This window comes from Actinomycetospora chibensis (assembly GCF_028737215.1).
Lineage (GTDB): Bacteria > Actinomycetota > Actinomycetes > Mycobacteriales > Pseudonocardiaceae > Actinomycetospora > Actinomycetospora chibensis.
The window spans coordinates 1-57,671 of sequence record NZ_JAQZAM010000023.1 but is presented as its reverse complement, the minus strand read 5'-3'; the positions used below and the strand labels follow the sequence as shown (position 1 = coordinate 57,671).

At 74.6% G+C, this 57,671-nt stretch carries 49 protein-coding genes and 1 pseudogene (1 of these 50 running past the window's edge); 35 read left to right on the top strand and 15 right to left on the bottom strand.

Annotated elements, in window-relative coordinates; translation table 11 throughout:
* Both PH189_RS26320 and PH189_RS26315 read left to right on the top strand, forming a co-directional pair.
* Positions 1-118: the 3' end of a GNAT family N-acetyltransferase gene (locus PH189_RS26320; protein WP_274191822.1), read on the top strand. It extends 383 nt beyond the left edge of the window; only the last 118 of its 501 coding nucleotides appear in the window; its start codon lies off the left edge, out of view; the stop codon is at positions 116-118.
* 2 nt (positions 119-120) lie between these two features.
* Complete coding sequence (locus PH189_RS26315; RefSeq protein WP_274191821.1) at positions 121-1,110, top strand: endonuclease/exonuclease/phosphatase family protein; 990 nt, start codon at positions 121-123, stop codon at positions 1,108-1,110.
* On the opposite strand, the gene PH189_RS26310 is transcribed toward PH189_RS26315, so the two are convergent.
* The gene (locus PH189_RS26310) at positions 1,094-2,197 is read right to left on the bottom strand and encodes a DNA glycosylase AlkZ-like family protein (RefSeq protein WP_274191820.1); all 1,104 of its coding nucleotides are present in this window, start codon (positions 2,195-2,197) and stop codon (positions 1,094-1,096) included. The genes PH189_RS26315 and PH189_RS26310 overlap by 17 nt on opposite strands.
* Positions 2,194-2,460 (bottom strand): acylphosphatase, encoded by a 267-nt coding sequence (locus PH189_RS26305; protein WP_274191819.1) that lies wholly within the window; start codon positions 2,458-2,460, stop codon positions 2,194-2,196. Before PH189_RS26305 ends, PH189_RS26310 begins: the two co-directional genes overlap by 4 nt.
* Positions 2,461-2,504: 44 nt before the next feature.
* Here PH189_RS26305 and PH189_RS26300 point away from each other — a divergent pair, with 44 nt between their 5' ends.
* Positions 2,505-3,140: an alpha-ketoglutarate-dependent dioxygenase AlkB gene (locus tag PH189_RS26300; RefSeq protein ID WP_274191818.1), complete on the top strand. Its 636-nt coding sequence runs from the start codon at positions 2,505-2,507 to the stop codon at positions 3,138-3,140.
* Here PH189_RS26300 and PH189_RS26295 read toward each other — a convergent pair.
* Complete coding sequence (locus tag PH189_RS26295; RefSeq protein WP_274191817.1) at positions 3,137-3,604, bottom strand: nuclear transport factor 2 family protein; 468 nt, start codon at positions 3,602-3,604, stop codon at positions 3,137-3,139. The genes PH189_RS26300 and PH189_RS26295 overlap by 4 nt on opposite strands.
* A 173-nt stretch (positions 3,605-3,777) precedes the next feature.
* On the opposite strand from PH189_RS26295, the gene ruvC reads away from it, so the two are divergent.
* The 9 genes from ruvC to PH189_RS26250 all read left to right on the top strand — a co-directional run bounded on the left by ruvC (position 3,778) and on the right by PH189_RS26250 (position 14,063).
* Complete coding sequence (gene ruvC / locus PH189_RS26290; RefSeq protein WP_274191816.1) at positions 3,778-4,344, top strand: crossover junction endodeoxyribonuclease RuvC; 567 nt, start codon at positions 3,778-3,780, stop codon at positions 4,342-4,344.
* The gene (locus PH189_RS26285; RefSeq protein WP_274191815.1) at positions 4,341-5,165 is read left to right on the top strand and encodes an alpha/beta fold hydrolase; all 825 of its coding nucleotides are present in this window, start codon (positions 4,341-4,343) and stop codon (positions 5,163-5,165) included. Before ruvC ends, PH189_RS26285 begins: the two co-directional genes overlap by 4 nt.
* 123 nt (positions 5,166-5,288) lie before the next feature.
* Positions 5,289-5,894, top strand: a complete 606-nt coding sequence (gene ruvA, locus PH189_RS26280) for a Holliday junction branch migration protein RuvA (RefSeq protein ID WP_274191814.1) — start codon at positions 5,289-5,291, stop codon at positions 5,892-5,894.
* A complete protein-coding gene (gene ruvB / locus PH189_RS26275; protein WP_274191813.1) occupies positions 5,891-6,976 on the top strand; it encodes a Holliday junction branch migration DNA helicase RuvB in 1,086 nt (361 codons plus the stop codon). The genes ruvA and ruvB overlap by 4 nt, the downstream gene beginning before the upstream one ends.
* A gap of 67 nt (positions 6,977-7,043) precedes the next feature.
* Entirely contained in the window at positions 7,044-7,490 is a 447-nt protein-coding gene (gene yajC / locus PH189_RS26270) for a preprotein translocase subunit YajC (protein ID WP_274191812.1), read from the top strand.
* Between the two features lie 102 nt (positions 7,491-7,592).
* Positions 7,593-9,383, top strand: coding sequence for a protein translocase subunit SecD (gene secD / locus PH189_RS26265; RefSeq protein ID WP_274191811.1), 1,791 nt, complete (start codon positions 7,593-7,595; stop codon positions 9,381-9,383).
* Positions 9,380-10,849 carry a protein translocase subunit SecF gene (secF, locus tag PH189_RS26260; RefSeq protein ID WP_274191810.1) on the top strand — a complete coding sequence of 490 codons (1,470 nt, stop codon included), beginning with the start codon at positions 9,380-9,382 and terminating at the stop codon, positions 10,847-10,849. The genes secD and secF overlap by 4 nt, the downstream gene beginning before the upstream one ends.
* A complete protein-coding gene (locus tag PH189_RS26255) occupies positions 10,846-11,418 on the top strand; it encodes an adenine phosphoribosyltransferase (RefSeq protein ID WP_274191809.1) in 573 nt (190 codons plus the stop codon). Before secF ends, PH189_RS26255 begins: the two co-directional genes overlap by 4 nt.
* 158 nt (positions 11,419-11,576) lie before the next feature.
* Entirely contained in the window at positions 11,577-14,063 is a 2,487-nt protein-coding gene (locus PH189_RS26250) for a RelA/SpoT family protein (RefSeq protein WP_378015056.1), read from the top strand.
* 31 nt (positions 14,064-14,094) lie between these two features.
* Here PH189_RS26250 and PH189_RS26245 read toward each other — a convergent pair whose 3' ends face one another.
* Positions 14,095-15,372: an AI-2E family transporter gene (locus PH189_RS26245; RefSeq protein ID WP_274191807.1), complete on the bottom strand. Its 1,278-nt coding sequence runs from the start codon at positions 15,370-15,372 to the stop codon at positions 14,095-14,097.
* An 87-nt stretch (positions 15,373-15,459) separates the two neighbouring features.
* Here PH189_RS26245 and pyk point away from each other — a divergent pair, with 87 nt between their 5' ends.
* Both pyk and PH189_RS26235 read left to right on the top strand, forming a co-directional pair.
* Entirely contained in the window at positions 15,460-16,878 is a 1,419-nt protein-coding gene (gene pyk / locus PH189_RS26240) for a pyruvate kinase (protein ID WP_274191806.1), read from the top strand.
* Positions 16,879-16,903: 25 nt separating this feature from the next.
* On the top strand, positions 16,904-18,118 hold the full coding sequence (locus PH189_RS26235) for a MalY/PatB family protein (protein ID WP_274191805.1): 1,215 nt from the start codon (positions 16,904-16,906) through the stop codon (positions 18,116-18,118).
* A 12-nt stretch (positions 18,119-18,130) separates the two neighbouring features.
* Here PH189_RS26235 and PH189_RS26230 read toward each other — a convergent pair whose 3' ends face one another.
* Together PH189_RS26230 and PH189_RS26225 are read right to left on the bottom strand one after the other, a co-directional pair.
* The gene (locus tag PH189_RS26230; protein ID WP_274191804.1) at positions 18,131-18,430 is read right to left on the bottom strand and encodes a hypothetical protein; all 300 of its coding nucleotides are present in this window, start codon (positions 18,428-18,430) and stop codon (positions 18,131-18,133) included.
* A gap of 55 nt (positions 18,431-18,485) precedes the next feature.
* Positions 18,486-21,443, bottom strand: coding sequence for an FAD-binding and (Fe-S)-binding domain-containing protein (locus PH189_RS26225; RefSeq protein WP_274191803.1), 2,958 nt, complete (start codon positions 21,441-21,443; stop codon positions 18,486-18,488).
* 109 nt (positions 21,444-21,552) lie between these two features.
* Between PH189_RS26225 and PH189_RS26220 the strand changes: the two genes are divergently transcribed.
* The 4 genes from PH189_RS26220 (at position 21,553) to acs (ending at position 25,123) form a co-directional block, all read left to right on the top strand.
* Positions 21,553-21,981 (top strand): CoA-binding protein, encoded by a 429-nt coding sequence (locus PH189_RS26220; protein ID WP_274191802.1) that lies wholly within the window; start codon positions 21,553-21,555, stop codon positions 21,979-21,981.
* On the top strand, positions 21,978-22,487 hold the full coding sequence (locus PH189_RS26215) for an STM3941 family protein (RefSeq protein WP_274191801.1): 510 nt from the start codon (positions 21,978-21,980) through the stop codon (positions 22,485-22,487). Before PH189_RS26220 ends, PH189_RS26215 begins: the two co-directional genes overlap by 4 nt.
* Positions 22,488-22,527: 40 nt before the next feature.
* Complete coding sequence (locus PH189_RS26210) at positions 22,528-23,142, top strand: protein-L-isoaspartate(D-aspartate) O-methyltransferase (protein WP_274191800.1); 615 nt, start codon at positions 22,528-22,530, stop codon at positions 23,140-23,142.
* 61 nt (positions 23,143-23,203) lie between these two features.
* On the top strand, positions 23,204-25,123 hold the full coding sequence (gene acs / locus PH189_RS26205; protein WP_274191799.1) for an acetate--CoA ligase: 1,920 nt from the start codon (positions 23,204-23,206) through the stop codon (positions 25,121-25,123).
* A 32-nt stretch (positions 25,124-25,155) separates the two neighbouring features.
* Here the strand turns inward: acs and treZ are convergent, their stop codons facing one another.
* Positions 25,156-26,895, bottom strand: a complete 1,740-nt coding sequence (gene treZ / locus PH189_RS26200) for a malto-oligosyltrehalose trehalohydrolase (RefSeq protein WP_274191798.1) — start codon at positions 26,893-26,895, stop codon at positions 25,156-25,158.
* A 106-nt stretch (positions 26,896-27,001) separates the two neighbouring features.
* Between treZ and PH189_RS26195 the strand changes: the two genes are divergently transcribed.
* From PH189_RS26195 to PH189_RS26170, 6 genes are all read left to right on the top strand, one after another.
* Positions 27,002-32,107 carry a SpoIIE family protein phosphatase gene (locus tag PH189_RS26195; RefSeq protein WP_274191797.1) on the top strand — a complete coding sequence of 1,702 codons (5,106 nt, stop codon included), beginning with the start codon at positions 27,002-27,004 and terminating at the stop codon, positions 32,105-32,107.
* Between the two features lie 87 nt (positions 32,108-32,194).
* A complete protein-coding gene (locus PH189_RS26190; RefSeq protein WP_274191796.1) occupies positions 32,195-33,235 on the top strand; it encodes an aldo/keto reductase in 1,041 nt (346 codons plus the stop codon).
* Between the two features lie 172 nt (positions 33,236-33,407).
* Entirely contained in the window at positions 33,408-36,182 is a 2,775-nt protein-coding gene (locus PH189_RS26185) for an ATP-binding protein (protein ID WP_274191795.1), read from the top strand.
* Positions 36,183-36,274: 92 nt separating this feature from the next.
* Positions 36,275-36,565 carry a hypothetical protein gene (locus tag PH189_RS26180; RefSeq protein ID WP_274191794.1) on the top strand — a complete coding sequence of 97 codons (291 nt, stop codon included), beginning with the start codon at positions 36,275-36,277 and terminating at the stop codon, positions 36,563-36,565.
* Between the two features lie 66 nt (positions 36,566-36,631).
* Positions 36,632-36,814, top strand: a complete 183-nt coding sequence (locus tag PH189_RS26175; protein WP_274191793.1) for a hypothetical protein — start codon at positions 36,632-36,634, stop codon at positions 36,812-36,814.
* Positions 36,815-36,824: 10 nt separating this feature from the next.
* Positions 36,825-37,589: a ferric reductase-like transmembrane domain-containing protein gene (locus PH189_RS26170; protein WP_274191792.1), complete on the top strand. Its 765-nt coding sequence runs from the start codon at positions 36,825-36,827 to the stop codon at positions 37,587-37,589.
* A gap of 12 nt (positions 37,590-37,601) precedes the next feature.
* Here PH189_RS26170 and treY read toward each other — a convergent pair whose 3' ends face one another.
* Both treY and glgX read right to left on the bottom strand, forming a co-directional pair.
* Positions 37,602-39,926 carry a malto-oligosyltrehalose synthase gene (gene treY / locus PH189_RS26165; protein ID WP_274191791.1) on the bottom strand — a complete coding sequence of 775 codons (2,325 nt, stop codon included), beginning with the start codon at positions 39,924-39,926 and terminating at the stop codon, positions 37,602-37,604.
* The gene (gene glgX, locus PH189_RS26160; protein ID WP_274191790.1) at positions 39,923-42,136 is read right to left on the bottom strand and encodes a glycogen debranching protein GlgX; all 2,214 of its coding nucleotides are present in this window, start codon (positions 42,134-42,136) and stop codon (positions 39,923-39,925) included. The genes treY and glgX overlap by 4 nt, the downstream gene beginning before the upstream one ends.
* Positions 42,137-42,266: 130 nt before the next feature.
* Here glgX and PH189_RS26155 point away from each other — a divergent pair, with 130 nt between their 5' ends.
* The 5 genes from PH189_RS26155 (at position 42,267) to PH189_RS26135 (ending at position 47,312) form a co-directional block, all read left to right on the top strand.
* Positions 42,267-42,695, top strand: a complete 429-nt coding sequence (locus PH189_RS26155) for an HIT family protein (RefSeq protein ID WP_274191789.1) — start codon at positions 42,267-42,269, stop codon at positions 42,693-42,695.
* The gene (locus PH189_RS26150; protein ID WP_274191788.1) at positions 42,692-43,318 is read left to right on the top strand and encodes a histidine phosphatase family protein; all 627 of its coding nucleotides are present in this window, start codon (positions 42,692-42,694) and stop codon (positions 43,316-43,318) included. Before PH189_RS26155 ends, PH189_RS26150 begins: the two co-directional genes overlap by 4 nt.
* Positions 43,315-43,977 carry a TMEM175 family protein gene (locus PH189_RS26145; protein ID WP_274191787.1) on the top strand — a complete coding sequence of 221 codons (663 nt, stop codon included), beginning with the start codon at positions 43,315-43,317 and terminating at the stop codon, positions 43,975-43,977. Before PH189_RS26150 ends, PH189_RS26145 begins: the two co-directional genes overlap by 4 nt.
* A gap of 43 nt (positions 43,978-44,020) precedes the next feature.
* Positions 44,021-45,682: an MFS transporter gene (locus PH189_RS26140; RefSeq protein WP_274191786.1), complete on the top strand. Its 1,662-nt coding sequence runs from the start codon at positions 44,021-44,023 to the stop codon at positions 45,680-45,682.
* A 73-nt stretch (positions 45,683-45,755) separates the two neighbouring features.
* Positions 45,756-47,312, top strand: a complete 1,557-nt coding sequence (locus tag PH189_RS26135) for an amidase (RefSeq protein ID WP_274191785.1) — start codon at positions 45,756-45,758, stop codon at positions 47,310-47,312.
* Positions 47,313-47,472: 160 nt separating this feature from the next.
* On the opposite strand, the gene PH189_RS26130 is transcribed toward PH189_RS26135, so the two are convergent.
* Both PH189_RS26130 and PH189_RS26125 read right to left on the bottom strand, forming a co-directional pair.
* Positions 47,473-47,709, bottom strand: a complete 237-nt coding sequence (locus PH189_RS26130; RefSeq protein WP_274191784.1) for a DUF2630 family protein — start codon at positions 47,707-47,709, stop codon at positions 47,473-47,475.
* Positions 47,710-47,723: 14 nt separating this feature from the next.
* Positions 47,724-49,901, bottom strand: a complete 2,178-nt coding sequence (locus PH189_RS26125) for a bifunctional lysylphosphatidylglycerol flippase/synthetase MprF (RefSeq protein WP_274191783.1) — start codon at positions 49,899-49,901, stop codon at positions 47,724-47,726.
* A gap of 159 nt (positions 49,902-50,060) precedes the next feature.
* On the opposite strand from PH189_RS26125, the gene PH189_RS26120 reads away from it, so the two are divergent.
* From PH189_RS26120 to PH189_RS26105, 4 genes are all read left to right on the top strand, one after another.
* Positions 50,061-50,963 (top strand): cation diffusion facilitator family transporter, encoded by a 903-nt coding sequence (locus PH189_RS26120; protein ID WP_274191782.1) that lies wholly within the window; start codon positions 50,061-50,063, stop codon positions 50,961-50,963.
* Complete coding sequence (locus tag PH189_RS26115; protein WP_274191781.1) at positions 50,951-51,526, top strand: hypothetical protein; 576 nt, start codon at positions 50,951-50,953, stop codon at positions 51,524-51,526. The genes PH189_RS26120 and PH189_RS26115 overlap by 13 nt, the downstream gene beginning before the upstream one ends.
* 114 nt (positions 51,527-51,640) lie before the next feature.
* Positions 51,641-52,432: a helix-turn-helix transcriptional regulator gene (locus PH189_RS26110; RefSeq protein WP_274191780.1), complete on the top strand. Its 792-nt coding sequence runs from the start codon at positions 51,641-51,643 to the stop codon at positions 52,430-52,432.
* A gap of 91 nt (positions 52,433-52,523) precedes the next feature.
* Positions 52,524-52,835, top strand: a complete 312-nt coding sequence (locus PH189_RS26105; protein ID WP_274191779.1) for a hypothetical protein — start codon at positions 52,524-52,526, stop codon at positions 52,833-52,835.
* A gap of 19 nt (positions 52,836-52,854) precedes the next feature.
* Here PH189_RS26105 and PH189_RS26100 read toward each other — a convergent pair whose 3' ends face one another.
* Genes PH189_RS26100 through PH189_RS26090 form a run of 3 tightly spaced genes read right to left on the bottom strand, consistent with a single transcriptional unit; the run spans position 52,855 to position 55,474 of the window.
* Entirely contained in the window at positions 52,855-54,450 is a 1,596-nt protein-coding gene (locus tag PH189_RS26100; RefSeq protein WP_274191778.1) for a Na+/H+ antiporter, read from the bottom strand.
* The gene (locus PH189_RS26095; RefSeq protein ID WP_274191777.1) at positions 54,447-54,836 is read right to left on the bottom strand and encodes a DUF1330 domain-containing protein; all 390 of its coding nucleotides are present in this window, start codon (positions 54,834-54,836) and stop codon (positions 54,447-54,449) included. The genes PH189_RS26100 and PH189_RS26095 overlap by 4 nt, the downstream gene beginning before the upstream one ends.
* Positions 54,836-55,474, bottom strand: a complete 639-nt coding sequence (locus PH189_RS26090; protein WP_274191776.1) for a class I SAM-dependent methyltransferase — start codon at positions 55,472-55,474, stop codon at positions 54,836-54,838. The genes PH189_RS26095 and PH189_RS26090 overlap by 1 nt, the downstream gene beginning before the upstream one ends.
* A 99-nt stretch (positions 55,475-55,573) precedes the next feature.
* Between PH189_RS26090 and PH189_RS26085 the strand changes: the two genes are divergently transcribed.
* Both PH189_RS26085 and PH189_RS26080 read left to right on the top strand, forming a co-directional pair.
* A complete protein-coding gene (locus PH189_RS26085; RefSeq protein WP_274191775.1) occupies positions 55,574-56,527 on the top strand; it encodes a cation diffusion facilitator family transporter in 954 nt (317 codons plus the stop codon).
* A gap of 17 nt (positions 56,528-56,544) precedes the next feature.
* Positions 56,545-57,030 carry a methylated-DNA--[protein]-cysteine S-methyltransferase gene (locus tag PH189_RS26080; protein WP_274191774.1) on the top strand — a complete coding sequence of 162 codons (486 nt, stop codon included), beginning with the start codon at positions 56,545-56,547 and terminating at the stop codon, positions 57,028-57,030.
* Positions 57,031-57,122: 92 nt separating this feature from the next.
* On the opposite strand, the pseudogene PH189_RS26075 reads toward PH189_RS26080, so the two are convergent.
* Positions 57,123-57,671, bottom strand: a pseudogene (locus tag PH189_RS26075) (hypothetical protein); the annotation flags it as partial.

The window sequence follows — 57,671 nt, the reverse complement described above, 5'->3', positions numbered from 1 at the left end:
GCGCAGCGAGGAGAACCTGCGGCTCTACCGCCGCGCCGGCTACGAGGAGACCGGCCGGCTCGTCGACAGCGCCGGCGTCGAGCTGCTGCGCCTCGAGCGGCTGTCGCCGTGGACCTAGGCGTGTCCCGGCTCCTCGACGGCGTCCTCCTGCTCGGCGCGGTGCTCGTGGCGCTGTGGGTGCCGTTCTGGTGGTGGGGGGCGCCCGGGTCGCCGATCGCCTTCGCGCTGCTGTCCGGGACGCCGGTGGTCGCGGCGATCGCGCTCGTGGTCGCGGTGCTCGCGCTCGTCCGGCGTCGCTGGGCGGCCGGGGTGGTGGCGCTCGCCGCGGCCGTGGTGCTCGGGGCGATCGTCGTGCCGCGGGCCGTCGACGACGGCGACCCGGTGGTCACCGCGGGCCCCGGGAGCACGACGGTGGTCGTGGCGACGGTCAACCTGCAGTTCGGGAGGGCCGACCCGGCGGCAGTGGTGGCACTGGCGCGCGACCGTCGTGTCGACGTCCTGGGCCTGCAGGAGATCACCCCGGAGGCCGAGCAGCGTCTCGCGGCCGCGGGGCTGCGGGCGGAGCTGCCGTTCACGGAGTCGGCGGCGCGACGGGGCGCGGGCGGCACCGCGCTCGTCTCCCGGTACCCGCTCGCGCCCTCCGGGCTGGTGCTGCGCCCGGGCGTGTTCTCGCAGGTCACGGCCCGAGTCCTCGCGCCGAGCGGGCCGGTCGACGTCGTCGTCGCGCACCCGTCGGCTCCCGTGTTCCGCGACGACCCCGGGGGCTGGGCGCGCGAGATCGCCGAGCTCCCGGGCCCGGCGCCGCTCGGAGGGCCGCCCCGGCTGGTGATCGGCGACCTCAATGCGACGCTCGACCACCGCCCGCTGCGCGCCCTGCTCGCGCCGGGGACGTGGCGCGACGCGGCGTCCGCGGTCGGCGGCGGGCTGCGGGGCACCTGGCCCACCGACTCCACGCTGCCGCCGTTCGCGGCCATCGACCACGTGCTCGTCTCCGGGCCGATCTCGCCCGTCGAGGTGACCACGCAGGAGCTGCCGTCGACCGATCACGCCGGGCTGATCGCCACCCTGCTGGTTCGCGACGGCCGGACCCCGCTCACCCCCGGAGCGTGAGCGGGCGCCCGAGGATCCGGCTCCAGACCGCGCGCTCCTCGTCGAGCGCCCCGTCGGGCAGCGGCCCACCGAAGGGCGTGACCTCGAGCCGGTCGTCGTCGGTACGCCAGGTGCCCACCACCCGGCCCGCGTCGAGCACGACCGGCGCGATCCACCCGGCGGCGCGGCTGACCTCGCCGCGGTGCGCGGTCGCGACGAGGTCGGGATCGCCGGTGCCGGCGCCGAGGACGTAGGGGTCGAAGGGGCCGAGGAGGCGCAGCCCGGGCGCCTCGGCCCCGAGCTCGTCGACGTCCTCGGCGCGCGCGTAGCGGGTCTCGCCCTCGACGGTGACCTCGGCGAGCGCGCCGTCCGCGACGAGGTCGGCGAACCACGTCCGCAGCCGCTTCTTCGGTGTGGCGCCACGCAGGAGCCAGGCGTCGAAGGCCGTCGCGGTGGCCGGCCCGTGGGCGGCGAGGAACGCGGGGACGACCTCGCGGGCGGCCTCGTCCGGGTCCGGGAGGCCGGGCCAGTCCGGGACCAGCGTGCGCGGGTGCGCGAACGTCACGCGCGACCCGGCGGGCGGGCCGTGGCAGAGCAGCCCCTGCCAGGCCAGCGGCTTGAGCACCGCGCCCCAGCCGGAGCCGAGCGCCCCGGCGAGGCCCTCCTCCCGGCTGTGGGTGACGAGCGCGGCGACGAGTTCCTCGCGGGTCAGGACGGCGTCGGCGAGCACCTCGGCGACGGCCGCCTCGAGGGCCGCCATCTGCGCGGCCGTGGCGAACTCGCGCTGCCAGGAGGCCCTGTCCCAGGTGCGGGCCGCGGCGAGGAGCGCGAGCACCGCGGGCGCCTGGTCGGCGGCCAGCAGGTGCAGCGTGCCGCGCAGCGACCAGGTCCGGACCAGCGCGCCCGCGGCCAGGGCGGCGTCGGCGGCGCCGTCGTCCGCGGTGCCGTCGGCCGTGCGCACGGCGACGGCCTGCGCGGCCGCGGACGGAACCTGCGCCTGCACGCCGACGAGGCGCCGCGCGATCGCGGTGGGGTCGGTGCCGTCGCGCAGGGCGACGTGCTGGCGGCGCAGGCGGAAGGCGCGGACCTGGCCCGCGGTGACGTTCACGCCTGGTCGAAGGAGCGCAGCCCCCGGGGCTCGGTGTCGGTGACGTCGACGCCGGTCACCTGCGCCTGCGACGGGCCCTCGTGCGCCCAGGCGATCATGCGGTCGACGGCGCCGTCCTCACCCTCGACGACCATCTCCACCGAGCCGTCGTCGCGGTTGCGCACCCACCCGGCGACACCGAGATCGCCCGCGGTGTCCTGCGCGCTCTGACGGAAGAAGACGCCCTGTACCTGTCCGTGGACGACGACGTGCTTGCTCGCCATCGAGACCTCCCCCTGCGCTCGAACATGTGTTCTACTCGTCGGCGATGACCGCCGCGTGGACGCCCTCGCTGTTCGGCGGGGGCGAGCCCGCCCCCGATCCGACCGTCGTCCCGCGCCGCATCGTCCTGGACGAGACGTCGTGGGTCGATCTCGCCCCCGCCTGGCTCGCCGGTGCCGACGCCTGGTTCGACGCGATCGTCGCCGAGGCGCCGTGGAACCAGCGACGCCGCCGGATGTACGACCCAGCCACGGGAGGATCTGGGAACGTGATGGAACCGCGGCTGACCTGCGGGTGGCGCGTCGCGGAGGCGCCCGACCCCGCGCCGGCCGTCGCCGGAGCGCTCACGGCGCGGTACGGCGTGCGCTTCGACCGCGTCTCGGCCGACTACTACCGCCACGGCGACGACTCGGTGGCCTGGCACGGCGACCGCGTCCGCTACACCCACGAGGCGCCGATCGTCGCGATCGTCTCGCTCGGGGCCCCACGGCGGTTCGGCCTGCGCCCGGTGGGCGGTGGGCCCTCGACGAGGCTGACCGTCGCGGGCGGCGACCTGCTCGTCATGGGCGGGCGCTGCCAGCACGACTGGCAGCACACGGTGCCGAAGTGGCCCGGCGCCGGCCCGCGGGTCAGCGTCACCTTCCGGCACGACGACCCGGGGCCGCGGCCCTCGATCGCCTAGATCGGAATCTCGCTCGTGTCCCCGTCGGCGCGCGTCCCGTGGATCCGGCGCTGGTCCTCGGTGATCCGCAGGTCGTTGATGCTCGCCTCACGCCGGGCCATGAGGCCGTTGGGGGCGAACTCCCAGTTCTCGTTGCCGTAGCTGCGCCACCACTGCCCGTCGTCGTCGCGGCACTCGTACTGGAAGCGCACCGCGATCCGGTGCCCGCCGTAGGTCCACAGCGCCTTGCGCAGCACGTAGTCGTGCTCGCGCTGCCACTTGCGGGTGAGGAACCCGATGACCTCGTCGCGGCCCGTGACCCACTCGTCGCGGTTCCGCCACACGGTGTCCACCGTGTACGCGAGCGCGACCTTCTCCGGGTCGCGGGTGTTCCACCCGTTCTCGGCGGCCAGCACCTTCGCGCGCGCCGACTCCTCGTCGAACGGCGGGAAGGGCGGGCGGGGCTCCTCGGTCGGGCTGCTCACGGTGGTCCTCCTCGCGGGTGCGACTCCCGGTCAGCATGCCGCACGGCCCCGGCGTTGATCACCAGGGCGACAGACAGGCCCACGGTGGGCTGATCGATGCGGCACGGCGGGACACGCCGGGCGACGGGGACGAGAGCCGGTCGACGGGCCGGCGCCCCGTAGCGTCGCGACCCATGCGGGTACTGGGCGTCGACCCCGGGCTGACGCGCTGTGGTCTCGGCGTCGTCGAGGGCTCCGGCGGACGGTCCGTGCGCGCCGTGGCCGTGGACGTGGTGCGCACGCCGCCCGAGGCGGAGGTGGCGCAGCGGCTGGGGGCGGTCGCCGACGCCGTCGAGGCCTGGATCGCCGAGCACCGTCCCGACGTCGTCGCCGTCGAGCGCGTGTTCGCCCAGCACAACGTGCGCACGGTGATGGGGACGGCACAGGTCAGCGGGGTGGTCGCGCTGGTCGCCGGGCGCGCGGGCCTGCCGGTCGCGTTCCACACACCGAGCGAGGTGAAGGCGGCGGTCACCGGCTCGGGGCGCGCGGGCAAGGAACAGGTGACGGCGATGGTGACCCGGGTGCTCTCGCTCGGCGTCGCCCCGCGCCCCGCCGACGCCGCCGACGCGCTCGCCCTGGCCGTCTGCCACTGCTGGCGCGCCCCGATGATCGCCCGCATGGCCGAGGCCGAGGCCCGCGCCGCCGAGGTCGCGAAGCACCACCGCGCCCGCCTCGCCGCCGCGCGCAAGGCCGCCCGTTGACCCTGGCGCACGTCCTCTCCGCCGACGGCACGCGCATCGCGGTGGAGACCGTCGGCGAGGGCCCGCCGCTCGTGCTGACGACCGGCGCCCTGCAGGATCGGGCGAGCGTCCGCCTGCTCGCCGAGACCCTCGCCGACCGGGCCACCGTCCACACCTGGGACCGCCGGGGACGCGGCGACTCGGGCGGCGCGCCCACCCTCGACGTCGACCCCCTCGGGGCCGCCGGCGAGGCGCTGGTCGCGGCCGAGGTCGCCGACCTCGCCGCCGTCGTCGCGCATGCCGCCCACCCCGTCCACCCCGCCCTCTACGGGCACTCCGCGGGGGCGGTGCTGGTCCTCGAGGCCGTGATGTGCGGCGTGCCGGCCGGGCGGGTCGTCGCCCACGAGCCGCCGTGGCGCCTCGCGACCGAGGACCCGTCCTCACGGCACGAGCTGGCCGCCGCCACGATGGCCGCCCTGCGCGACGGCCGGCCCGACGACGCCGCGGCCGCGTTCCTCGACGGCTTCCCGGCGGCCGCACCCGCACCGGTCGAGCGCCTGCGGGCCACACCCTTCTGGGCCCGGACCGTCGCGCTCGCGCCCTCGCTGCCCCACGACGTCGCCCTCGTCGTCCGCGACGCCCTGCCGAGCGACCGGCTCGCGGCCCTGCGCACCCCCCTGCTCGCTCTCGACGGCGGCGCGAGCCCGGCCTGGGTGACCGAGGCCGTCGCCGCCCTGGCCGCCGCGGTGCCCGGCGCGGAGCACCGCACGATGCCCGGCCAGGAGCACTTCGTCCTCCCGTCGGTGCTCGCCCCGGTGCTGGCGGACCACCTGGCGCAGTGAGCTCTCCCGACCCCGACGGTGGGCCTCGCGAGACGCGGTGCGGCGCGGCGTTGCGCGGCGGTGTCGGAGGTGCCCGGTAGCCTTCGAACGCGTGTTCGCCAGGAGGGTCGGGAGGGTCGTGCGGTGATCTCGTCGGTGCGGGGGGAGGTCCTGGGCGTCGGGCTCGACCACGCCGTGGTCGAGGTCGGGGGTGTGGGGCTGGCCGTGCAGGCGACGCCGAACACGCTGGCCCGCCTGCGCCGCGGGCAGCAGGCCCGCCTCGACACGGCGCTGGTGGTCCGCGAGGACTCGCTGACGCTCTTCGGGTTCGCCGACGCCTCCGAGCGCGAGATGTTCCTGCTGCTCCAGACGGTGTCCGGGGTGGGGCCGCGCGTCGCGCTGGCGACGCTGGCGGTGCTCGCCCCGGCGGCCCTGAGCCACGCGTTGGCCGACGGCAACCTCACGACGCTGATGAGCGTGCCGGGCATCGGGCGCAAGGGCGCCGAGCGCCTGGTCGTCGAGCTGCGCGACAAGGTCGCCCCACCGAGCGCCGCGGACGACGACGGGACGCCCGTCTCGGCCGTGGCCGCGGGGACGCTGCGCGACCAGGTGGTCGAGGCGCTGGTCGGCCTCGGCTTCGCCGCCAAGCCCGCCGAGAAGGCCGTCGACGAGGTGCTCGGCGGCCCGTCCGGTCCGTCCGACTCGTCCGGTGTCCTGCGCGCCGCCCTGAGCAGGCTGGGGCCGCGATGAGCGAGCACGACCTGGAAGCCAGCCTCGAGCGGGCGCTCGCGAGCACGCCCGCCGACGGCGAGAGCGACCTCGAGAACAGGCTCCGGCCCGCCCGGCTCGCCGAGTTCATCGGCCAGCCCCGGGTCCGCGAGCAGCTCGACCTCGTGCTCCGGGGCGCCCTGGGCCGTGGGAGCCCGCCCGACCACGTGCTGCTCTCCGGCCCGCCCGGCCTGGGCAAGACCAGCCTCGCGATGATCATCGGCGCGGAGCTCGGCAGCCCGGTGCGCATCACGTCCGGCCCGGCCCTGGAGCGTGCGGGCGACCTCGCCGCAATGCTCTCCAACCTCGTCGAGGGCGACGTCCTGTTCATCGACGAGATCCACCGCATGGCCCGGCCCGCGGAGGAGATGCTCTACCTCGCGATGGAGGACTTCCGGGTCGACGTCGTGGTGGGCAAGGGCCCCGGCGCGACGTCCATCCCGCTCGACGTCGCCCCGTTCACGCTGGTGGGCGCCACCACCCGGGCCGGCGCGCTCACCGGCCCGTTGCGCGACCGCTTCGGTTTCACCGGCCACATGGAGTTCTACGAGCCCGAGGACCTCGAGCTGGTCGTCCGGCGCAGCGCGCAGATCCTCGAGGTCGACCTGCGCCCCGACGGCGGTCGCGAGATCGCCCACCGCTCCCGGGGCACGCCCCGCATCGCCAACCGCCTGCTGCGCCGGGTGCGCGACTACGCCGAGGTCCGTGCCGACGGGGCGGTGACGCGCGACGTCGCCCGGGCGGCGCTGGCCGTCTACGACGTCGACGAGCTCGGCCTCGACCGTCTCGACCGCGCGGTCCTCAGCGCACTGGTGCGCAGCTTCCACGGCGGGCCGGTCGGGGTGTCGACGCTCGCCGTGGCCGTGGGGGAGGAGCCGGGCACGGTCGAGGAGGTCTGCGAGCCCTATCTCGTGCGGGCGGGCATGCTCGCCCGCACGCCGCGCGGGCGTGTGGCGACGCCCGCGGCGTGGCGTCATCTCGGCCAGGAACCGCCGGCGACCGGCGCGGACAGCACCGACGATCCCGCGGACGACCCACGGGGCCAGGGCACGTTGTTCGGCTGAGCTGGCAGACTCGGAACCGGACATGCGCGGGTCGCACGAGGGTCACCCGCCCGGTGGACGGAGAACCATGGATCTCATCTTCCCCCTGCTCATCCTGTTCATGATCGGTCTGGTGTTCATGTCCAGCCGGCAGCGCAAGAAGCAGGAGAACCAGCAGAAGGACCTTCAGGGCAGCCTGAAGGTCGGCGACGTGGTCGTGATGACCAGCGGCGTGAGCGGCACGATCGTCGACGTCGACGACGAGCGCACCATCGACCTCGAGATCGCCCCGGACGTCGTCACCACCTGGCTGCGCGCCGCGGTGCGCGAGAAGCTGGTGGCCCCGGAGGACCACGAGGTCGTCGAGGACCTCGACGAGTCGGACGACGTCGTGCCCCAGTCGTCGATCCCCACCGAGAGCACCCCGGTCGTCGACGCCGGAACGAACGGCACCCACGGCACGGCGACGAACTCCGACATCAAGGACACGAAGGCCGACTCGACGGACAACGTCTCGTCGCCGCGCTCCTCCTGATCCGACCGGGGCGGGGTGCCGCTGGGGGCGTCGGGTCCGGCGCCTACCCTCGCGGCGAGCCCCTCCCCGGCTGACTGACACGAGCAACTGGAGCAACGCAGCGTGGCCCCTCCGACCGTCCGATTCTCGCCCGGGCGCTACCTGGCCGCCTTCGTCGTGGTGGTGGCTGCGCTCTACGGACTGGTCTTCTTCACCGGGGACGGCTCGCCGAAGCCCAAGCTCGGTATCGACCTCCAGGGCGGCACCCGGGTCACGCTGACCGCGCGCACCGAGACCGGCGCCGCGCCGACGCCCGACCAGCTGAACCTGGCGCGCCAGATCATCGACCAGCGTGTCAACGGGCTCGGCGTCAGCGGTGCCGAGGTGGTGCAGGACGGCAACAACCTCGTCATCACCGTGCCCGGCCAGGAGGGCGACCAGGCGCGCTCGCTCGGCCAGACGGCGCGGCTGTACTTCCGTCCGGTCCTCGGCGGGCCGATCCCGGCGGGCCCCCAACCGGGTCAGCCGGGACAGCCGGGAGCCACGGCGCCCGGAGCGCCCGGGGCCCCCGGCGGGCCGACCGGCGCCGGCACGCCCGGGCAGGCCCCCGCCGGGCAGAGCGTGCCGCTCGACGCCCTCGGGCAGCAGCAGCCCCCGGTCCCCACGCCACCTCCGGGCGGCGACCCCAATGCCACGTCGCAGGACCCGCGCCTGGCCCAGGCGATCGCCGAGGCGAAGGCGACGCGCCAGAGCGAGGACCCTGCGGTGCAGGAACAGGCGGCGCTCGCGCTGGACTGCGCCGTCGAGGACCCCCTGCGCGGCTACGACGACCCGGCGCGGCCCCTGGTCGCGTGCAACCGCGAGGGCACGGAGAAGTACCTGCTCGGCCCCGCGATCCTCTCGGGCACCGACGTCGCGAGCGCGCAGCCGAACCCCAACCCCCAGGGCGTGGGCTGGATCATCAACCTCGCGTTCAAGGGCGGCCAGCCCGCGGACACGTGGGCCGACTACACCAGCGCGAACGTCAACAACTCGAACGCCGTCGTCCTCGACTCGCAGGTGGTCTCCGCGCTGCGGATCGTCCAGCCCCTGCTCGACGGCAACGCGCAGATCTCCGGCAACTTCAACCAGGCGTCGGCCACGGACTTCGCCAACGTCCTGCGCTACGGCTCGCTGCCGCTGTCGTTCGACACGTCGGAGGCGCAGACCGTGTCGGCGACGCTCGGGCTGGCGTCCCTGCAGGCCGGGCTCATCGCGGGCGTCGTGGGCCTGGCGCTGGTGTTCCTCTACTCGCTCTTCTACTACCGCGCGCTCGGCGTGCTGACGATCCTGTCGCTCATCCTGTCCGGGCTCGTCGTCTACGCCGTCCTGGTGCTGCTCGGGCGGGGGATCGGCTTCACCCTCGACCTCGCCGGTGTCGCCGGCTTCATCGTCGCCATCGGCATCACGGCGGACTCGTTCGTCATCTTCTTCGAACGGATCAAGGACGAGGTCCGCGACGGGCGCAGCTTCCGGTCCGCGGTACCCCGCGGATGGGTCCGCGCCCGACGCACGATCCTCTCCGGCGACGCCGTGAGCTTCCTGGCGGCGGTGGTGCTCTACGTCCTCGCCGTCGGCCAGGTCAAGGGCTTCGCGTTCACGCTGGGCATGTCCACCGTCCTCGACCTCGTCGTGGTGTTCCTCGTGACGCACCCGCTGCTCGCCCTCGCGTCGAACTCGCGTCTGTTCGCCAGCCCCGCGTGGTCCGGCCTGGGGGAGGCGGTGCGCCATGCGCCGCGGCCCGGCTCCGGTCCACCACGCGCGGGCGGGCGGCGCCCGGCCGGGAGCGGGACGGCGTCCCGCGGCGGGGCCGGCCGTCCGGGCTCCCGCACGGGGACGGGCCGTGATCGCGCCGGACGTGGGGGTGCCCGATGACCCGGTCCACCAGCGGCCCGAACAACCGCCGCACCGACGCCGTCACCAGCGGCGACACCCACGGACCCGCCGGCCGCGGCAACGGCCGGGCGAGCGGGCGCCGCCGCGCCGAGGACGCCCCGCCCGAGGACGAGGTCCGGGACGACCTGACCGACGACCCAGCCAACGACGGGACGGATGTCGACGGGGCGGACGACGACGACCCGACCGGCGAGGCCGCCGCCGACGCCCCCGACGAGCGGGACGACAGCTCCCGTCCGCGGCGCCGCAGCCGTCTCGACTCGCTCTACCGCGGCAACGGCGGCATCGACATCGTCGGGCGCTCGAAGACCTGGTACGCGATCTTCGGGGTCGCGCTGATCATCTGCATCCTGTCGATGGTGATCCGGGGCTTCAACTTCGGCATCGACTTCGAGGGCGGCACGAGCGTCCAGATGCCGGCCGTCGGGGCGAACGGCCCGATCGCGACGCAGCAGGTCGAGCAGGCCTACACCCAGGCGGTCGGCCTCGAGGCGACCTCGGTGCAGAGCGCGGGCCAGGGCGCCACCTCGACGATCATCATCCGCTCGGAGCGCCTGGACGTCGCGCAGGTCATCGCGCTGCGTCAGACGCTCTTCGAGCGGTTCCAGCCGCTGGGGACGTCCGGGACACCCGACCAGAACGCGATCTCCGACAGCGCGGTGAGCGCCAGCTGGGGAGGCGAGATCACGCGGCAGGCGGGCATCGCGCTCGTCGTCTTCCTCGTGCTCGTGACGATCTACCTGTCGTTCTACTTCGAGCGACGGATGGCGCTCGCGGCGCTGATCGCCCTCGCGAACGACATCATCATCACCGCGGGCGTGTACTCGCTCGTCGGCTTCGAGGTCTCGCCGGCCACGGTCATCGGCCTGCTGACGATCCTCGGCTTCTCGCTGTACGACACGGTCGTCGTGTTCGACAAGGTCCGGGAGAACACCCGCGGTCTGCTCGGCCTCACGAGACGCACCTACGCCGAGGCCGCGAACCTCGCGGTCAACCAGACGCTGATGCGATCGCTGAACACCTCGCTGATCGCCGCCCTCCCGCTGGTCGGGCTGTTCATCGTGGGCGTGGTGCTGCTCGGGGTCGGCGTGCTCGGTGACCTCGCGCTCGTCCAGCTCGTCGGCACGATCGTCGGCGCCGCCTCGTCGGTGCTGCTCGCGACGCCGATCGTGGTCGACCTCGCGATGCGCAACAAGCAGTGGGCCGCGCAGGCCGAGAAGGTCGCCGCGCGCCGGGCCAAGAACGCCCGGCGCGCCGAGGGCGGGGACGGCGCCCAGGCGGCCGCGGACGGCCCGTCGACCGACGTCCTCGACACCCGCGAGGTCGCCGCGGCCGGGGCCCGGAGCTCGGGCGCCCGCGACGGCGACGGCCGGGCCGCGGCCCCGCGTCCCGGAGCCCGTCCCACGGGCCGCAGCGGGCGCCCGTCGGGCAAGCGCCGCAGGTGAGCACCGCGAGCGACGCACCCGACGACGACCTTGCCGAACTCGACGTGACAGATCTCGACCTGGTGGCGAGCCTGCTGCGCGACGTCCCCGACTTCCCGACGCCCGGAATCCGGTTCTGGGACCTCACCGGGCTGCTCGCCGACGGGCCGGGGCTCGCCGCGACCACCCGGCTGCTGGCGGCCCCGGCGGCGCGGACCGGGGTCGACGTCGTCGTCGGCATCGAGGCGCGGGGCTTCCTGCTCGGCGCGGCCGTGGCCCACTCGCTGGGCGTGGGCGTCGTCGCCGTGCGCAAGGAGGGCAAGCTGCCCGCGGTCGCGGCGCGCCGCACCTACGACCTCGAGTACGGCTCCGCGACCCTCGAGCTGCCCGCCGACGTGCTGCACCCTGGGACCCGGGTGCTGCTCGTCGACGACGTCCTGGCCACCGGCGGCACCGCGGCGGCGGCGTGCCAGCTGGTCGAGGGCGCCGGCGCCGTCGTCGCGGCGTTCTCGGTGGTGCTCGAGCTGCCGGCTCTCGAGGGAGGCGCGCGCCTCGGCGGCCACGACGTCCACGCCCTGCTGGCGCGCTGACCGGCGGTCCACCGACCACTGACCGACCGCCCGTCGCGCGCTCCGGTCGTCGCCGGCTCGACCGGGCCACCGTCACCCACGCGTACCGATCGCGGACGACCGATCGTCCGATCGGGCCGCCACCGACCGGACACCCCGCCAATGCCGGGATATCCTGGATGGATTCCGGACACGGTGGGCGCAGCCCCCGCCCCGTGGTCCGGAGGGGAAGGGGACGACGCGTGAGCCAGCACGTCGACGCCACGGGCACACCGCTGGCCACCGAACCCGCCCCGTCGGACGCCGCCGCCGACGACGGGGGCACCCGCGAGGACGCGGTCCTCGAGTCCGCCGGCCTCTCGCCCACCCCGCCGGTCAGCACCACCCGCCCGCCCTCGGCGACGCGCCGGGTGCGTGCCCGCATCGCCCGCCGGATCACCGCCCAGCGTTCGGGCGTGGTCAAGCCCGTGCTCGAGCCGCTGGCCGCGGTGCACCGCGAGCTGCACCCGTCGGCTGACATGGCCACGCTGCAGCGCGCCTACGACATCGCCGAGCAGTCGCACGACGGCCAGATGCGCAAGAGCGGCGACCCGTACATCACGCACCCGCTGGCGGTCGCGACCATCCTCGGTGAGCTCGGGATGGACACGACGACGCTGGTCGCGGCCCTGCTGCACGACACCGTCGAGGACACCGACTACTCGCTCGAGAAGCTCGCCTCCGACTTCGGCGCCGAGGTCGCGCACCTGGTCGACGGCGTCACCAAGCTCGACAAGGTCCAGCTCGGGGCCGCGGCCGAGGCGGAGACGATCCGCAAGATGGTCGTGGCGATGGCGCGTGACCCGCGCGTGCTCGTCATCAAGCTGGCCGACCGGCTGCACAACATGCGCACCATGCGCTTCCTCAAGCCGGAGAAGCAGGCCAAGAAGGCCCGCGAGACCCTCGAGGTGCTCGCGCCGCTGGCCCACCGGCTGGGGATGTCGACGGTCAAGTGGGAGCTCGAGGATCTCGCGTTCGCGATCCTGCACCCCAAGCGCTACGACGAGATCGTCCGCCTCGTCGCCGACCGCGCCCCCAGCCGCGACACCTACCTGCGCTCGGTGATCGACGAGGTCTCCGGCCAGCTCACCGAGGCCCGGGTGAAGGCCGAGGTGCTCGGGCGGCCGAAGCACTACTACTCGATCTACCAGAAGATGATCGTCAAGGGGAAGGACTTCGACGACATCCACGACCTGGTGGGCGTGCGGGTGCTCGTCGAGGACGTCCGCGACTGCTACGCCGCGATGGGCATGGTCCACGCCCTGTGGCAGCCGATGCCCGGGCGCTTCAAGGACTACATCGCCCAGCCGCGCTTCGGCGTCTACCAGTCGCTGCACACCACGGTGATCGGGCCGGACGGCCAGCCGCTCGAGGTGCAGATCCGCACCCACGAGATGCACCGCACCGCCGAGTACGGCATCGCCGCGCACTGGCGGTACAAGGAGACCAAGGGCGCGCACAAGAACGGCTCGGCCGGCGACGGCACCCTCGAGCTCGACGAGATGGCGTGGATGCGCCAGCTGCTGGACTGGCAGCGGGAGGCGGCGGACCCGGGGGAGTTCCTCGAGTCGCTGCGCTACGACCTCGCCACCCGCGAGATCTTCGTCTTCACGCCCAAGGGCGACGTGATCACGTTGCCCAGCGGATCGACGCCGGTCGACCTCGCCTACGCGGTGCACACCGAGGTCGGCAACCGGTGCATCGGCAGCCGGGTCAACGGACGCCTGGTCGCCCTCGAGCGCGAGCTCGAGAACGGCGAGGTCGTCGAGATCTTCACGTCGAAGGCCGAGGGCGCCGGTCCGTCGCGCGACTGGCTGGGCTTCGTCGCCTCGCCGCGGGCCAAGCAGAAGATCAAGCAGTGGTTCGCCAAGGAGCGCCGCGAGGAGGCGATCGAGGGCGGCAAGGAGGCCATCACCCGCGAGGCCCGGCGCACCGGCCTGCCGCTGCAGCGCCTCGTCTCCGGCGACTCGATGGGCGCCCTCGCCCACGAGCTGCGCTACGCCGACGTCTCCGCGCTCTACGCCGCGGTCGGCGAGCACCACGTATCGGCGCGCCACGTCGTGCAGCGGCTCGTGGCGCTCCTCGGCGGCGTCGAGCAGAACGAGGAGGAGCTGGCCGACCGCGCCACGCCCTCCACGGTCCAGCGCCGGCGCGGCACCGGCGACGTCGGCGTCGTCATCGACGACATGGACGACTCCGACGGCGACGTCTGGATCAAGCTGGCGCGGTGCTGCACGCCCGTACCCGGCGACGGCATCCTGGGGTTCGTCACCCGCGGCGGCGGCGTCAGCGTGCACCGCACCGACTGCACCAACGCCGACGAGCTGCGCAGCGAGCCCGAGCGTCTGGTCAACGTGCACTGGGCGTCGTCGTCGAGCGCGCTGTTCCTCGTCGCGATCCAGGCCGAGGCCCTCGACCGGCACCGGCTGCTCTCCGACATCACCAAGGTCCTGGCCGACGAGAAGGTCAACATCCTCTCCGCGTCGGTCACCACCTCGCGCGACCGCGTGGCGGTCAGCCGCTTCTCGTTCGAGATGGGCGACCCCAAGCACCTCGGCCACGTGCTCAAGGCGGTCCGCAACGTCGAGGGCGTCTACGACGTCTACCGGGTGACCTCCGCGAGCTGAGCTCCGGACCGCCGGACGACGAGGTCGCCCGTCAGGCCGACGACGACCGTGCGCGGAAGGCGTCGACGGCCCGGGCGACGAGGTTGCGCGGGGGCTGCTCGTCGGTGTGCCAGTCGGGGCGGGCGGAGCGGGGATCGAGGGCGTCGACCGCCTCCGGGTCGAGCCCCGGGCCGTCGGAGGCGCGCGTGAGGGAGCGGACCCCGGCGTCGATCACCGTGACGAGCGGGACCGCGAGCAGGGCCCCGGCGATGCCGGCGAGCACGAGCCCGCAGGCGATCGGCAGCACGACGGCGAGCGGATGGAGCTTGATCGACCGCCCGAGAAGCAGGGGCTGGAGGATGTAGCCCTCGAGGTTTTGCACCAGGACGAGCAGCAGCACGACGAGCAGGGCGTCGGTGATGCCGCCGCTGACCAGGCCGACGAGCACTGCGACGACGCCGGAGACGACGGCGCCGAGGGTCGGGACGAAGGCGCCGAAGAAGATGAGCGCGGCCAGCGGGACGGGCAGCGGGATCCCGATCAGCCACAGCCCGACGCCCGCGGTGATCGCGTCGGCGGCGGCGACGAGGATCGTCGCGCGGGTGTAGCCGACGAGCGAGGCGAAGGCGCGCCGTCCGGCGATGTCGGCGCGGTCGCGGGCCTGGCGCGGGACCGCGCCGAGCACGAAGCGCCACACCGTGCCGCCGTTGTAGACGAAGAAGATCAGCGTGAAGAGGGCCAGCAGGAGCTCGGTGAGGACCTCGCCCACGGTGCTCACCGCGCCGAGGGCGCTCTGCGCGAGCGTCGCCTGGCTGGACTGGAGATAGGCGAAGAGCTGGTTGCCGACCTCGGTGAACTGCTCGTTGTTCAGCCCGAGCGGGCCGGTGCGCAGCCACTGCTGGATGCTCGCCACGCTGGCGAGCAGCTGCGACGACAGCTCCGGGAGCCCGGAGACGAAGGCCAGGCCGACGCCGTAGAACACGCCGCCGACGACGGCGACGCCGCCGACGATGACGATCGCGGTGGCCACCGCGTGCGGCAGCCACCGGATGCGCGACAGGGCGTGCGCGGACGGGGCGAGCAGGGACGCCGCGATCAGCGCGAGGACGACGGGCACCACGACCGCCCCGAGCAGGCCCAGGACGTAGATGACGACCAGGATCGCCGCACCCAGGAGCAGCAGGCGCCAGGCGAGCGCGGTGGCGATCTCGAGGGCCGGCGGGACCTCCCAGCGCTTGCGTCCCTGGAGCAGGATGCCGCCCCCGGCTGCGGTCGTTCCGCCCTCGCCCGCGCCGTCCGGGGGGTCCGCTCCGATCGTCGGCAGGGTCACCGGCTCACCGTAGTCGCGCGGGCCGCAGGACGTTCTCCGGCGCCCGGCCTCTGCTGGATCGGTGCAGAGCGGGATACGATGAGGGCCGTGAGCCGACGAGCAAAGATCGTGTGCACGTTGGGGCCGTCGACGTCGACGCCCGAGGCCATCCGTGACCTCGTCCGCGCCGGCATGGACGTGGCCCGTCTCAACTTCAGCCACGGCGAGCACGCCGAGCACGAACGGATCTACCGCCTCGTGCGCGAGGCGGCCGACAGCGAGGGTCGCGCCGTCGGCATCCTGGCCGACCTGCAGGGTCCGAAGATCCGTCTGGGGCGGTTCGTCGACGGTCCGCAGATGTGGGCCACCGGCGAGACGGTCACGATCACCACCGAGGACGTCGCGGGCACCCACGACCGCGTCGGCACCACGTACTCCGGCCTCGCCGACGACGCCCGTCCCGGCGAGTCCCTGCTCATCGACGACGGCAACGTCGCCCTCGAGGTCACCGCCGTCGAGGGCCCCGATGTCGTCTGCCGCGTGATCGAGGGCGGCCGGGTCTCCGACAACAAGGGCATCTCGCTGCCCCACACCGCGGTGTCGGTGCCGGCGATGAGCGACAAGGACGAGGCCGACCTGCGCTTCGCCCTCGGCCTGCGCGTCGACATGATCGCGCTGTCCTTCGTGCGCTCGCCCGCCGACGCCGAGCTCGTCCACAAGATCATGGACGAGTACGGCTCGCGCCTCCCGGTGATCGCGAAGATCGAGAAGCCCGAGGCGGTCGACGCGCTCGAGGCGATCGTCCTGGCCTTCGACTCGATCATGGTCGCCCGCGGTGACCTGGGTGTGGAGCTGGCGCTCGAGGACGTCCCGCTGGTGCAGAAGCGCGCGGTGCAGATCGCGCGCGAGAACGCCAAGCCGGTGATCGTCGCGACGCAGATGCTCGAGTCGATGATCCACAACTTCCGGCCGACCCGGGCCGAGGCGTCCGACGTGGCCAACGCCGTGCTCGACGGCGCGGACGCCGTGATGCTCTCCGGCGAGACCAGCGTCGGCGACTACCCCATCGAGACGGTCCAGACGATGTCCCGGATCGTCGCCGCGGTCGAGGTCGGCCCGGCGTCGGTGCCGCCGATCCAGCACGTCCCGCGCACCCAGCGCGGCGTGGTGACCACCGCCGCGCGCGACATCGGCGAGCGCCTCAACGCCCGCGCGCTGGTGGCGTTCACGCGCACCGGCGACACCGTCCGCCGCCTCGCCCGCCTGCACACCCGGCTGCCGGTGCTGGCGTTCTCGCCGATCCCCGAGGTCCGCAGCCAGCTGGCGCTGAGCTGGGGCGTCGAGACCTTCCTCGTGCCCTGGGCGGACACCACCGACGCGATGATCCGCCAGGTCGACGCGTCGCTGCTGGAGATCGGGCGCTTCGCCGCCGGCGAGCTCGTCGTGATCGTCTCCGGCTCGCCGCCCGGCACCGTCGGCAAGACCAACCTGCTGCGCGTCCACAAGATCGGGGAGGACGCGCGCTGAGCCGTCGATGGCATCATCGACGGGCGTGACCGCCCATCCCACGACGCCACCGACCGTGCCGTCCCACCGCTTCGACGCCCTCACCGCCGCGCACATGCGGGCGGGCGGCTCGTGGAAGTGGTCGACGCCCGGCTCGTGGCGACGCGGCGAGCGCGAGGGCCTGATCGGGGCGTTCGTCGCCGAGATGGACTACCCGGTCGCCGACGTCGTGGCCGACGCCGTCCGCACCTCGGCCGACGGGTCGCGCTTCGGCTACCTGCCCGACGACTGGGTGGCCGACATGGCCGCGGCGACGTCGGCGTTCTGGGGCGAGCGGCTCGGGTGGGCGCCCGACCCGGCCCGCGTGCGCCCCGTGCCCGACGTGCTCACCGCGTTCACCGCGACCGTCCGGCACTTCACCCGGCCCGGCAGCGCGATCGTGCTGCCGACCCCGGCCTACATGCCCTTCCTCACCGTGCCGGCGATGCTCGGCCGCGAGCTGGTCCAGGTGCCGATGGCCCGGGACGGCGGTGACGGGTCCGGGCGGTTCGTGCTCGACCTCGACGCGATCGACCGCGCGTTCGCCGACGGCGCGGGCCTGCTGGTGCTGACCAACCCGCACAACCCCACGGGTCGCGTCTTCGACGTCGACGAGCTCGCCGCGGTGACCGAGGTGGTCGAGCGCCACGGCGGGCGGGTGTTCAGCGACGAGATCCACGCGCCCCTGACGTTCGACGCCCACCGCCACCGGCCCTACGCCGCGACGTCCGGGGCCGCCGCGGCGCACACGGTCACGGCGACCTCGGCGTCCAAGGCCTGGAACACCCCGGGGCTCAAGTGCGGGCAGGTGATCCTCTCGAACGATGCCGACGCCGCACACTGGGAGGCCACCGGGTACCTCGCCGAGCACGGCACCGCGACGCCCGGGGTGCTGGCGACGACCTCGGCCTACCGCGACGCCCGGGGCTGGCTCCACGACGTGCTCGCCTACCTGGACGGCAACCGCGCCCTGCTGGCGTCCGCCGACCTGCCGGGCCTCGACGTGACCGTCCCCGAGGGCACCTACCTCGCGTGGCTCGACGGCCGGGGTCTGGGCCTCGACGAGCCCCCGTCGGCGTTCTTCGTCCGCGAGGCGGGTGTGGTCATGACCGACGGCGCGGCGTGCGGGGAGGCCGGGCGCGGGGGCATGCGCCTCAACCTCGCCATGTCCCGCCCCGTCCTCACCGAGGCCCTCGAGCGCATCGGCGCCGCTCTCTCCTAGCGGCCACGACACCTAGCCGCGGCGCTCCGGAGGCGCGATCAGGTAGTTGTGGACCTCGGACATCGCGACGTCGGGGCGGTCGATCCCGAGGTTCTCGAGGACCGGCGCGAGCCGTCCGCCGACGAACCGCTCGAACGCCTCGGCCGACTCCCACACGTCGACGCCACGGAACCCGTCGTGGGTCGGGATCGTGTAGTGGAACAGGCAGCCGGGCTCGGAGTCGCCGCCGCGCCGGAACTCGAGGCGCCGGAGCAGGTCGTCGTACTCGGCCAGCGTGACCCCGTGAAAGGTGGTCTCCACCGCGATCGCCATCGTCGGTCCCCCGTCTCCCGTGAGCGGACTTCGGGCCTATAGCCCCCAGGATCGCTCACGAAGGCCAGGGGAGGAACTCGTCGTCGGGAAGACCGGAGGCGAGGAGCGAGGCCAGGTGGTCGCCCCGGCGCTCGGTGAGCTGGTCGATCTGGGTGCGGCAGGAGAAGCCGTCGGCGATCACCGCGGTGCCGGCGTCGGCGCCCCGCACCCGGGGCAGGAGCACCGCCTCCCCGCAGGCCACCGACACCTCGTAGTGCCCCTGTTCGAACCCGAAGTTGCCGGCGAGCCCGCAGCACCCGGAGTCGAGCACCTCCACCTCGGCGCCGGCGCGTCGCAGCACGTCGGTCTCCGCGCCGTAGCCGCCGGTGGCGTGCTGGTGGCAGTGCTGCTGGACCATCACCTCGCGCCCGGCGAGCCCGGGCGGCGCCCAGTCCGGCGCACACTCGGCGAGCAGGCGCCCGAGGGTCGTCGTGGCCGCGGCGATCGCGTCGGCGCGAGGCCCGGGCAGCAGGTTCGGGGCGTCGTCGGTGAACACCGCCGTGCAGCTCGGCTCGAGCCCCACGATCGGCATGCCGTCGCCGACGGCCGGGGCCAGCGCGTCGAGCGTCCGGCCGAGCACCCTGGCGGCGACGTCGAGCTGACCCGTCGTCACCCACGTCAGGCCGCAGCACAGCTCCTGCTCCGGGACCCGCACCGTGAAGCCGGCCGCCTCGAGCACGCGGACGGCGTCGGCACCGGCGCGGGGATGGAGGAACTCGGTGAACGTGTCCGGCCAGAGCAGCACCTCGCCGCGCTCGCCGGAGCCGCGCGAGCCGCGCTCGCGGAACCAGTGCGTGAACCGCGGGGTGGCGAACGCGGGGATCGCGCGACGCTCGTCGATGCCGCCGGCTCTCTTGAGCAGCCCCGCCGCCCGGGACGACATGATCCGGTTGACCAGCGGCGCGACCGGTGACGCGAGGCGGGCGAGCGCCGGCAGCCACCCCATCGACAGGTGCGAGCGCGGGCGGCGCCACTGCCGGCCCCCGTAGTGGTGGTGCAGGAACTCGGCCTTGTAGGTCGCCATGTCGACGTTGACCGGGCAGTCCGACAGGCAGCCCTTGCACGCCAGGCACAGATCGAGGGCGTCGCGGACCTCGGTGGAGCGCCAGCCGTCGGTGATCGGCGAGTCCTCGTGCCCGCGCAGCATCTCCCAGAGCAGCCGCGCACGGCCGCGCGTGGAGTGGTGCTCCTCGCCGGTGGCGCGGTACGAGGGGCACATGACCTCGCCCTCGGTGCGCCGGCACCGGCCGACCCCGATGCAGCGCTCCACGGCGCGGGTGAAGCGGCCGTCGTCGGACGGGTAGGAGAACGCCGACGCGGGCTCGGCGGGGTCGTAGTCGGGGCCGATCTGCAGGTGCTCGTCCAGGCGGAATGGGTGGACGACCTTGCCGGGGTTCATCCGGTTGCGGGGGTCGAGGAGCGCCTTGACCGACTCGAAGGCCGCCACGAGCTCGGGCCCGTACATCCGCTCGAGCAGCTCGCCGCGCGACTGCCCGTCGCCGTGCTCGCCCGAGAGCGACCCGCCGTACTTCACGCACAGGTCCGCCGAGCGCTCCATGAACGAGCGGTAGGCCGCGACGCCCGCCGTCGAGCCGAGCTCGAACGGGATGCGCGTGTGGATGCAGCCGTGACCGAAGTGCCCGTAGATCGCCGTGCCCTCGCTGTACCCGTACTCCTCGAGCAGGGCGACCCACTCCGCCAGGTAGTCCGCGAGACGGGCGGTGGGCAGGGCCGCGTCCTCCCAGCCCTCGTAGTTGTCCTGACCGGTGCGCGGGTCGCGGGCCGAGACGGCGAGCGCGGACTCCCGGATGCTGAACAGCTCGGCCTGCTCGGCCGGGTCGGTGACCGTGAGGATCGACGGGCCGTGCTCACGCAGATCGGCGGTGAGCGCCTCGGTGCGGACGGCCACGCGCGCGGGGTCGTCGTCGCGGATCTGCACCATGAGCCAGCTCTGGCCCTCGGGCATCGCGGCCATGGCCCGCGGGTGCACGCCCCGGAAGCGCTGGAACTCGACGATGACGCGGTCGATGCACTCCAGGAAGTGCGGGCGGTGCGGGAGGATCGTGTCGACGCAGCGCGCGGACGCGACGATGTCGTCGAACCCCAGCACCACCAGCGCGGTGTGCCGGGCCTCGACGACGAGGTCGAGCTCGGCGTGCAGCACCGTCACCAGCGTCGACTCCGAGCCCACCAGCGCGCGGGCGAGGTCGAGGCCGGTGCCGTCGGCGTTGGGGCCAGGCAGCAGGTCGTCGAGGTTGTAGCCCGACACGCGGCGCGGGATGTCGGGGAAACGCTCGGCCACCAGCGCGGCGTGGTCGGCGGCGATCGCGCGCAGGCCCCGGTAGATCTCCGCGCGTCGCCCGCCCTCGGCCTGGATGGTGGCGTACTCCTGCTCGGACGTCGGCCCGACCCACATCCGCAGGCCGTCGTAGGTGAGCACCTCGAGGCGGCGGACGTTGTCGGCGACCTTGCCGAACGTCTGCGCGGTCGACCCGCAGGAGTTGTTGCCGATCATCCCGCCGAGCGTGCAGCTGACGTGCGTCGCGGGCTTCGGGCCGAAGATCAGGCGGCCGGGCAGGGCGGCGTTGAGGTCGTCGAGCTTGATGCCGGGCTCGACGACGCAGGTGCGCGCGTCCTCGTCGACCGACACGATCCGCGTGCAGTACTTCGACCAGTCGATCACCACGGCGGCGTTGCAGCACTGCCCGGCGAGGCTCGTGCCGCCGCCACGGGAGAGCACCGGGACGTCGTGCTCGCGGCACACGGCGAGCGCCTCGACGCCGGCGTCGATCGTGCGCGGGACGACCACGCCGATCGGGACCTGGCGGTAGTTCGAGGAGTCGACGGCGTACGTGGCGCGCGACCCGGCGTCGAAGCGCACCTCGCCGTCCACCCGGTCGGCCAGCGCGCGTTCGAGGTTCTCCTCGGCGGTCCGCGGGCGCGTGCGGGGAGGGGCGAGATCGACCGTGGCCACCGGACGACTCTGGCCGCCGCCGCACGCCGCGGCAAGTCCTCTCCGTCGTGAGCACGTTCCGCCCCCCAGGGGCCGAAAGTGCTCACGTGGCTGCGGGAGGATGGATGACGTGACCACCGAAGCGCTGGACGACGCCGCCGTCGGCGCGCTCCTGACCGGCGTGCGCCGGGTGGCGCTGCTCGGGGTCTCCGACCGCTTCAACCGGCCCAGCTTCCGGCTCGGCGCCTACCTGCTCGACCGCACCGCGTGGACCGTCGACCTCGTGAACCCCCACGTCGTCGAGACCCTCGGGCGGCTCTGCGCACCGACGCTCGCCGACGTCCCGGCGCCCGACCTCGTCGTGGTCTTCCGCGCGCCGACCGCCTGGGACGCGGTGATCGACGAGGTCGCGGGCGTCGGGGGGCACGCCGTGTGGCTGCCGAGCGAGGTCGCGGACGCGGACACCACGGCCCGCGCGGCCGACCGCGCCCGGGCGGCGGGGCTGGTGGCCGTCGCGGACCGGGACCTGCGCGCGGAGCACAGGCGGTGGTGCGGGTGAACCCGGCTGTCACCCGCGGGCCGGACCGCCTCGAGGTCCGCGCGCCCCGCACCGCCCCCGCGCTCGCGCTGGCGACCGGCGTCGTCGGGCTCGCGGCCGGGATCTGGCTGGCGACCCTCGGAGGCACGGCGAGCCTCGTGCTCGGTCTGGTGCTGATCGTCTTCTTCGCGGTCGGCACGGTGCGCGCGGCGGTGCGCCTGCTGCGCGGCCGGCCCCTGCTCGTCGCCACCCCCGAGGGCATCGACGACGGCGGGTCGATCGTCGCGGCCGGGTTCCTGCCCTGGTCGGAGCTCGGGTCGATCGACGTCCTGCCCTCCCGGGGCGGCGGGATGCTCGTCATCGGGGTCCGCGACCCGGAGGCCGTCCTCGCCCGCACCACCCCGGCCCGCGCCCGCGTCGGACGCACGCAGGCCGGGCGCCTCGGCAGCCCCGTCGTCCTGCCTGCCTCGGTGCTCCCCGTCCCCGCCGAGGAGCTCGCCACCGAGATCGAGGCCTTCCGGCCGTGAGCCGTTGACCGGCGCGTCGCCGGTGCGGAAGCGTTCCGGCGTGGCCAGCTACCGCGCGCGACGTCGCCGGGCGATGGTCGCCGAGGTGCGCCGGCAGGGGGTCACCGACCCGCGGGTCCTGCGGGCGATGCTCGAGGTGCCGCGCCACCGGTTCGTCCCCGCGCACCTTGCGGACGAGGCCTACGGCCCGGGCCCGCTGCCGATCGCGTGCGGGCAGACGATCTCCGCGCCCGCGATGGTGGGGGCGATGGCCGCCCTGCTGGAGCTCACCGGACGCGAGCGGGTGCTCGAGGTGGGCACCGGCAGCGGGTACGCGGCGGCGGTGCTCTCGCGGTGCGCGCGTGAGGTGATCAGCATCGAGTACCACCCCTCGCTCGCGGCCGGGGCCCGCGCCGCGCTCGCGGCCACCGGCCACCACGTCGAGGTCCGCCACGGCGACGGGCGTGCAGGCGCCCCCGACAAGGCGCCCTTCGACGCGATCTCCGTGGCCGCGATGGCCGAGGGCGAGGTGCCGGCGGCGCTGCTCGGCCAGCTCACCGACCGCGGCGTCCTCGTCTGCCCCGTGGGCCACGGCCGGCGCGGCGACCTCGTGCGGATGCGCCGCGACGGCCGCGTCGAGCGGTTCATGCCCGTGTCGTTCGTGCCGCTGCTGTAGCAGGCGCGTTCCTGCTCACGTCCGGGCGTCCCGGCCCCCCCGGGGCGGGCACACGGCCGCCATGAGTGACGTCGTCCCGCCCCCGCCCGAGCTCGCGGCCTCCGCCAACGTGCCCGCCGTGGACGCCCCGGCGCTGCGCGAGCGCGCGGCCGCCGACCCCGAGGGGTTCTGGCTCGAGCAGACCCGGCGCCTGGAGTGGTCGAGCGCGCCGACCGAGGCCTACGACGGGAGCGGGTTCCCGTTCGTGCGGTGGTTCGCCGACGGGACGCTCAACGTCGCGCGCAACTGCGTGGACCGCCACGTCACAGCCGGCCACGGCGAGAAGGCGGCGCTGCTCTGGGAGGGCGAGCCCGGTGACTCCCGCCGGCTGACGTACGCCGACCTGCAGGCCGAGGTCGCGCGGTGTGCGCACGGGCTCGAGTCGCTGGGGATCGGGCGCGGTGACGTCGTCGTGGTCTACCTGCCGGTGCTCGTCGAGACCGTGGTGGTGATGCTGGCCTGCGCCCGCATCGGGGCGATCCACTCGATGGTCTTCGGCGGGTTCTCGGCCGAGGCGCTGCGGTTCCGGGTGACCGACGGCGGGGCGAAGCTGCTGGTCACCACCGACGGTCAGTACCGCCGCGGGAAGGCGGTGCCGGTCAAGGACAACGCGGACGCCGCGGTCGAGGGCGTGGACAGCGTCGAGCACGTCCTCGTCGTCCGGCGCACCGGTCAGGACGTCGCCTGGACCCGGGGTCGCGACGTGTGGTGGGACGAGCTCCTCGCCGACCGTCCGACCGAGCATGTCGCCGAGGCCTTCCCGGCGGAGACCCCACTGTTCCTCATCTACACCTCGGGGACGACAGGCAGGCCCAAGGGTCTCGTGCACACCATGGGTGGCTACCTCACCCAGACCGCGTGGACCGCGTGGGCCTGCTTCGACCACCGCCCCGACGACGTCTACTGGTGCCAGGCCGATCTCGCGTGGGTCACCGCCCACACCTACGAGGTCTACGGCCCGCTCGCGAACGGCGTCACGCAGGTGCTCTACGAGGGCACCCCGGACACGCCCCACCGCGGGCGTCACTTCGAGATCATCGCGAAGTACGGGGTCACCGTGTACTACACGGCGCCCACCCTCGTGCGGACGTTCATGCAGTGGGGCGAGGACCTGCCGGCCGCCCACGACCTGTCGTCGCTGCGGCTGCTGGGCTCGGTCGGTGAGGCGATCAACCCGGAGGCCTGGCGCTGGCTGCACGCCCACGTCGGTGGCGGGCGATGCCCGATCGTCGACACCTGGTGGCAGTCCGAGACCGGCGCGGCGATGGTCGCCCCGCTGCCGGGGGCGACGCCGCTCAAGCCCGGCTCGGCGACACGGGCGCTGCCGGGGATCTCGGTGCGGGTCGTGCACCCGGACGGTTCCGAGTGCGCGCCCGACGAGGGAGGCCTGCTCGTCATCGACCGTCCGTGGCCCGCGATGGCGCGGACGGTCTGGGGCGACGCCGACCGCTTCGTCTCGTCCTACTTCGCCGACTTCCGCGCGCAGGGTTGGTACACCGCCGGCGACGGCGCCCGGATCGACGCGGACGGGGACGTGTGGCTCGAAGGCCGGGTCGACGACGTCATGAACGTCTCGGGGCACCGGCTCTCGTCGATCGAGGTCGAGTCCGCCCTGGTCAGCCACCCGCGCGTCGCGGAGGCGGGCGTCGTCGGCGCGCCGGACGAGACCACGGGTCAGGCGATCGTGGCGTTCGTGGTGCTGCGGGGCGGGGACACCGCCGATCCCACCGACGAGCTCCGCGCCCACGTGACCCGCGAGCTCGGCCCCGTCGCCCGGCCGGCCCGGGTGCTCGTCGTCGGCAGCCTCCCGAAGACCCGTAGCGGGAAGATCATGCGCCGGTTGCTGCTCGGCGTCACGCGTGGCGAGGAGCCCGGCGACACGACCTCGCTCGTCGACCCCGAGGGCTTCGCGACGCTGGCGGAGGACTACCGCGCCTCGTGAGCGACCCTCGGGGCTGGAGCCCCGGAGATCGCTCACCCACGGACCAGCACGAACGACTCCGGCGGGAGGGTCAGGGTGTCGGCGCCGGTGTCGACGCCCGACGGCGCGCTGAGCACCTCGCGCGCCGCCACCGGCAGCGTCGCCGGGGCCCCGCCCAGGTTGACCGCCAGCCGCAGGTCGCCGCGGTGCACGACGAGCGTGCGGGCGTCGGCGTCGGCGTCCACCCGCACCCGATCGAGGTGAGGGTCGGTGAGCTCGGGGTGGGCGCGGCGCAGGGCGATCAGCTCGCGGTGCACCCCGAGCAGCCAGGCGTGGGGTTCACGCTCGATCTCCGACCAGTCGAGCCGCGAGTCCTCGAACGTCGAGAGCGCCGTCGGATCGGGCACGTCGGAGGCGCCCCAGCCGTGCTCGGCGAACTCCCCGCGACGGCCTTCGCGCACGGCGTCCTGCAGCGCGGGGTCCTCGAAGCCGACGAAGAACGCCCACGGCGTCGACGCGCCCCACTCCTCGCCCATGAACAACATCGGGGTGTACGGCGAGCAGAGCACCAGCGCGGCACCGCAGGCCAGGAGGCCCGGCGACACGGTGGCCGACAGGCGGTCACCGGCGGCCCGGTTGCCGATCTGGTCGTGGTCCTGGAGGTAGGCGAGGAAGCGGTGGCCGGGGGTCGTCAGCGTGTCGACGGGCCGGCCGTGGGTGCGCCCGCGGAAGCTCGACCACGTGCCGGCGTGGTGGAACGGGTGGTGCAGGACGTCGGCGAGCACGGAGAACGCGCCGAAGTCGGCGTAGTAGCCCTGGGTCTCGCCGGTGAGCGCCGAGTGCAGGGCGTGGTGGATGTCGTCGCACCACTGCGCGTCCAGCCCGTACCCGCCGGCCTCGCGCGGCGTGATCAGCCGCGGGTCGTTGAGGTCCGACTCGGCGATGAGGGTCAGCGGGCGGCGCAGGTGCGCCGACAGCGTCGCGACGTGCTGCGCCATCTCCTCGAGCAGGTGGGTCGCCCGGGCGTCGCGCAGGGCGTGGACGGCGTCGAGGCGCAGGGCGTCGACGCCGTAGTCGCGCAGCCACATCGTGACGTTGTCGAGGATGTAGCGGCGCACGGTGTCCGACCCCGGCCCGTCGAGGTTCAGTGACGGACCCCAGACGTTCTCGCCGAGGAAGTAGGGCCCGAAGCGGTCGAGGTAGGCCCCGGACGGCCCGAGGTGGTTGTAGACGACGTCGAGCACGACGCCGAGCCCCCGGGCGTGGCAGGCGTCGACGAACCGCCGGAACGCCACCGGTCCGCCGTAGTTCTCGGTGACCGCGTACCAGAGCACGCCGTCGTAGCCCCAGCCCCGCGTGCCGTCGAAGGCGTTGACCGGCAGGATCTCGACGAGGTCGACGCCGAGATCGACGAGGTGGTCCAGCCGCTCCTCCGCGGCGGCGAACGTGCCGCCCTCGGTGAACGTGCCGACGTGCATCTCGTAGATCACCGACCCGGGCAGGGTCCGGCCGGTCCAGGCCGCGTCGGCGGGGGAGGGCTCGACCTCGACGACCCGGGACGGGGCGTGCACCCCGTGCGGCTGCCACCGCGAGCGCGGGTCGGGCAGCGCCCCCTCCCACCCGTCCCCGACTCCGCCGTCCAGCGCGAACGCGTAGTCCGTCCCCGGGCCGGCGTCGGGCACGGTGACCGACCACCACCCGTCCGCTCCCGCCGTCATCGTCTCGATCCGGTCGTCCAGGACCAGTCCGACCGCCGTACGGTCGGGGGCCCACACCGCGAACTCGTGTGCCACGGGTCCGATCGTTCCCGACGGGCCGACTTCGCATGCGTGGCGGGACCCGGGATGATGGACGCGCGGGCGGACGGGTTCCGGGCAGGACGGTGCACGGGGGTGGTCGATGGGCGGCAACGCTGACCCCGGCACGCCTGCGCTGTTCGCGGGCGGCGGCCGCGTCGGCGCCGACATGGCGTCGGTCGACTGGAGCGCCACACCCCTCGGCGAGCCGGAGAGCTGGCCCACCCCGCTGCGCACCGTCGTGCAGATGCTCCTGACCTCGCGCTTCTCCATGTGGATGGCCTGGGGTCCCGAGCTCACGTGCTTCTACAACGACGCGTACTGGCGCGACACGCTGCAGTCGAAGCACCCCTGGGCGCTGGGCAAGCCGGCCCGCGTCATGTGGTCGGAGATCTGGCCGGACATCGGGCCGCGCATCGCGTCGGTGCTCGAGACGGGCGTCGCGACCTGGGACGAGGACCTGCTGCTCTTCCTGGAGCGCAGCGGCTACCCCGAGGAGACCTACCACACCTTCTCGTACAGCCCGCTCGCCGACACGGACGGCACCATTCGCGGAATGCTCTGCGTGGTCACCGAGAACACGGACCGTGTCATCGGTGACCGGCAGATGGCGACGATGCGGGATCTCGCGACCGCGATGGGCAGTACCCGCTCCGAGGACGAGGTGCTCCGCGCGGTCGAGCGCACGCTGGTCGACAACGACCGCGACCTGCCGTTCGGCCTCGTCTACCTGTTCGACGACGACGCCGGGCCGGCGCGGCTGGCGGCGAGCGCGGGCGCGGAGCGCGGCTCGGCGATCGCGGCCGAGGTGATCGAGCCCGGGGCCGGTCCCTGGCCGCTGGACCGGGTGCGGGCGGGCGAGACGGTGCTCGTCGAGGGCCTGGGTGCGCGGATCGACGGCGACGTGCCCCACGGCGCGTGGGCCCGACCGGCCACGCAGGCGGTGCTCGTCCCGCTCGCGGCGGCGTCGGGCGCCGAGGGCGACGGGGTCGCCGGGGTGCTCGTCGCAGGCGTCAACCCCCACCGGGAGTTCGACGAGCGCACCTCGAGCTTCCTGCAGCTGCTCGGCGGCCAGATCACGGCGGGGCTCGCCCACGCGGGCGGTTACGAGGCCGAACGACGCCGCGCCGAGGCCCTCGCCGAGCTCGACCGCGCGAAGACCGACTTCTTCTCCAACGTCAGCCACGAGTTCCGCACCCCGCTGACCCTGATCATGGGCCCGGTCGCCGAGCTGCGCGCCGCGCCCGAGGTGGATCCCGAGCGCTGGCGCGCCGAGCTCGACGTGGTGCACCGCAACGGCCAGCGCCTCGGGCGGATGGTCAACAGCCTCCTCGACTTCTCGCGGCTCGAGGCCGGCCGGCGCCAGACCCACCCCGTGCCCGTCGACCTCGGTTCGGCCACCGCGGAGCTCGCGGCGGTGTTCGCCTCCGCGATGGCGCGCGCGGGCCTCGACTACGTCGTCGACTGCCCGCCGGTGGGCCGACCGGTCCTGCTCGACCGGGACGCGTGGGAGAAGGTCGTGCTCAACCTGCTCTCCAACGCCCTGAAGTTCACCGCCTCCGGACGGGTCTCGGTGCGCGTGGAGGCGACCGCGGACGCCGCGGTCCTGCACGTCGAGGACACGGGTGTCGGGGTGCCCGCCGACGAGCTGCCGCGCCTGTTCGAGCGCTTCCACCGCGTCGAGAGCCCCGGTGCGCGCTCCGGCGAGGGCAGCGGCATCGGCCTGGCGCTGGTGCGCGAGCTCGTCGGGCTGCACGACGGCGAGGTCGTCGCGACCAGCGAGCCGGGTGTGGGCACCACGATGACGGTGACGATCCCGTTCGGGCGGGCGCACCGGATGGAGATCGTGGCGCCGACGGGCGGCACCGGCTCGGCGGCAAGCACGCCGGAACTCACCGCGACCGAGCCCCTGGAGCCCTCGGCGGACGCCGAGTCGTTCGTCGCCGAGGCGCTGCGCTGGCTGCCCGACGACCCGGGGTCGACCGACGCCGAGCTGCCGACCCCCGAGGCGCCCGCCGGCCCGCCCGCGAGCGAGAGCACGCGGGGGCGCGTCCTCGTGGCCGACGACAACGCCGACATGCGGGCCTACCTGCGACGCCTGCTCGCGCCGCGCCACGACGTGCGGCTGACCGCGGACGGCGAGGAGGCGCTGGAGGCGGCGCTCGCCGACCCGCCGGACCTCGTCGTCTCCGACGTGATGATGCCGCGCCGGGACGGTCTCGCCCTGCTCGCGGGCCTGCGCGCCGACGAGCGGACCGCGCGGGTGCCGGTCCTGCTGCTCTCGGCCCGCGCGGGGGAGGAGGAGGCCGTCCAGGGGCTGGCGGCCCAGGCCGACGACTACCTGGTCAAGCCCTTCACCGCGCCCGAGCTCCTCGCCCGCGTGGACGCGCACCTGCAGCTCGGCCGCGCGCGCCGCCGGGCGGAGGTCCGCTTCACCGCGATGGCCGACCTCGCGCCGGCGATGATCTGGGTGGCCGACCCCGACGGCGGCCGCACGTTCCACAACGCGGGCTGGCGCCGCTTCACCGGCCGCGACCCGGCCCAGGACCTCGGCGAGGACTGGCGCGACGGCCTGCACCCCGACGACCGGGAGCAGTACCGCGCGATCACCGCCGAGGCCATGGCGGCGGGCCTCGGCTGGGAGGTCGAGTACCGGCTGCGGCGCGCCGACGGCGTCTACCACCGGGTGGTGGAGCAGGCCGTCGCCCTGCCCGGCGAGGACGGGCCGTCGGGGTGGGTCGGTAGCTGCATCGACGTCAACGTCCGGGCGCTCGAGGCCGACCGCCAGCGGCTGCTCGCCCGGATCGGCGCGGAGCTCGACGGAGAGACCGAGGTCGTCGACCGGCTCGAGCTCCTGGTTCGCCTGCTCGTCGAGGTCCGTCTCGCCGCGCGCGCCTCCGCCCGTCCCGTGGACGACGAGGGCCAGCCCGGCGCCGCCCACGTCGCCGTGCGCACGGAGGCACCGTCGGGCTCCCGCGTGGCCGAGCCGGTGTCCGCCGACTCGGTCGGCGACGGGGAGCGGGAGGCGCTGGCGCGCCGCGCGCCGGTCGCGGCGGCCGGTGCGCTGCACCTCCCGCTGACGGTCCGCGACCGTGTCGTGGCGATCCTGTCCCTCGAGCGCTCGCCGGAGGGGCCGGACTGGACCGAGGAGGACCGCGACCTCGTCGAGGAGATCGCCGGGCGCGCCGCCCTCGCGCTCGACAACGCCCTGCTGCTCGCCGAGGAGCGCGCGGTCGCCGAGCGCCTGTCGCTGCTCCAGCGGGCCACGAGCGAGCTCTCGGCCGCGGCGACCCCGATCGAGGTGGCCGACGTGACCGTCGAGCACCTCCGCGCGCTCTTCGGGGCCTCGGCGCGCGTCGCGGTCTTCGAGTACGAGCCGGGGGCGCGCACGCTGACCCCGCTCGCGGCCCGCAACATCGACCCGCCCACGGTCACCGCGGGCCAGGAGCAGGCGACGATGGTCGGCACCGCGGTGAGCTCCGGTGAGCCGCTGTGGTTGGTGGACTCCCCGGGGCACCCCGCGTCGGACCACGGCGACCCCGCCCTCCACGACCTCCTGCGGCGCTCGGGGGTGCGCGGGGCGGTCGCCCTGCCCCTCGTGGCGGCGGGCACCACCGTGGGCGCGATCGGCGTCGGCCTGCCCGACCGGGCGCGCGTGCTGCGCACCGAGCGGATCACCCTCGAGGCGCTCGCCGAGCCGTGCGCGATGGCGCTGGACCGGGCCCGGCTCTACCGCGCCGAGCATCAGATCGCCGACACCCTCCAACGCAGCCTGCTGCCCCAGGGCCTGCCCGCGCTCGACCGGCTCGGGCTCGCAGCGCGCTACCTGCCCGGCGCGACGGGCACGCAGGCCGGCGGCGACTGGTACGACGTCGTCGAGCTCGACGAGCACCGCGTCGCGATCGCCGTCGGTGACGTCGTCGGTCAGGGCACCGGCGCCGCCGCGGTGATGGGGCAGCTCCGCACCGCCCTGTCCGGCTACCTGCTCGCCGGGCACGGCCCCGCCCGGGCCCTCGGCCTGCTCGACGGGCTGACCTCGCGCATTCCGGGCTCGCGGGCCTCGACGGCGATGTGCCTGACCCTCGACACGAGCAGCGGCGAGCTGCGCTGGGCCCGCGCCGGCCACCTGCCCGCGCTGCTCGTCGGCGCGGACGGCGCCGCGGTGCGCTACCTGGACGACCCCTCCGGCCACGGGCCACTGCTCGGTCTCCCGCCGGGGCACCGCGACCACGGCGAGGCCGTGACCACCCTCGAGCCCGGCGCGGTCCTCGTGCTCTACACCGACGGCCTCGTCGAACGACGCGGCGAGGCCCTCGACGAGGGGTTCGCCCGGCTCGCCGACGCCGCCGAGGAGCACCGGGCGGCCGGCCCGGGGCCGATGGCGAGCGCGCTGCTGCGCGACCTCGACTCCCACTCGGACGACGTGGCCCTCGTCGTCGCCCGGCTGGCGCCGCCGCCCCTGGAGCTCGACCTCCCCGCCCGGCCCGACTCCCTCGCTCTTCTGCGCCGCCGGGTCACCCGGTGGTCGCGGGCGGCGGGCCTGCCCGAGATCACCTTCGAGGACCTCCAGCTCGCGCTGGGCGAGGCCGCGACGAACGCCGTCGAGCACGCCTACCGCGACGGCGACGGGTCCGGACAGGTCGACGTGCGGCTGGCCCGCCGCGCCGACGGCGCCGTCGAGGCCGTCGTCCGCGACCGGGGGACCTGGCGTCCCGCGCCGCTCGACCCCGGGTACCGCGGGCGCGGGCTGAAGATCGTCCGGGAGCTCACCGAGGACGCGAAGGTGACGCCGCGTCCCGGCGGCGGCACCGAGGTCACCTTCCGCATGGTCGGCCCGGGCCCCGAGGAGCCGGCCGAGATTCGCACGGACGAGCGGGAGGACGCCGCCGACGTCGTGGTCCCGCCGCCGGGCACTCCCGCGGCCGTCACCGTCGAGGACGACGGGTCGGCACGCCGTCTCGTGCTGACCGGCGACATGGACCTCGCCGCCGCGGCCGCCTGCCGCGAGGCGATGCTCGGGCCCATCGACGGCCGCGGGCGCCTGGAGGTCGACCTGCGCGCCGTCGGCTACCTCGCGAGTGCCGGCGTCGGCCTCGTCCTGGAGGTGCTGCAGGCGGCGCGGCGGGCCGGTGCGGACACCGCCCTGCTCACCGCCCCGGGCAGCGCGCCGGCCCGCGTGCTCGCGATGGCGCTCCCGACGGAGGAGTGACGGCGGGGCTGCCGGCCGACCTCACGAGCGGCCGCGTCCCCGCCCGTGACACGTTCCCGCCGACGCGGTCGGGGGAACTCGGAGAGCATGGAGTACCGCACGCTCGGACGGTCGGGACTGAAGGTCTCGACGATGACCATGGGCACGATGACCTTCGGCGGCAAGGGCGGGTTCTCCAAGCTCGGCGCCACCGACGTCGAGGGCGCCACCCGCCAGATCGACCTGTGCGTCGACCACGGCGTCAACCTCGTCGACACCGCCGACATGTACTCGGCGGGCGTGTCCGAGGAGATCGTCGGCCAGGCCACGAAGAACCACCGCGACGACCTGCTGATCGCCACCAAGTGCCGCTTCCCGATGAGCGACGACCCCAATGACGCCGGCGCCTCGCGCCAGCACATCGTGGCCAGCGTCGAGAACAGCCTGCGCCGCCTCGACGTGCAGCACATCGACCTCTTCCAGCTGCACGGCTGGGACGGCGTGACGCCGCTCGAGGAGACCCTCGAGGCGCTGGACACCCTCGTGAGCAAGGGCAAGATCCGCTACATCGGCTGCTCGAACTACTCGGCGTGGCACATCATGAAGGCGCTCGCGGTCTCGGAGCGCGGCGAGTTCCAGCGCTTCGTCTCCCAGCAGATCCACTACACGCTGCAGGCCCGCGAGGCCGAGAACGAGCTGGTCCCCGTCTCGATCGACCAGGGCCTCGGCATTCTCGTGTGGAGCCCGATCGCCGGCGGGCTGCTCTCGGGCAAGTTCCGCCGCGGCCAGGACGACCCCGAGACCTCGCGCCACCTCGGCGAGTGGTCGGAGCCGCCGGTGCACGACCGCGAGCGCCTCTACGACATCATCGAGGTGGCCGCCGAGGTCGGCGACGCCCACGGGGTGTCGGTCGCGCAGGTGGCCAACGCCTGGCTGCTGCGCAAGCCGGCCGTCACCTCGCTGGTCGTCGGTGCGCGCACCGAGGAGCAGCTGGCCGACAACCTCGCCGCCGCCGAGCTCGCCCTGACCGACGACGAGGTCGCCCGCCTCGACGAGGTCAGCGCGACGCCGCTGCTCTACCCCTACTGGCACCAGAAGAACACGATCACCGACCGGCTCTCGCCCGCCGACGCCTCGCTGCTCGGCTGAGGACGGCCTCCTGGCGTGACCTCCTGGTGCCACCTCCGCCCCGGCGCGACACTGGGGCGGAGGACCACCCGGGGGGAGCACCGTCGATGTCGCAGCAGGTCACCGACGGACCGCGCCCGAGGGGGAGCCTCGCGGGCGCCGCCGCGGGCCGCGTGCACCTGCCCGGCGGCTGATGATGGCCGCCGCGAGCGGTGCGCTGGTGGGGCGGGCCCGCGAGCTGGAGCTCCTGGAGGGCTGGCTCGACACGGCGCGCGCCGGCTCGGGGCGTCTCGTCCTCTGCGCGGGCGAACCGGGGATCGGCAAGACCCGGCTGGCCCAGGAGCTCGCGGGCCGGGCCCTCGCGCGCGGCACGGCCGTCGCCTGGGCGCGCTGCGCGGAGGCGACCGGGGCGCCCGCGCTCTGGCCGTGGCGCCAGGTGCTGCGCAGCATCGGTGCGGACGTCGACGTGCTCGTCGGTGACGCGTCGTCGCCCGAGGACCGCTTCCGGGTCGTCGAGGACGTCGTCGCCGCCCTGCGCGCGGCGGGGGAACCCGACGGGCTCGTGGTGGTCGTCGACGACATCCACCGCGGTGACGAGGCCTCCCTGGCCGTCCTCCGGCACGCCGCGACGGCGGCGGCCGCGGCCCGCGTCCTGCTCGTTGCCGCCTACCGGGACGCCGACCCGGGCAGCCTGCTCCCGCGGATGCTGCCGGACCTCGCCGGCGCCCCCGGCGCCGAGCGGTTCGACCTGCGTGGGTTCGACCTCGACGAGGTCCGCACCCAGCTCGCCGCCGGCACCGACGACGCCACCGCGCACACCGTCCTCGACGTCACCGGCGGGAACCCGCTGTTCGTCCGCGAGATCGCGCGGGCGATGGCCGACGGATCGTGGCGGGCCGACCGGCCCCCGCGCACCGTGCTCGACGTCGTCGCCGCCCGACTCGACCGCCTCGGGCCCGACGGGCGACGTCTCGTGCAGACCGCGGCGGTCGCCGGTCGGGACTTCACGCTCCCGCTCCTCGCCGCCACACTCGACGAGCCGGTCGCGGCGTGCCTCCCGTGGCTCGACGAGGTGCGGGCGCACGGGCTGGTCGACGAGATCGGCCCCGGCGAGTACCGCTTCGTCCACGCCCTGACCCGAGACTCCGTCGAGGCCTCGCTGACCACCGGCGAGCGGCTGTCCCGGCACCGGGCGGTCGCGGAGGCCACCGAGGCCCGGCACGCCGGTGATCTCGCCGAGCACCTCGCGGACATCGCCCGGCACTGGCGCGAGCTGGCGCCCCACGGCGAGGCCGACCGCGCCCGCGCGTGGACGGTCCGGGCGGCGGCGGACGCCGTCGCCCGCCTCGCCCCCGCAGAGGGGGCCCGGCTCTACGAGGTCGCGCTCGCGATCACACCGGGCCCGCCGGACGCCGCGCGGAGCGAGCTCCAGGTGGCGCGCGGGCGGGCGGCCCAGGCCGCCGGTGACCTGGGCACCGCGGTGGCCGCCGTCGAGGCGGCCGCGGCTGCGGCCCGGGCCGCGGGGCGTCCGGACCTGGTGGCCGAGGCCGCGCTCGTCCTCGACGCGGTCCCGGACCCGTCGGTCGACGCCGTCGCGGAGCGGCTCACGGAGGAGGCGCTGGCCGACATCCCGGGGGGCGCGCTGCGCGCCCGCCTGCTCGCGCGACGTAGCCAGCTCGCGTTCTACGACGGCGAGCAGGACCTCGTCGGTCGGCTCAGCACCGCGTCGCTCACGCTGGCCCGGATCACCGGGGACGACGGCGCGCTGGCCGCGGCGCTCCGCGCCCGTCACGAGGCCTGTCCCGGGCCGGCGGGCCGGGACGAGCGCGCGGAGCTGGCCACCGAGATGATCGCGCTGGGGCGTCGCACCGGGAGTGCCCGCACCGCCATGTGGGGCGAGCTGTGGAGGATCGACACGCTCGTCGAGGCCGGACGGTTGCGCGAGGCCGCCGACGCGCTCCCGGTCCTGGGGGGCGTCGTCGACCGGGTCGGCGGGCCCGTCCCGGCCTGGCATCTCCACCGGGTCGGCGCCTGCGTCGCGCAGGCGCAGGGTCGCTTCGAGGACGCGGCGGCCGCCGCCGCACAGGGGTTCGCGCGGATGCGGCCGGTGGAGCCGGCACCGGCGAGCGGCGCGTTCTTCGGGCTCCATGTCGCCCTGGCCCGCCACGTGGGGGTGCGTCCGGAGGCCCGGCGCTTCCTGGACCAGGACTTCGACCCGCCGCCGCGCTTCCGGACCCAGATGCGGATCGCGCGGGCGAGCCTCCTCCTGGCCGCCGGTCGGCGGGACGAGGCCGCGGCCTCCTACCGTCGGGCGGGGGCGCTCGCGATGTGGTCGCTGCCCGTGTTCTTCGTGGTGTCGATCCAGGCCTCGGCGGCGGCGCTCTGCGGGGAGCTCGGCCTGGACGACGACCTGGCGGTCCTGCTCGAGGGCCTCGAGCGGTGGCGTGGCCGATTCGCCGCGGGCACGGGGGTGTTCTTCCTCGGTCCCGTCGAGCTGACCCTCGGCCGCGGTGCCCTGGACCTCGGTCGATTCGACGCCGCGGTCGAGGACCTCGACGCCGCGGTGGAGGCGGCCGACCGCGCGGGGGCAGCGGGGTTCGTCGCCGAGGCGCAGTACCACCTCGCGCTCGCGCTGCACGGGCGCGGCGCGGCGGGCGACCACGACCGTGCCGTCGTCGCCGCGCGGGACGCGGATCGGCTCGCCCGCGCCCTCGGCATGGCCGCCTGGGTCGATCGCACGACGGCGCTCGCCGACCGGCTCCGGCCGGCGCGGCACCACGAGCTGAGCCCGCGGGAGGCGGAGGTGGCCGCGCTGGTCTCCGAGGGCCTGACGAACCGCCAGATCGCGAGCCGGCTCGTCGTCTCCGAGCGGACGGTCGAGAGCCACGTGCAGCACGTCCTCGCCAAGCTCGGTGTCTCCTCCCGCAGCGGCGTGGCTGCCCGCGTGGTGCGTGACCGGAGTCCGTAGCGGGCTCCGTGGTTCACCGGATGTCCGCAGCGGCGGGCGTCCCTAGCGTCGTCCGCGCGGCCGACCCGGGCCGCCGGAGACGAGGAGGACCCATGTCCTGGATGCTGATCGCGACCCCGCCGCTGCGGACCGTCGAGCAGTTCGACGCGGTGACCGCCGACGCCGGCACGCCCGAGGGGATGAAGGGTCGGTGGTGCGGTCGGACCGAGAACGGGGACCTGCGGGTGGTCACGCTGTGGACCTCGCGGGAGGACGCCGAGCGCTTCCTGTCCGAACGGCTCGGCCCCGCGTTCGCCCGCCTGCTCGGGCCGGAGCCGGCCGGACGGCCCGAGGTCCTGGGTCTCGAGGTGCTCCGGAGCTGGGTCCCGACACCCGTCGGCTGACCGGCCTCCTCCCCGACCACACTCCGCAATCGGTCATCCTGGAGGGAGTCGAAGCGGGAGGTCGCAGTGGCGTCGGGTGGCCGGAGCGCGAAGCTCGCACAGCACGAGCAGAACAAGCGCACGATCGTCGAGCTGACGGCCTGGATCACGGTCGCCGCCGCCATGCTGGTGGTCGGCCTGCACGCCGGGATCTCGGCGTCCTCCACCGCCGCCGACGTCCCGCGGGTCACGACGGCCGAGTACCGCTGAGCGCTCACCGGTGATCGAGCTCTGGAACGTCTCGCGGGCCCTCGGGCTCGTCTCCCTCCTGCTCATGGGTGTGGTGCTCGCGCTCGGCGCGCTGCACAACACGTCGATGAGCAGGGCCACCGCGAAGGCGATGCCGCGCTTCGTGGTCGTGGCGCTGCACCGGAACCTCGCGCTGATCACCGTGGTGTTCGTCGCGCTGCACGTCGTCGCCGTGCTCGTGACGCCGTACCTGCCGCTGCGGTGGTTCCACGTCGTCGTCCCGGGCACGGCGTCGTTCAACCCGTGGCCGGTGGGGCTCGGGGCCGTCGCGCTCGACCTGCTGCTCGCCGTCGTGATCTCGAGCTCGTTGCGCCGCCACCTGTCCAAGCGCGCGTGGCTCGTCGTGCACTGGACCTCGTACGTCTGCTTCCCGGTGGCCGTCGCCCACGCGGTGGTCAACGCGTCGTTCCGGGGCGGCACCTGGTGGACCCTCGTCGTCCCGCTCCTGGCGAGCGCGCTGGTCGTCGCCGGCCTGCTCTTCCGGCGAGCCTCGCGGCGGCGCGCCGCGGCCGACGTGCCGCTCGCCGACCGGGGCCGCACCGACCCCGCCGAGGCCCGGCGCGCGGCCGACCACGCCACCGGCGCCCAGCCCGTGGTCCGGGAGATGCGCGTCGTCCCCCGGGCGGCACCCTCACCGGCTCCGGGCTCGCCCGCCGAGGACGAGGCGCAGACCGACACACTCGGCGGGCCGGAGGCCCCGACCGTGGCCCTGCCCCCGAGGCCGCGTCGCCGGTGATCCCCGCCCGGGTCAGGCGGGGCGGACCAGCAGCGCGACCGGGAAGCGGTCCAGGAGCGCGCCCAGGGCAGGCGCGGAGCCGTCGACGGGCCGGCCGGTGACGACGTCGGTCCAGTCGTCCGCGGCGGCGGGCAGGGGCAGGACGGTGTCGCGCCAGCCCCCGGACGCCTCCAGACCGACCGGGAGACGGGTCGCGACGGCCACGAGGCGCTCGCGACCGGCCGGGCCCCCGCGGGCGAACGCGACCGCGTGCGACGCGGCCGGCCCGGAGGCGGGCAGCGGCGCGTAGCCGGTGAACAGCTCCGGCCGGAAGCGCCGCAGGCGCAGCGCCGCGGAGGTGACCGCGAGCTTCACCGCCGCGAGCTCGTCCGGCTCGTCGGCGTCGAGCGAGGGCATCCAGCCACCGTCGAGGCGCTCGAGCAGCCGGCGACGCAGGTCGAAGTCGACGGGACGCCGGTTGTCGGGGTCGACGAGCGAGTACTCGAAGAGCTCGGTGCCCTGGTAGACGTCGGGGACACCGGGCCCGGCGAGCTGCAGGAGCTTCTGGCCCAGCGCGTTCGACCGCCCGTGCCCGCCGATCGCGGCGACGAACGCCTCGATCTCCGCGACGGCCTCGGGGTCGCCGAGCACCTGCCCGGGCCAGGCCGCGATCGCCTCGTCGACCTCGGGCACGGCATCCACGTGCGAGGTGACCAGCTTCGCCTCCTTCGACGCCTTCGTCAGGTAGCCCGCGAGGCGCTCCTCGGTGATCGGCCACGCCCCGAGCACCGACTGCCAGGCGAGCAGCTCCAGGGACGGCGAAGGGAGGGGATGGCGCGCCGACGCGGTGCGCAGGAACGCGCCCCACTCGGCGGTGAGCTCGCTGAGCACGGCGAGCCGCGCGCGGACGTCCTCGGAGCGCTTGGTGTCGTGCGTCGAGAGGGTGGTCATCGTCGCCGGGGTCGCGGCGTCCCGGGCGGCGGCGCGGGCGTGGAACTCGGTGGCGGCGACGCCGAAGCGGTCGGGGGCCCCGCCGACCTCGTTGAGCGCGACGAACCGGTTCCAGCGGTAGAACGTGGTGTCCTCGACGCCCTTGGCGGTGACCATCCCACTGGTCTGCTCGATGCGCCGCGTCAGCGCCCCGTCGGGCTCGGCGAGCATGCCGGCGTGGATCGTGCGGACGATCCCGGCGAGCTCGGGGCGTGCCGTCGCCGCGGTGTCGGCCGCGCGGTCCAGGGACGAACGGCCCTCGGGCAGGTAGGAGCGGTAGACCGGGAACGAGCACAGGAGCTCCGCGACGGCGTCGCGCACCTTCTCGGGGTCGTCGTCCCCGGGCACCAGGGCCGCGATGCGCCGCACCTCGGCGACGAGGATCTCGTCGGTGACCAGGCGCCGCGCCGCGTGCTCGGTGGGGGAGAGGCCCTCGCGGACGCCCGTGTGCTCGGCGGTGACCGCGTCGACGAGCGCCTCGCCGCGCGGGTCGACGAACAGGCCGCCGATCTCGCGCAGCGCCTCGTAGCCCGTGGTGCCGTCGGCGGGCCAGGACAGGGGCAGCGTCTCGTCCGGACCGAGGATCTTCTCGACGAGCAGCCACGCCTCGTCGCCCAGCGCGGCGCGGAGCCGCCGCAGGTAGGCGCCGGGGGCGGACAGACCGTCGGGGTGGTCGATGCGCAGGCCGTCGAGCTGGCCCGCGGCGCGCCAGCGCAGCACCTCGGCGTGGGTGGCGTCGAAGACCGCCGGGTCGTCGACGCGGACCGCGGCGAGGTCGGAGACGTCGAAGAAGCGCCGGTAGGTGAGCTCGGCGTTGCCGCGCCGCCAGTGCACGAGCCGGTAGTGCTGGCGCTCGTGCACCTCCTGCGGCGACCCCTCCCCGGTCCCGGGCGCCACGGGGTAGCGGTGCTCGTAGTAGCGCAGCTCGCCGTCGACGAGCTCCAGCGCGGAGACGTCGTCGGGCGACCCGAGCACGGGGATCAGGAGTGGTTGCGACAGGTCCGCGTCGTACCAGGACGCGTACTCCGAGTCGGGCCCGTCGCGCAGCAGCGACCACCACGACGGGTTGGCCTCGGGGACCGCGACGCCCATGTGGTTGGGCACGAGGTCGACCAGCACGCCCAGCCCTGCGGCCCGCAGGGTGGCGACGAGGTCGCGCCGCCCGGACTCGCCGCCCAGCTGGTCGTTGGCCCGCGTCGGGTCGACGACGTCGTAGCCGTGCGTCGACCCCGGCGCGGCCTGCAGGATCGGCGAGCAGTACAGGGCCCCGACGCCGAGGGACTCGAGGTAGTCGACGAGCCCGCGGGCGGCCGCGAAGTCCTGTGCGGGGGAGAGCTGCAGCCGGTAGGTGGACGCCGGGATGCTCACGACTGCTCCGTCAGGTCGGTGCGCTGCAGCAGCAGCATCGAACGCGCCGTGACCGTGAGGACGTCGCCCCCGACGTGCTCGGGGAGGTCCTCGGGCAGGCTCGGGGCCGCCCTGGTCTGGATCGTGCGGGCGGTGCCGACGACGACCTCGCCGGTCGTGGTGTCGAGCACGACGGCCCAGCGGTGCGGGAAGCCCTCGCCGGGGAGCGTGACGTCGACGTCCTCGTAGTGGGCGTTGAAGATCAGCAGGAACGAGTCGTCGACGACGCGCTGCCCGCGGGCGTCGCTCTCGAGGATGCCGTCGCCGTTGAGGAACACCGTGAGCACGGCCGCCTCGCTCGACTCCCAGTCCTGGTCGGTCATCTCCTCGCCCGACGAGGTGTACCAGGCGATGTCGCGCTGGGCCTCGGTGTCGCCCGCGACCGGCCGGATCGTGCGCCCGTTGAAGAAGCGCCGGCGCCGGAACACGGGGTGGGAGGCGCGCAGCTCGGAGACCCGGCCGGTGAAGTCCATCAGCTCGGAGTCGGACTTCTCCGGCGACCACTCCATCCAGGAGATCTCGGAGTCCTGGCAGTACCCGTTGTTGTTGCCGTACTGGGTGCGCCCGATCTCGTCGCCGTGCAGCACCATCGGCACGCCCTGGGACAGGAACAGCGTGGCCAGGAAGTTGCGGCGCTGCCGCTGCCGGAGCTCGCGGATCGCCTCGTCGTCGGTGGGGCCCTCGACGCCGTGGTTCCAGGAGTTGTTGTCGTCGGCGCCGTCCTCGCCGCCCTCGCCGTTGGCCTCGTTGTGCTTCTCGTTGTACGAGACGAGGTCGTTGAGGGTGAAGCCGTCGTGGGCGGTGACGAAGTTGATCGACGCGTACGGCCGCCGCCCGTCGTCCTGGTAGAGGTCCGACGATCCGGTGAGCCGCGCCGCGAACTCGCCCATGGTGCCGGGCGTCCCGCGCCAGAAGTCGCGGACGGTGTCGCGGTACTTGCCGTTCCACTCGGTCCAGCCGGGCGGGAAGTTGCCCACCTGGTAGCCGCCGGGGCCGACGTCCCAGGGCTCGGCGATGAGCTTGACCTGGGAGATCACCGGGTCCTGCTGGACGAGGTCGAAGAACGTCGAGAGCCGGTCGACGTCGTAGAACTCGCGGGCGAGGGTGGACGCGAGGTCGAAGCGGAAGCCGTCGACGTGCATCTCGGTGACCCAGTACCGCAGCGAGTCCATGATCAGCTGCAGCGTGTGCGGGTGCCGGACGTTGAGCGAGTTGCCGGTGCCGGTGTAGTCCATGTAGTACCGCTCGTCGTCCTCGACGAGGCGGTAGTAGGCCTGGTTGTCGATGCCGCGCATCGACAGCGTCGGGCCCTGGTGGTTGCCCTCGGCGGTGTGATTGTAGACGACGTCGAGGATCACCTCGATGCCCGCGGCGTGCAGGTCGCGCACCATCGCCTTGAACTCCTGGACGTGCGCGCCCGGCGCCGGACGCCCGGTGGCCGTCGGCGTCGCGTAGCCGTAGTGCGGGGCCAGGAAGGCGACGGTGTTGTAACCCCAGTAGTTGCGCAGCCCGCGCTGGATCAGCGCGTCGTCGTGGATGAACTGGTGCACCGGCATGAGCTCGATCGCGGTGATGCCGAGGCGCTGGAGGTGGGCGATCGTCGCCGGGTGGGCCACGCCGGAGTACGTGCCCCGCATCTCCTCGGGGACGTCCGGGTGGAGGTGCGTGAGCCCCTTGACGTGCGCCTCGTAGATCACGGTGTCGTGGTACGGCGTGTGCGGGGGGCGGTCGTCGTGCCAGTCGAAGAACGGGTTGATCACCACGGACTTGGGCACGTGGTGCGCCGAGTCGTCGTGGTTGACCTCGTCGGGGTCGTCGAAGTGGTACGAGAAGAGCGCCTCGTCCCACGCGTACGTGGTGCCGAGCGTGCCGTCGAGGGCCTTGGCGTACGGGTCGATGAGCAGCTTGTGGCTGTTGCTGCGCAGCCCCTGCTCCGGGTCGTACGGGCCCTCGACGCGGTAGCCGTAGCGCTGCCCGGGAACGATGCCCGGCAGGTAGCCGTGCCAGACGAACCCGTCGCGCTCCGGCAGGACGATCCGGATCTCCTCGCCGGTCTCGTCGAACAGACACAGCGTGACGTGCTCGGCGACCTCGCTGAAGAGCGCGAAATTGGTCCCGGCCCCGTCGTAGGTCGCGCCCAGTGGATAGGACGTGCCGGGCCAGGGCTGCATCAGGGCTTCCTCCGGGGAGAACGGGGTGAGGGGGAGACGCTGGACGGGGTGCCCGATGCGCAGGCCGAGAATACGGGGCCCTCCGGACGGTGCCGATCGGCCGCGTGGACGCGTCGTTACGATCCCCGACGTGGCCACCGTCTTCACGAAGATCATCAACGGCGAGCTGCCGGGGCGTTTCGTCTGGTCGGACGACCGCGTGGTCGCCTTCCTCTCGATCAACCCCCTGGGCCCCGGACACGTGCTGGTGGTACCGCGGGAGGAGGTCGACCAGTGGCTCGACGCCCCGGACGGCCTGCTCGAGCACGTCATGACGGTCGCCCGCGCCGTCGGCTCCGTGATCCGGGACACCTGGTCGCCGCCGCGCGTGGCGCTGATGGTCGCGGGCTTCGAGGTCCCGCACCTCCACGTCCACGTGCACCCCGCCTGGGGCCTCGAGGCGTTCGACTTCAGCCAGGCCGAGAGCGACCCCGACCAGGGCGGGATGGACCGGGCCGCGGAGTCGATCCGCGCCGGGCTCCGCGCCGCCGGTCACGGGTCCGCCGTGCCCGAGGCGTGACGCAGCTGGTGCTGGTCCGCCACGGCGAGCCGCTCGCGGCCACCGTCGAGCCGGGCGGGCCGGACGAGGGGGTCGGCGCCGACCCCGGCCTCTCGGCCCGGGGCCGCCGGCAGGCCGAGCGCTTCGCCGCGTGGCTCGCCGCGACGCCCGAGCGCGACGACGTCACCGAGATCGTGACCTCGACGATGCGCCGGTCGCGCGAGACCGCCGACCCGGCGGTGCGCCTGCTCGGGGCCCCGGAGCCGTCCGCCGTCGAGGACCTCTGCGAGTTCGACCGCGGCCGGCCCACCTACCGGCCCGTGCACGAGCGCGACCCCGACGACGAGGACTGGAAGGCCATCAGGTCCGGCGTCTACCCGTCGTTCGTCGACGGGCCGGCCTTCACGTCGCGCGTGGTCGCCGCCCTCGACGCGATCGCCGCCCGCCAGGACCCGCGGGCCAGCGCCGTCGTCGTCTGCCACGCGGGCGTGATCAACACCTATCTCGCGGTGATCCTCGGCCTGGAGCGCCCGCTGACGTTCCCGCTGCACCACACCTCGGTGTCCCGGGTGCTCGTCTCGCGCTCGGGGGCCCGCCGCGTGAGCTCGGTCAACGAGATCCAGCACGTCGAGGACCTGCGGTGACCGACCCCGAGCCGATCCCCGACGTCGACCCCGACGTCGACCCGGACCGGCTCGGCCCCGAGCGGCTGCTGGCCTTCAGCGACGGCGTCGTCGCGATCGCTCTGACCCTGCTGATCCTCCCGCTCGCCGAGCTGGTGCCCGAGACGGCGGGTCCGGAGGCCACCGGTCTGACGGTGCTGCGCGAGAACCTCGCGCCGATCGGGAGCTTCCTGCTGAGCTTCCTCGTCATCGGGCGCTTCTGGGCGGCGCACCACCGGGTGTTCGCCCGGGCCAGGACCGCGAGCCGCGCGCTGGTGCAGTGGAACCTCGCGTGGCTGCTGACGATCGTCGTGCTGCCGTTCCCGACGGAGATGGTCGGCGCGTACTCGGAGGATCCGTTCACGCTGCGCTTCTACGTCGGCACCCTGCTCGTCTCGGCCGCCCTGCTGTCGTGGATGACCGTGCTCATCAGTCGCGCCCTCGGGCCTGCCGCCCGCGCAGGCCTGCGCGACATGTCGTTCGGCGGCACGACGCTGGCACTGGTGGTGGTGTTCGCCGTGACGCTGGTGGCGCCGGGGCTGGGTTACTGGCCCATCCTGCTGCTCTTCCTCAGCCCGGTGCTGGACCGCCTGCTCCGCCCGCTGACCCGTCGCGTGCTCACGGGGTCGGCCGGACGATGACGCGGTCTTGTCCACGGGTGGGCCCGGCGACGACGCTCCACCCATGAGCTCGTCGACGACGTCGCGCGCCGGGCGACGGACGGTCCTCGCGGCCATGACGCTCGCCAACGCGATGATCCTGGTGGACCAGACGGCGGTGCCTCTGGCGCTGCCCGACATCGCCCAGGACTTCGGCGTGAGCGCGCTGCTCGTGCAGTGGGTGCTCACCGCGAGCCTGCTGCCCCTCGCCGGCCTGCTCGTGCTGGGCGGGCGCCTCGGTGACCTCTTCGGACGCCGCCGGGTGTTCCTCGTCGGCGCGGTGGTGTTCGCCGGGGCCTCGGCGGTCGGCGGCGCGGCGCCGAGCTTCGGGGTGCTGCTCGCCGCCCGGGTGTGCCAGGGCGCGGGCGGGGCGCTCATGCTCCCGGCGACGGTGGCGATCCTGTCCGCCGCGTTCGACCCGCGCGAGCGCGGCCGGGCCCTGGGGGCGATGGGCGGGATCGCTGCGACCGCGGGCGCGCTCGGCCCGACGATCGGCGGGGTGCTGACCTCGGCGCTCAGCTGGCGCGCGGTGCTCCTGGTCAACCTGCCGCTGCTCGTCGTCACGCTGTGGGCGACGCTGCGCGCGGTCCCGGCCGACGGTCCGCGACGCCGGGGGCTGCACGTCGACCTCCCCGGTGCCGCCCTGCTCGGCCTCGTGCTCGTCGGGCTCGTGTTCGGGCTCGCCCAGACGACCAGCGACGGCTGGGCGGCGCCCGACGTGGTGATCCCGCTGGTCGTCGCCCTCGTCGCGGCCGTGCTGTTCGTCCGCCGGGAACGGCGCGTCGCCGACCCGCTGCTCGATCTCCGGCTCCTGGCCACGAGCCGCAACTACCGGGGGGCGACGATCAGCCAGGGGCTCGCGGGCATGGCGGAGATGGGTCTCGGGCTGATCCTGCCGCTCGCCCTCGTGCTCAACCTGCAGATGGATCCGGCGCTCGCCGGCCTCGCCCTGCTCTCCACGACGGTGCCCATGGTGCTGATCGCCCCCGTGGTGGGCCGCTGGTACGACGCGACCGGTGGCCGCTCGCCGCTGGTGGTGGGGTTCGGGCTCCTGGCCCTGTCGGGGATCCTGCTCGCGCTCGGCATGCCCGCCAACGAGTTCCGGTGGCTCCTGCCGGGGCTCGTCACCTACGGGCTCGGCCTCGCCGTGGTGCTCACCGTCAACGACCCCGTCGGCCTCGACACCGTCCCCGAGAGCGACCACGGCCAGGCCTCGGGGGTCTCCGCCACCGCGGAGCAGGGCGGCGGGGCCGTCGGGATCGCCCTGCTCTACGCCCTGCTGCATCTGACCTACCTGTCGTCGCTCACCGACGGCATCGCGGAGCGGGGCCTCCCACCGCTGACTCCGGAGTCCGGGGTCGAGCTGCGTAACGCCCTCCAGGCCGCCGAGCAGACCGGGCTGGTGCCCCGCACGTTCGACCCGCAGGTCGCCCAGTACCTCGAGGTCACGCAGCGGGCGTCGGACCACGGGTACGTCGTCGCCTTCCTGATGGTCAGCGCGCTGGCGCTGATCGGCGCCGGCACCTCGGCATGGCTCGTGCGCCGCCCGCCCGACCCCGCCGCCGAGGTCACCACGCCGGAGGTGCCGGAGGTGCCGGGGGACGAGCGCGAGGCCCCGACCCGCCACCCGGTACGGCCGGCCCGCCTGGGGTCGTCCCGAGCGCGCGGCACCGTCACCCGCTCGTGACCCGCCGGTCGGTCATCGTCCCTACGGTGGGGCTCCCGACCAGGTCCCGTCCCGGATCCCCCGAGGAGACGCCGTGCCCGTCACGCCCCCCACCCCGGAACAGCTGGCCGCCCTCGCCGCGCGCGACGGCCTCGGTCTCGACGAGGCGGGGCTCGCGGCCTTCGCGCCGCTCGTCGAGGGGTCGTTCGGCGCCTACGACCGCGTCGAGGAGCTCTGGGCCGCCCAGGCCCCGGCCACCCCGAAACGGGAGTGGTCCTGGCCCGCGGAGGGCGAGAACCGGTGGGGGGCCTGGTATGCGCGCTGCCGGATCGAGGGCGCCCCGAACGGCCCGCTGGCCGGTCGCACGCTCGCGGTCAAGGACAACACCGCGGTCGCCGGCGTGCCGATGGCCAACGGCTCGCGCCTGATCGACGGCTTCGTCCCGTCCCGCGACGCCACTGTCGTGACGCGCCTGCTCGAGGCCGGCGTGACGGTGACGGGCAAGTCGGTCTGCGAGGACCTCTGCTTCTCCGGCGCCAGCCACACCTCGCACACCGGCCCGGTGCGCAACCCCTGGGACCCGAGCCGCATCACCGGCGGCTCCTCGAGCGGGAGCGCGGCGCTGCTCGCCGCCGGCGAGGTCGACCTCGCCACCGGGGGCGACCAGGGCGGCTCGGTCCGCATGCCCGCCGCCATGAGCGGGATCGTCGGGCACAAGCCCACCCACGGGCTCGTGCCCTACACCGGCGCGTTCCCCATCGAGGCGACGATCGACCACCTGGGTCCGATGACACGCACCGTCTCCGACGCGGCGCTCGCCCTCGGGATCATGGCGGGCCCGGACGGGCTCGACCCGCGCCAGCCCGACACGATCGCGCCGGTGGACTACCTGCTCGAGATCGAGCGGGGCGCGCAGGGCCTGCGGGTCGGGGTCGTCAGCGAGGGCTTCGGGCACGACGGCCTCTCGGTGCCCGCCGTCGACGCGAGCGTGCGGGACGCGGTGGAGACCCTGACGCGGGCCGGCCTCACCGCCGAGGAGGTGTCGGTGCCGTGGCACCGGCACGCGTTCGACCTCTGGACCGTCGTCGCCACCGACGGCGTCGTCGCCCAGATGATCGAGGGCAACGGCTGGGGCATGAACTGGGAGGGCCTCTACGACCCGGAGCTCATCGCGCACTACGGCCGGGCGCGCGCCGCGGGCGGGCACCTGTTCTCCGACACCGTGAAGATGGTGACCATGGCCGGCCGGCACGCCTTGGCCACCGAGCACGGCCGGCACTACGCGATGGCGCGCAACCTCCTGCCCGCCGCCCGCGCGGGCTACGACGCGGCGCTCGCGCAGTACGACGTGCTGGTGATGCCCACGGTGCCGATCCTCGCGACGCCCCTCGTCGCCGACGACGCCCCGGTCGCCGAGGGCGTCGCCCGGGCCCTGGAGATGATCGTCAACACGGCCCCGACCGACGCCACCGGGCACCCGGCGACGTCCGTGCCCACCGCCCCGGCCGACGGTCTGCCGGTCGGCATGATGATCATCGGACGGCAGTTCGACGACGCCACCTGCCTGCGCGTCGCCCACGCCTTCGAGCAGGCGGTCGGCGGGTTCCCCTCGCCGCCGGTGGCGGCGCCGGCGTCCGTGCCGGCGGGCTGACCGTTTCGCGCGAAGGGCACCATCAGCCGGATAGAGCGGCGAGGGGAGCCCTTCACCGGTGGGGAGCGCGAGCATCCGTTCCGCGCGAAGGGCACCTTCGGCCGGATAGAGCGGCGCGAGGTGCCCTTCGCGCGAGACGGAGACGGGGACCGCGCGGGCTCTACTGCAGGTAGTCGTGCACCTGCTTCTCGGTCGCCGTGCCCGCGTCGCCGCCGTACTGGCTGCCCGCGCGCCGGCGGCGCAGGGCGTCCCAGAGCTGGTCGAGCTGCTCCTCGATCTGGGCCAGGCGCGCCCGGTCGTCGGCGGTGATCGCCTCGCCGTGCGCCCGCAGGCGGTGCTCCTCGTCCACGAGCGCGTGGATCGTGGACAGGGTGTCGTCGGCCGGTTGATCTGGCATGCCGGCGAGCCTAGTCAGCTGCGCACGAGGGCGACGAGATCCCGCACCCGGGCATGGGGGAGGTAGGCGCGCCCGATGCCCAGGCCGACGCGCGGGAGGTCCGCCTCGTCGCGGTAGACGAGGAACATCGGCTCGTAGCGCGGCTGGAACTTCGCCTTGAACGCGTGCAGCGAGCGGAAGCCGTAGTAGGGCTCGAGCAGCTCGCCCATACGGTCGAGCACGCGGTCGAGGACGAGCTCGCCGTCCCCGGCGCCGTCCTCCTCGTCACCGGCGCGGGCCAGCGGGGCGCCGGACAGGGAGATGAAGCGCGCGCCCTCGGCCTGGAACGTCAGGCACGCCTGGGCGATGAGGTACTCCACGACGGCGCGGAACCCGTCCTGGCGCCGCCGCATCACGTCGAGGGTCCAGCCGACGACGACGCCGTCGGGGCCGTAGACCGGCAGCCAGGAGGTGACGCCGTGGACGGTGCCCTCGGTGTCGACGGCGAGCCCGGTGCGCACCTCCGGGTCGAGGGCCTCCTCGACGCCGCCGAGGGTGAAGCCCATCTCGGGCAGCCCCTTGTCGCCGACCCACTCCTCCGAGATCGCCCGGACCTGCGCGACGATCGCGCGCGGCTCCTCGGAGAGCGTCACCATCCGGTGGGAGATCCCCGCCTTGCCGGCCCGGTTGAACGAGCTGCGCACGTTCTGCCAGGCCTTGCCCTTGAACTCGAGCCCGTCGAGGTCGACGAGGGTGTCCTCGGCGACCTGCAGCGCCCGCCAGCCGGTGGCCCGGGCATGGTCGGCGAGGGCCTCGGTGGTCGAGAACAGGCAGGGCACCCAGCCCGAGCGCTCGGCCGTGGCGCGGAACTCCTCGAGCGCCGTGGCCCGCTCGGCGGGCGCGACGATCGGGTCGCCGAGGGCCACCGCGACGCCGGCGTGGACCCGGTACGCGGTGACGCCGCCGTCGGGGAGGTCCGCGTGGGCGAGGTACCGGTTCTCCGGCCACGTGGTCATCCACGACAGGTTCGAGCCGCCGAGGCGGTGCAGGGCCTCGCGGGCCACCTCGGGGCCCGAGGCGGTGCCGCCCGACCGGCGCCGCAGCCGGCGCCGGGAGGGGACGGCGAAGGCGGCCCGGCCGACGACGAGCCACACGAGCAGCGCGGCCCACAGCACCGCGTTGGGCACGAAGACCGCGAGGCCGACGAGCTCGAGCTGATCCATCTGGTCGGTGACCTCGGCGACCACGACGGCGCCCACCACGAAGAGCCCGAGCAGCGTGTAGAAGGCCCCGACGACCAGGCCCGCGATCCAGGCGATGCGGCGACCGCGGCGCAGGCCCTCGGCGAGCAGCAGCGAGATCACCACCGACACCACGGTCTCGGTGACCGTGGAGTCCGACGCCGTGTCGCCGAGCGGGCCGACCACGGGCACGACGAGCGTCAGCACCCGGATCGCGGCGATCGCGAACAGGCCGACCGCGGCCACCTGCCGCCACTCCCGGCGTCCGTGCCCCCCGACGGAGGCGGACGAGTCGGCCGACGCCGACCCGGCGAGCCGCGAGCCCAGGGGCAGGCCCACGGCGAGGGCGAGGAAGTGCTCGACGTCGGCGAGGTGACCCAGGAACAGCAGCCCGACGAACACCAGCAGGGCGAGCGCGAGCCGCAGCCGCAGCCGCCACGGCGCGGGGACGGTGGCCGAGGCAACGGCCACCACGGCGACGAGGCCCGCGGACAGCCCCGCGGTGAGCGACGTCGAGAGATCGACGGCCCACGGCCACCCCGTGGTGGCGAGGACGGCGACCAGCGCGAGGGTCACCAGCACCGCACCGACCTGGCCGGTGACGAGCACCGCGGCCGTGCGTCCGGAGCCGAGGCGGCCCTCGGCCCAGAACAGCGCCACCGCGGCGAGCACCAGGAGCACGAACGCGCTCACCGGGTGCAGCGCGACCAGGGGTGCGGTCAGGATCGTCCAGAAGTGGCCGGCTTCCAGGGGCGGGAGGCCGGTGGCGACGACGTCGGCCCACGTCCGGTCGCCCAGCGGGCTCCAGAACGCCCCCGTGGCGAGGCCCGCGACCGCGAGCAGCAGCACGGTCGCCGCGGTCACCGGGCGGTGGCGCGCTCGGCGGGCGAGCTCGCGGGCTCCGGCGCGGGCACGGTCGGCGCGTGACGGGCCGGTCCCGGTCTCCGCCTCCGTGGGGGCGGTCACCGTCATGGACGTCTCCTCGGCGATCACACAGGGCAAGCAGAGCATCGCCCATGCGGCTGAAAGGGTGAGATCGCTTCGCAGTGTGCGACGGAGACACCCAGATGACAATCCTCTGAGTGATCGAAGGGCTCGACGCCGGGGGGCGCGGGCGGTCACGATCACCGCGTGGACCCCGACCGCCGTGATCGGCGCCTGCTCCTGCTCTCGGTGTGGGCGTCCGGGGCCTTCGCCCTCGTCTCCTCGGTGTGGGGCATCCTCAGCGGCTCATCCATGATCGTCTTCGACGGCCTCTCGTCGTTCGTGAGCATCGGGCTCTCGATGCTCGCGGTGATCGCGTTGCGCACCTCGCGGGCCGGTGCGGACGAGCGCTACCCGTGGGGTCGCGAGATCTGGGAGCCCGTCACGGTCGTCGTCAAGGCGATCGCGCTGGCCGCGCTGTGCGTCTACGCCGTGGTCGGCGGCATCTCCGACCTGCTCGCCGGCGGCCGCGAGGTCTCCACGGGCTGGGCGCTGGCGTACGCGATCGTCGCCACCGTCAGCGGCGCGGTGGTCACCGTGCTGATGCGCCGGGGCGGGCGGTCCGACCTGGTGCGTGCCGAAGCCGCCGAGTGGTTCGGCGACACGCTGCTCTCGGTCGGGGTGCTCGTCGGGTTCGTCATCGCGATCGTGCTGGTCGGGATCGGGCGTCCCGACCTGGCGGCCTACGTGGACCCGGCGATGGTCGTCGTCGTGTCCCTGCTGTTCCTGCGCGTCCCGTTCCGGCTGGTCGGCGGCGGGATGCGCGAGATTCTCTCGATGGCCCCGCCCGAGGAGACCCGGGCCGCGCTGGACGAGGCGGTCGAGGCGGTGCGGGCGCGCTTCGGGATCGAGGAGGCGTTCCTGCGGGCGTCGAAGGTCGGCACCCGCGTCGACGTGGAGGTGGACTTCGTGGTGGGGGAGGACTCGTCGGTGCGCACGGTGGCCGACGGCGACCTGGTGCGCCAGGCGCTGCACGACCGGCTCGCCGAGCTCGGGCACGAGCGCTCGGTGATCGTCGCGTTCACGACCGAGCGGCGGTGGGCAGTGTGACCGGCGTGCCGGTGGTGGTGCGCCTGCGCCGTCCCGAGGAGATGGTCACCGTCGACCCGGCGGGCCTGCTCGACGACGACGGGGAGGACACGCGCACGGTGCCGGCGGTCGACGAGATCCTCGGCGAGGTGCTCTCGCGCCGCCGGGTCGGGCGCCGCGACCGGCTGGTGCTCGAGATGCCCGCGGCCGCTGCCGGTCCGGACGTCGCCGCGACGACGGCCCGCCTGGAGACGGCGTTGCGGCGGTGGTCGCAACGGCGCCTCGAGGGGGTCGAGCGCGAGGCCCACGTGCTCTACCGACAGGGTCTCGCCTCGTTGCGGCCCGGGATCCCGCTCTTCGTCATCGGCCTGCTGCTCTCGACCGACTTCCTCGCCCCGGACGTCCCGGAGTTCTTCCAGAACCTCCTGGGCAACGGCGTCTTCCTCGTCATCGCCTGGGTCGGGCTCTGGTACCCGCTCGACCTGCTGTTCTTCGCCCGGCTCCCGCTGCGCCGGGAACGTCGGGCCCTCGACAGCCTGCGCACGATGCCCGTCGAGATCCGGGTGCTCCCGCGTTCGGGGTGAGTGCAGCGACCGGGTGACGTCAGCGGCCGAACGGGGACGGATCCTCGACCACGCAGCGTCGTCGGAGGACCCTTTCGGGCAGCTCATCCCAGACCCCGGTGCCGAGGTCGGCCCATGCTCACCACACCGCACGACAACGCGTGGCTGGATCTCGTCGCGGACCTGGTCGCCCGGCCGCTGACGGCGTGGCCCGCCGAGGAGGTCGTCGAGCTCCTCGCCGGGACCTTCGACGCGCCGGCCGGGTCGTACTACGGCCAGGACGGCGACGTGATCGAGCAGCGGCCGTGGCCCGCGGGCTTCCGCGGCACCGACCCCGCGGAGATCGAGCGCTGGACGATCGAGCACGCGCCGCGGGAGCACCCGCTGCTGCGGTGGTACCTCGCGAGCGGCGATCCGCTGGCGATGCAGGTGGCCGACGTCCCGACGACCGTCGCGTCCGTCGGTCTGCAGGACCAGTGGCGCTCGCTGTGCCAGGAGTACCTCGGCGGCGTCTCCTCGCAGATGGCCCTGCCGCTGTGCCTGGGCCCGACGGCGAACCGCACGTTCCTGGTCGGGCGCGAGGACGACTACACCGCGCAGGAGGTGGCCCTCGCGCGTCGCCTCCAGCGGCTGCTCACGGGCCTGGACCGCCAGATCGCGTGCTACTCCCGCTGGGTGCACCTGGTGGGTCCGTGCGCGCTCGAGGCGGCGAGCGCGGGCGAGCTGACGCCGCGAGAGTCCTCGGTGCTGGCGCTGCTCGCGTCGGGGTACACGGCGCGGGCGATCGCCCGCAGGCTCCACGTCGGCGAGCGCACCGTGCAGAAGCACCTCCAGCGCATCTACCGCAAGCTCGGGGCGGGCGACCGCCTCGTCGCCGTCCAGCGCGCGCAGCTGATCGGCCTGCTGCCGGCGCCGACGCGGACGTAGCCCCTCCGTCGACCCGTACGTAGTTCCCGTCCCTGGGCGGCCGCCCGGCGCCGTGCGCTGATGGTGGTCCACCAGACCCGGGGGAGGACCCGTGCTCGCCACCACCGACATGCTGAGCAGGCTGAACGACGTGCGCGGCCGTGTCGCGACGTGCCGCCGCGCGGTCGACGACGACGCGGGCGCGTCGGTCGTCACCGCCGCCGTCGTCCGCGAGTTCGACACCAAGACCGACAAGGCGATGGCGACCGCCGACGACGCCAGGCGCGACGCGATCATCGAGCTCGAGCAGGCCGCCGACAGCGCGCGGGTGGCGGCGAAGGCCGACCCCGACCTCGGGAGGGCGGCCCTCGACGCCGTGGAGGACGCCCACCTGGCGATCTGCATCCTCAAGACGGAGGTCTAGGACAGAGTCCGGCGCGGCCTCAGCGGTCGAGCATCGCTTCCTCGTAGTCCAGCTCGCGAAGCATGTCGCGCAGCACGCCCTCGTCGATGCGGCCCATGTCCCGGAAGCGCACGAAGGTGTCGCGCTCGGCGGTGAGCATCTCCCGGCGCAGGCGGGTGAACGCCACGGAGGGGGACTCGCCGATCTCCTCGTCGGAGCGTCCGAGCCGTTCCCACGCGCCGTTGGAGCGGTGCTGGGCCCAGGTGCGCAGCTGCTCGGTGACGTGCTGCGGGGTCGAGTCGTCGGAGAGGTCGTCCAGGCGGGACAGGGCGGCCTCGGCGGCGGCCTGCTTCACCGCGGCCTCGTCGAGCACGTCGCGCTGCCCGCCCCTGTCCTGCACGCGCAGGCGGCGGATGAGGGTGGGCAGCGTGAGGCCCTGCAGCAGCAGGGTGCCGACGGTGATCACGAAGGCCGCGAACACCACGACGTCGCGTCCGGGCATGCCGGGCCCGAGCTCGCTCGCCGCGGGGATGGCGAACGCCGCGGCCAGCGTCACCACGCCGCGCATGCCCGCCCAGGAGATGACGAACGGCCCGCGCCAGGACAGGGCGGGGCCGGCGCGCCGCACCTTCGGTAGCACGCGGGGGAGATAGATCGTCGGGAAGACCCAGACGAAACGGGCGAGGATCGTCACGACCAGGAGCGCGAGCGAGACCCCCAGGATCCGCCCGGCGTCCGCGCCCAGCCCGTCGACCACCACCCGCAGCTGGAGGCCGATCAGCGCGAAGACCAGCGCCTCGAGCAGGGTGTCGAGGGCCTTCCACACCGCCTGGTCCTGCAGCCGCGTCGCGTAGCCCGCCTCGGTGGCCTTGTGCCCGAGGTAGAGCCCCGCGACGACCACGGCGAGCACCCCGGAGGTGTGCAGCTCCTCGGCGAGCAGGTAGATCGCGAACGGGACGAGCAGGCCGACCGAGCTCTCGAGCACGCCGTCGTGCAGGCGCATCCGGATGCGGTGCAGCACCCAGCCGAGCCCGGCGCCGAGGGCCACGCCGCCGACCGCGGCCAGGGCGAACTCGCCGAGGCCCTCCAGGATCGTCACGCCGGTGCCGACCGTGGTGGTGGCGATCGCCGCGGCGAGCAGGACCCGGAAGAGCGTCAGCGCGGTGGCGTCGTTGAGCAGGCTCTCGCCCTCGAGGATCGTCATGAGTCGTCGCTGGAGGCCGAGCCGGCGACCGATCGACGCGGCGGCGACCGCGTCGGGCGGGGCGACGACGGCGCCGAGCACGAGCGCGCTGGCCAGCGGCAGCTCCGGCACGAGCAGCCACGCCGCGATCCCCACCACCGCGGTGCTGAACACGACGAGGCCGATCGCGAGCTGGCTGATCCGCTTCATGTTCTCGCGCAGGCGCAGCGTCGAGCTCTCGAGCGCCGCCGAGTACAGCAGCGGGGGCAGGACGAGGAAGAGCACGAGGTCGGGGTCGAGAGGGACCACCGGGATGCCGGGGACGAACGACATCGCGAGCCCCACCACCACGAGCAGCAGCGGCGCCGACAGCGCGTAGCGGCGGGCGATCGCCGTGACGCCGAGGGCGACGACGAAGACGACGAGCAGCGCCCGGGGATCGGCCTCGGTCATGAGGCGTGTAGGCGCGGTTCCGGCGGGGTCCACGGTGCCGTGGCCTGCAGGACGGCCTCGGTCAGCGCCTCGGTGCGCAGGTGCGTCCCCTCCTGGTAGGCGGGGTCCGCGATCATGTCGCTGAACGCCTGCCGGTCCGGGTAGCGCACCAGCAGCACGGCGTCCCAGGCCTGCCCGTCCTCGGCGACGAGCGCCGTGCCGCCATCACCCAGGTAGAGGATCTCGGCGCCGCGGTGCTCGGCGTGGGCGCGGAAGTGGGCGAGGTACGCGGCGTACGACTCGCGGCCGCCCGGCCGGAACCGCAGCAGGTTGAGCATGACCACCGGGCCGCCCGGGTCGTCGGCCAGGAACGCCTTGAGGTCACGTCCGCGCGGATCGACGGCCATCAGAGGTGTCCTTCCCGGGTGTGGACGCTGACCACGTAGCCCCCGTCCCGGTAGGGCTCCTCGCCCGCCCAGTCGGCGCTGCGGGTGACGAGCTCGAGGCCGGCGGCCGCTGCGGCGGCGTCGTAGTCGGCCAGGGTGGGGAACCCGACGCCGTCGGGCAGGGTGAACGGCACGTGCTCGCCGTCGAGCCCGAAGCCTGCGACGAGCAGCCCGCCGGGCCGCAGGTGGCGCGCGAGCCCGCCGACCACCTCGGCGTGCGTGCCGGGGGTCAGCAGCGGCCACAGGTTGCCGGCGGCGACGACGGCGTCGACGGTGCGGTCGAGGCGCAGCTCCACGAGGTCGACCAGGCGCCAGTCGAGCTCGGGCGCGCTCGCGCGGGCCTCGTCGAGCATCGAGGCGTCGAGGTCGACGCCGACCACGCGGTGGCCGAGCTGGGCGAGCCGGATCGCGACGCGCCCGGTGCCGCAGCCGGCGTCGAGGACGTCGCCCGGCCGACCGAGCTTCTCGCGGACCAGGGCGTCGACGCGCCGGGCCTCCCCGTGCAGGTCCTGGCCCTCGCGCTCGAGCTCGGCGAACCGCGCGGCGTAGCCCGGGCCGGCCGTGCCGCCGGTGACCGCGAGCCAGGGATTGACGGGCACCGGCACACTCTAGGGCCGTCGGCGGTGTCCGTTGCGCGCTCGTGTGGCGTACGGCGCCGTCGCGCCCGTATGCGTATGTGTGCATGTATGGTCGCCGCCGTGGGGCACGGACATGGTCACGGACACGGCGCCGGTGCCGACGACCGGCGGCGGCTCGGCGTCGCACTCGGAATCACCGCGCTGGTGCTCGTCGTCGGCGCCGTCGGCGCGGTCGTCACCGGGTCGCTGGCGCTGCTGGCCGACCTCGGGCACGTCGGCACCGACGTCGTCGCCCTCGGCACCGCCCTCGCCGCCTCCGCGCTCGCCGCCCGCCCGCCGAGTCGGCGCCGGACCTTCGGGCTCGGCCGCGCCGAGGTGCTGGGCGCCGCGCTCAACGCGGTGCTGCTGCTCGGGGTCACGGTGTGGGTCGCGATCGAGGCGGTCGAGCGCCTCGCCACCCCGACCGAGGTGCCCGGGGGCGCGCTGCTGGTCTACGGCCTCGTCGGTCTGGTCGGCAACGTCGTCGCGCTCGCGGTCCTGCAGCGCGGCAGCGGGGGGATGAACGTCCGCGGCGCCGCGCTCCACGTGCTCGGCGACGCGCTGGGCTCGGTGGCCGTGCTCGCCGCCGCCGTGGTCACCCTGACCACCGGGTGGGCCTACGCCGACACGCTCGCCTCGCTGGTGATCGTCGCAATCCTCCTGCCCCGCACCGTGGCCCTCCTGCGCGAGACCGGCCACGTGCTGCTCGAGGGCGCGCCCGCCGGCATCGACGTCGACGACGTGCACACCGCGCTGCTCGACGTCGAGGGCGTCGCGGAGGTCCACGACCTGCACGTCTGGGCGATCAACGACCGCAGCCCCGCGGTCTCGGCCCACCTCGTGATCTCCGACGAGGGCTGCGCCACCGCCGACTGCGGGGAGCACGGGGTGCTCGACCGCGCCACGATCGTCCTGCGCGAGCGCTTCGGGCTCGAGCACAGCACGCTGCAGATCGAGGGCGTCGAGCACGCCGACCACGAGCAGGCCTGCGAGCCGCCCGTCGTCACCGTGGAGCGGGGCTTCGGGGCCCGCTGAGGGCACACTGTGTCGCGATGGGTACCTCGCACACCGTCGTCGGCAGCCCGCTCGGGCCGCTGACCCTGCGCGCCGAGGACGGTGTCCTCTCCGGCCTCTACATGACCGACCACCGCCACGGTCCCGCGCCCGACGCGCTCGGCCCGCGCACCGACGACGGGCTGGCGCCGGTGCGCGAGCAGCTCGCGGCCTACTTCGCGGGCGAGCTCACGGCCTTCGACCTGCCGCTCGCCCTGCACGGCACCGCGTTCCAGGAGCGTGTCTGGGCGGCGCTGCGCGACATCCCCTACGGCGTGACCACGACCTACGGCGAGCTCGCCGCCGAGCTCGGCTCGCCGACGGCCTCCCGGGCCGTGGGGCTCGCCAACGGCCGCAACCCGATCAGCATCGTCGTGCCCTGCCACCGCGTGGTCGGGGCGAACGGGTCGCTCACGGGCTACGGCGGCGGCGTCGCGCGCAAGCGCGCCCTGCTGGACCTGGAGTGCGGGGCGCTGACGCTCTGACGGTCGGGTCGGTGGGCGGGCGAGGGCGTCCTCCGTTGCGCAGGAGGCAGTCGGGGTGACCCTCGCTCCGGCGCCCGGGACGGCGCTGGTGGTCAGCGGCCCTCGGTCGAGCTCGCGTGGGGCGGTCCGGCCTGCTCGATCTGCTCGGCCTGTCCCGTCCGCTCGGCGTGCTCGGCGTGCTCGGCGTGCTCGGCCTGCTCGGCCTGCTCGGCCTGCTCGGCAGCGCGGCGGGCCGCGTCGCCGTCCGGGTCGAACCACGGGTGACCGCCGCGCGATGCCGGGGGCTCGGGGGACTGGGGGGCCTGCTGGGATGCCGGGGGCTCGGGGGACTGGGGGACCTGCTGGGGTGCCGGGGTCTGGGGTGCCGGGGTCTGGGGTGCCGGGGTCTGGGGTGCCGGAGTCCGGGGCCGCTGCGGGGTGCCGAGGTAGTGCCCGGGGGTCGGGGCGGCCGCGGCGACGGAGGTCGCGGTGCCGGCGGTGACGGGCTCCTCCGCCGGCTCGCTCGCCTCGTTCGTGCCGGCCGGGTCGTCGCTCGTGTCGTCGCTGGGGTCCTCCGCGGCCGCCTCGTCGACGGCCGGGGCCTGAGCAGGGTCCTCCTCCTCGACCTGCTCCTCCGTCGTGGGGGGGGGGGGGGGGGGGGG

Coding starts and splice junctions, on each gene's coding strand:
- PH189_RS26305 (WP_274191819.1), bottom strand. CDS start 2,460: ATGGCGAGCAAGCACGTCGTCGTCCACGGACAGGTACAGGGCGTCTTC.
- PH189_RS26300 (WP_274191818.1), top strand. CDS start 2,505: ATGACCGCCGCGTGGACGCCCTCGCTGTTCGGCGGGGGCGAGCCCGCC.
- ruvC (WP_274191816.1), top strand. CDS start 3,778: ATGCGGGTACTGGGCGTCGACCCCGGGCTGACGCGCTGTGGTCTCGGC.
- ruvB (WP_274191813.1), top strand. CDS start 5,891: ATGAGCGAGCACGACCTGGAAGCCAGCCTCGAGCGGGCGCTCGCGAGC.
- yajC (WP_274191812.1), top strand. CDS start 7,044: ATGGATCTCATCTTCCCCCTGCTCATCCTGTTCATGATCGGTCTGGTG.
- secF (WP_274191810.1), top strand. CDS start 9,380: ATGACCCGGTCCACCAGCGGCCCGAACAACCGCCGCACCGACGCCGTC.
- PH189_RS26250 (WP_378015056.1), top strand. CDS start 11,577: ATGGATTCCGGACACGGTGGGCGCAGCCCCCGCCCCGTGGTCCGGAGG.
- PH189_RS26230 (WP_274191804.1), bottom strand. CDS start 18,430: ATGGCGATCGCGGTGGAGACCACCTTTCACGGGGTCACGCTGGCCGAG.
- acs (WP_274191799.1), top strand. CDS start 23,204: ATGAGTGACGTCGTCCCGCCCCCGCCCGAGCTCGCGGCCTCCGCCAAC.
- PH189_RS26195 (WP_274191797.1), top strand. CDS start 27,002: ATGGGCGGCAACGCTGACCCCGGCACGCCTGCGCTGTTCGCGGGCGGC.
- PH189_RS26190 (WP_274191796.1), top strand. CDS start 32,195: ATGGAGTACCGCACGCTCGGACGGTCGGGACTGAAGGTCTCGACGATG.
- PH189_RS26185 (WP_274191795.1), top strand. CDS start 33,408: ATGATGGCCGCCGCGAGCGGTGCGCTGGTGGGGCGGGCCCGCGAGCTG.
- PH189_RS26180 (WP_274191794.1), top strand. CDS start 36,275: ATGTCCTGGATGCTGATCGCGACCCCGCCGCTGCGGACCGTCGAGCAG.
- glgX (WP_274191790.1), bottom strand. CDS start 42,136: ATGCAGCCCTGGCCCGGCACGTCCTATCCACTGGGCGCGACCTACGAC.
- PH189_RS26140 (WP_274191786.1), top strand. CDS start 44,021: ATGAGCTCGTCGACGACGTCGCGCGCCGGGCGACGGACGGTCCTCGCG.
- PH189_RS26130 (WP_274191784.1), bottom strand. CDS start 47,709: ATGCCAGATCAACCGGCCGACGACACCCTGTCCACGATCCACGCGCTC.
- PH189_RS26125 (WP_274191783.1), bottom strand. CDS start 49,901: ATGACGGTGACCGCCCCCACGGAGGCGGAGACCGGGACCGGCCCGTCA.
- PH189_RS26110 (WP_274191780.1), top strand. CDS start 51,641: ATGCTCACCACACCGCACGACAACGCGTGGCTGGATCTCGTCGCGGAC.
- PH189_RS26100 (WP_274191778.1), bottom strand. CDS start 54,450: ATGACCGAGGCCGATCCCCGGGCGCTGCTCGTCGTCTTCGTCGTCGCC.
- PH189_RS26095 (WP_274191777.1), bottom strand. CDS start 54,836: ATGGCCGTCGATCCGCGCGGACGTGACCTCAAGGCGTTCCTGGCCGAC.
- PH189_RS26080 (WP_274191774.1), top strand. CDS start 56,545: ATGGGTACCTCGCACACCGTCGTCGGCAGCCCGCTCGGGCCGCTGACC.